Consider the following 56,367-nt stretch of genomic DNA (forward strand, 5'->3'; position numbering starts at 1 on the left):
GGTCCGCTACGAAGCGACCGTGCTGGTCGCAGCCATCAACGAGTGGCTGTGACCAGCACTTTCACAACAGGCCCTAGTCCTTGGCGCCCACCAGCATCCGCACCTCGAACTCCTCATAGGCGTCGTCGTCCTGGGGCTGCCGGCGCTCGCCCAGCACCGTACCGAGCCGGCCGAGGAGGAAGCCCGCCGGGATGGAGACGATGCCCGGGTTCTGCAGCGGGAACCAGGCGAAGTCGGACTCCGGGTAGAACGAGTCCGGTGTGGCGGAGACCACGGGGGAGAACAGCACCAGCAGGACCGAGCAGGCCAGGCCGCCCCAGAGGCTGAGCAGCGCTCCCTGGCCGTTGAAGCGGCGCCAGAAGAGGGTGTACACGATCGTCGGCAGGATCGCGGACGCCGCGATGGCGAAGGCCAGGAACGCCAGCGTCGCGGTGTTGGCGCCCCACGAGACCAGGGCGAGCATCATGGCCAGGACGCCGATGACGGCCGCGGACAGCCGGGCGACCATCAGCTCCTCGGTCTCGCTCGCGCGGCCCTTGCGGATCACCTCGCCGTACAGGTCGTGGGCGAGGGAAGTGGCCGCGGCGAGGGTGAGGCCGGCGGCCACGGCGAGCAGCGTGACGAAGGCGAGGCAGGACAGCAGGGCGGTGAGGATGCCGCCGCCGAGGGCGTTGGCCAGGAGCAGTACGGCCGCGTCGCCCTTGTGGTCGGTGTTCGAGATGGTCTCCCGGCCCACGACGGCCGTGGCACCGAGGCCGAGGATGCCGGCCGCCAGGCAGACCAGGCCGACCAGGCCTACCGCCCAGACGACGGAGGAACGCAGCACGTCGACCTTGCGAGGGGCGAGCAGCCGCATCAGGACGTGGGGGAGGGCGGCGAGGCCGAGGACGATCGCCAGCTGCAGACTGAAGAAGTCGATCTTGCTCGAAGTGCTGACGCCGTAGCGCAGCCCGGGTTCCAGGAACTGGGCGCCTGTGCCGCTGTTGTCCGCGGCCGCCGACAACAGGGCGCCAGGGTTCCAGTCGAAGCGGTGCAGCACCATGACCGCGGTGACCGTCACGCCCGCCACCAGCATCACGGCCTTGATGATCTGGATGACCGTGGCGCCGGGTGCGCCGCCGATGGCCGCGTACACGATGACGATGGTGCCGATCACGATCACGCACAGGGTGCGGGTCGCCGCACCGGGTTCGCCGGTGAACTGGGTCAGCAGGGCGATGCTGCCGACGAGTTGGGCGACCAGATAGAGGGTCGCGATGGCCAGCGTGCACACCGCGAGGGCGAGCCGCACCGGTCGTTGCAGCCGGGGCAGGCGCATGGCGAGGGTGTCGCCGAGGGTGAACCTGCCCGCGCGGCGCAGGGGTTCGGCGATCAGCAGCAGCACCATCATCCAGGCGACCACGGTGCCGCCGAGGTACATCAGCCCGTCGTAGCCGGTCAGGGCGACCAGTCCGGTGCTGCCCAGCAGGGTCGCGGCGGACAGGTAGTCGCCGCACATCGCGAGGCCGTTGCGCAGCGGGGACATGGTGCGGTTGCCGAGGTAGAACTCGCTGATCTCGTCGCGCTGAGGGGCCGTCAACAGCGCCATGAACAGCGTGACCACGACCACCGACAGGAACAGCACGAACGTCAGTTGCAGGCTGAACCGGTCGACGATGCCTTCGGACATGGTCACCACGTGCGGTACCCCCTGGGGCCGGGACGGACGGTCTGACCTGCGTCGCCGTGCGGTGCGGCGGCGCCGGGTGAGCCCGGCTGTCGCTGGTGCACTCGTGAGCTCAGGCCGCGGGCGAGCGGATCGACCCGGGTGCGCATGTGCCGCACGTAGCACCAGGCCGTCACGCCCATCACGACGAACTGCCCGAGCCCCAGGGCGAGGCCGAGCGTGAGGGCGCCGACCAGGCGTTGGTTCATCAGGCCGGGAGCGGAGTGGGACAGCAGGACGTACAGCAGGAATCCGCCGACGGACAGGAGCGACGCGCGGACGCCGAACCTGCGCTGGGCGCGGCGCAGAGAGTGAAATTCGGGGTCTTCGGATATGCGTGGGGGTGGGGCAGACGCGTTGGCAGGCGCGTTATTCGGCGAACCGTATGTGAAAGAATTGTTGTGCCAAGGTGAAAAATCGGGCACAGGCGCACCTTCTTCGCTGCGTCATGCCGAACACACTGGTGGTGCGGGCTTGGTGGGGGGGACGGTCGGAGCGGCGAAAGCCGGAAGCCGGAGTATGTCAGCGGGTTCTTTCAACAATCAACCGGCTAAGTGAATCGCCGCACCCCGGTGGCGTGTTCACCCTTCGCGATTCGTCGGCGATCTTCTGTGGCCTGCGAAAAAGGGCCCTCCCGGAAATAGTCCGGCCCATGTCTTTCGGCCGGTCTGGCTCAAACAAGACCCGTCCGGGAGGGGTGACAAGCCGGCGGCTCAGAACCGGGCGCCGACGGCCGCGCCGCTCCGCGGCACCAGGAACCCCCCCCCGTGCCGACGGCAGCCCTCCGTCGGCGGAGCGCGGCCCGGTGAGGGAGGGAAGCGGTGTGTGCCCCACCGCCGGGGCCGGACTGCCCCCGCCCATCTTGAAGCCATTGCCGTCGCCGGCGAAGTCCGGAAAGGCTTGACGGCCAGACCGTCGGCGCTCTCACCGTTCTTGCGCGGGTCGCGATTGCCGTAACTGTCCAGATTCAGGATCTGGTTGTCACTGGTAGATCCCTGAAGCTGAAAGCCGGATTCGTAATTGTCGTGTGTGGAAATTCGGGAGGAGACGTTGCCGTTGCAGCCGTCGCAGTAGATCCCATAAGGGCCGTTGACGATCTCCAGCCGCCGCGTACGGCGATGGAGTCGCCGGGCCGCCCCAGGTCCACGGCCCGCTGAAGGGTCCGCAGCGGCTGGTCCAGGGTGCCCGGTGCCGAGTCGTCCCCGTCCACCGCCACGACAAGCATCGGGGCCTCTCGCGTCCGCCTGCCCGCCGTCTCGCACAGCAGTGGCCGCCCGGCGCGCGGAGGTTGCCGGGGTGCGTTGCCCCTTTAGGGTGAGAGACGTGACGGACAGCAACGAGCGCCCGGTCGCCGTGTTCGACCTGGACAACACCCTCGCCGACACGGCACACCGGCAGCACTTCCTGGAGCGCAGGCCCCGGGACTGGGACGCCTTCTTCGCGGCCGCCCCGCAGGACCCGCCGATCGAGGAGGGCATCGCCCTGCTCCGGGAGAGCGCCGAGGAGTGCGAGATCCGCTATCTCACCGGGCGGCCCGAGCGCTGCCGGCGCGACACCCTCGACTGGCTCGCGGCGCACGGGCTGCCCGACGAGCGGGTGTACATGCGGCGCGACAACGACCGCAGGCCCGCCCGGCGCACCAAGCTCGAGATCCTGCACCGCCTCGCCCGCACCCATGAGATCCGGGTGCTGGTGGACGACGACGAGCTGGTCTGCGAGGACGCCGAACGGGCCGGCTTCACCGTCGTACGGGCGCGCTGGACCGCCCCCTCCGCCGTGCTGAAGGTGGCGCAGGAGCGGGAGGGGCGGACCTGAGGAACAGGACCGGCCTAGTCGGACTCCTCCAGGCGGAAGCCGACCTTCATGGTCACCTGCCAGTGCGCGATCTCACCGTTCTCGAGCTGGCCACGCACCTCGACCACCTCGAACCAGTCCAGGTTGCGCAGGGTCTGGGAGGCGCGCGCGATGCCGTTGCGGATTGCCTGGTCCACGCCCTCGGGCGAGGTGCCGACGATGTCCGTGACCCGGTAGGTGTGGTTCGTCATGTGGGTGCTCCTCTCGCACGCGTCACTCCACCGTGCCCCAAGGGGCGGCATCGCGCGAGCCGTCCGTCAGCGGGCCACGCTCAGTGACAGCGCGAAGCGGCCCTGACGGTCCGTCCACCAGTGCGCCTGCTCCAGCCCGGCCGCCGACAGCTCCGCGCCCACTCCCTCCTTGCGGAACTTCGCCGACACCTCGGTGCGCATCTCCTCGCCCGCCGCGAAGTCGACGGCGAGGTCGAGCGCGGGCACCTTCACCGTGTGCGCCGTGCGGGAGCGCAGCCGCATCTCGATCCACTCGTTGTCCGCGTCCCAGACGGCGACGTGGTCGAAGGCGTCCGGATCGAAGTCCGCGCCCAGCTCCCGGTCGATGACGGTCAGCACGTTCTTGTTGAAGGCAGCCGTCACCCCGGCGGCGTCGTCGTACGCCGCGACCAGGACCCCCTCGTCCTTGACCAGGTCCGTGCCGAGCAGCAGCGCGTCCCCGGGGGAGAGCAGGGCGCGCACCGAGGCGAGGAACGCGGCCCGTTCGGCCGGCAGCAGATTGCCGATCGTGCCGCCGAGGAACGCCACCAGCCGCGGACCCGGCGTGTCCGGCAGGTCGAGGCCGCCGGTGAAGTCGGCGATCAGCGCGTGCACGTTCAGCGCCGGCCGCTCCTCGATGAGCGCGTGCCCGGCCTGGCTGAGCGCGCTCTCGCTGACGTCGACGGGCACATACGTGTGCAGCCCCGTCAGCGCGTCGATCAGGAACCGCGTCTTCTCCGAGGACCCGGAGCCCAGTTCGACCAGGGTGCGGGCGCCGGTGGCGGCGGCGATCTCGCCGGCCCGGTCGACGAGGATCTCCCGCTCGGCTCGGGTGGGGTAGTACTCCGGCAACTCGGTGATCTTCTCGAACAGTTCGCTGCCGTGGGCGTCGTAGAACCACTTGGGCGGCAGCGTCTTGGGCGAGCTGGTCAGGCCCTTGAGGACATCGGCGCGCAGCGCGGCGTCGGTGGCGTCCTCGGGCAGGGTGCGGGTCAGCAGGAACGGACTCACGTGCTGGGCTCCTTGGATGGTGCGGGGGCCAGGGGGTCGCCGGGTTCCTTGAGCGGGGTGAGCAGCACATCGGTGCGGCTCGCCGCGAGGAGGGTGCGGTCGGGGACCTGAAGCCAGTGCGGATCGTCGTCGTAGGGCTCGGAGGCCACGACGGTGCCGCCGCCGGGCCGGGTCAGATACCACAGGGTGTCGCCCCAGGCGGTCGCGGCGATGGTCTCGCCGTTGGTGAGCAGCAGGTTGAGCCGGGAGCCGGGGGCCGCCTCGGCGACCTCCACCACCGTGTCGGCCAGCGCCTGCCCTTCCTCATCACCGCCGCGCAGCCGCGCGAGGACCAGCGCCCACACGAACGCCGAGTCGTTGCGGGCCTCCATCGACAGCAGGTCCACGGCGGGGAGGCCGGACACCAGCGGCGTCAGCGAGCCGGGCCAGCCCTTGACCGCGCCGTTGTGGCTGAACAGCCAGGTACCCGCGGCGAACGGCGCCGCCGCGGCCTCCTGGTCGGCGCCCGCCACCGTCGCGTCCCGTACGGCGGCGAGCAGCGCGGTGCTGCGTACGACGCGGGCGAGATCGGCGAAGGACAGATCCGCCCAGATGGGCCCGGCCCGGCGGTACCGCGCCGGCACCGGATCTCCCTCGGCATACCAACCGACCCCGAAACCATCGGCGTTGACGGTCCCGTACCGCTGCCGCCGAGGTTCCCAGGACTGGCGGTACAGGCCGTGCGGGGGCTCCACCAGGAGTCGGCCGAGCGGCTCCTCGGGGCCCAGGTAGGCCAGATGACGGCACATCAGACGTCCCCCGCGGAGCGGGCCGTGCGGAAACCGGAGAAGATCTGCCGCCGTATCGGATAGTCCCAGTTGCGGAACGTGCCCCGGCAGGCCACCGCGTCCACGGCGAACGAACCGCCGCGCAGCACCTTGTACTCGGGGCCGAAGAACACCTCCGAGTACTCCTTGTACGGGAAGGCCTGGAACCCCGGGTACGGCAGGAAGTCGCTCGCCGTCCACTCCCACACGTCACCGATCAACTGCCGTACCCCGAGCGGCGATTCGCCCTCCGGATAGCTGCCCGTCGGCGCCGGGCGCAGATGCCGCTGGCCGAGGTTGGCGTGGACCGGCGCGGGATCCGCGTCGCCCCACGGGTAGCGCATCGAGCGGTCACCGGCCGGGTCGTGGCGGGCCGCCTTCTCCCACTCGGCCTCGGTGGGCAGCCGCCGACCGGCCCAGCGGGCGTAGGCGTCCGCCTCGTACCAGCACACATGCAGCACCGGCTCGTCGGGCGGCACGACCTCGGTGACGCCGAAGCGGCGCCGGAGCCACTGCTTGCCGTCCCGGTGCCAGAACAGCGGGGCGTGGATCGAGTGCTGCCGGATGTGCGCCCAGCCCTGCGGCGTCCACCAGCGCTCCTCGTCGTAGCCGCCGTCCTCGATGAACGCCTGGTACGCGGCGTTCGTCACCGGCGTGGTGTCGATGTGGAACGGCGCCACCTCGCGCCGGTGCGCCGGGCGCTCGTTGTCCAGGGCCCAGGGCTCCGTCGAGGTGCCCATGGTGAACGGGCCGCCGGGGACCAGGACTTCGGACGGCCCCGTGAACAGGGGCACCGGATCCGGGTCGGGGGCGGTCAGCGCCTGCGGGCCCTTGCGGAGCTGATGGGTGATCAGCATCGTCTCGTCGTGCTGCTGCTCGTGCTGCGCGATCATCCCGAAGGCGAAGCCCGCCTCGGTCAGCCGCGTCCCGTGGAACGCGGTGCTCTGAAGGACGTCAAGGACCCGGCCGCGCACCTCGGCCGCGTAGTTGCGGGCCTCGCCCGGCGGCAGCAGCGGCAGCGAGGGGCGTTCGGCGCGCGGGTGCTCGAAGGCGTCGTAGAGGCCGTCGATCTCGGGCCGCATCGCCTCCCGCCCGGCGACCGCCCGCAGCAGCCACTGCTCCTCCTGGTTGCCGATGTGCGCGAGGTCCCACACCAGTGGCGACATCAGCGGCGAGTGCTGGGCGGTCAGGTCGGGGTCCTCGACACAGGAGGTGAGCAGGGTGGTGCGGGCACGGGCGGTGGTCAGGGTGGTCAGCGCCCGCTCGCGGAGCGTATCGGCGTCGAAGTGGAGCGCGTCGCCGTCGATGGCGGGGTCGGTCATGTGCGGATGTCCTTCCCGTGCAGGGTGCGGTCCGTGCCGTAGAGCTCGTCCAGCAGGTCGTCGGCGGGGCAGCGGCCCCTTGCGACATAGCGGTCCCGGTACGCCGCCACCGCGTGGGTGACCTCGGCCGTGGCCCCCAGCCGGGGCAGAGCCTCGAGGGCCGTCGCGAAACAGGTGTCCGCCACCTCCCGCAGCTCCTTGTCGGCGAGGCCCGAGCGGGCCGCGTCGGTCCACAGCGGGTTGTGCGGCGCGGGCGCCGCCAGCGCGCGCTCGGCCAGCGGCTTCACGGCGCGGTAGGCGGTCTCGGCCGCCTCCGGGTCGTCGAAGAGCGCGGTCGTCACGGCGAGCGGCACGATCCAGCCGTCCTCGCCGGGCTGGGCGTCGATCATGCGCAGTTCGAGATGGCCGCGCGGTCTGATCGGCGGGAACAGCGTCGTGAGGTGGTAGTCGAGATCCTCGTGCGTGGGCGGTCTGGGCGCCCCCGATCTGGTCCACTCCCGAAACGCCAGCCCGTCCGGGACGTCCCACGGGCCGCCGTCCCGGCGTACGCACATCACCGGTGCGTCCAGGACGTGCCGCGCCCAGGCGGCCCGGGGATCGCCGTCCAGCGGGGGAGCGCCCGCGCGGTCCGGGCCGATCTCCATCCACAGCAGTTGCCGGGTGGAGAGCCAGCCGGTGGGCTCGCTCCCGGCCAGCGGGGAGTTGGCGAACGCGGCGACCAGGACCGCGCCGAGCTGGTGCGCCAGCCACCAGCGCCGCCCGTGCCCGAGGGGGCCGGGCTCCTCGTATCCGGCGTCCAGGCACACCTGCACGGAGGCCGAGGTGCACATCATGGCGCGGCCGGCCGGACCCGCACGGTCCAGATACGCCTCCATCGCGTCATAACGCGGCTGGCGCAGGAAACGGCGGGGCGAGTGCCAGGGATCGTTGCCGATGCCGACCAGACCGAGGTCGTGCTCGCGCAGGACCGCGCGGGCGGCGTCGAGGTCGGCGGAGACGGTACCGATGCACTCCATCAGGGAGGCGGCGGGCGGGGAGCTCAGCTCCAGTTGGCCGCCGGGTTCGACGGTGAGCGCCGATCTCAGGGGCACGGTCCGCAGTGCGGCGTAGGCCGCTTCGAGTCTTTCGGGTGTCACGGGGAGCTGCGGGCTGCGCAGCTCATGGACGAGCCATTCCACTTCGACCCCGAGCGTGCGGGGTGGGCCGGTCTTGAAGCAGATGCCCCGGACCAGGGCCTCCACCTCGGCTTCGGTTACCGCGGTGCGGGGCTGCTCCGTACAGCCACTGACCGACTCGGACATATCGGGATCCTCCTGAGAGTCCAGGGTGCAGTGTCACCGGCCCGGATCTTGTGGGGCCGGGTCGGCACACTCGTCCAACCCAAGACCCTCTCGCCGCTTCGCACAAGAGTGCGTAGCGGCGCGTTCCGGAGCGGTAACTTCCACGCTCCGGGCGTTGGCAGGGGCTTTCCCGGTCGTTCTCGGTCGGCTGTGCGGCCCGGGAATTCTGTTGCACCGCATCACCAGCATCGCTCACGATGCGTGGGTGAGCACGACGGGGGAGATCGCGGGCGGCCCGGGCGGTCGCGTGACCATGGCGCGCACGGGGGTGGCGCCATGAGCGCGCGTCTGCGCGGGATCGCGCACCAGACGGAACAGATCGTGGCGGCGGGCACCTACCGCGCGCCCGGCGGCCATGAGGTGGCCATCGGCGCGGCGATCGAGGCGGCGAGGGCCGGTACGCGCATGTACGGGCCCGAGCCGCTGTCGCTGCCCCGGATCTCCTCCACGGAGACGTTCTTCGAGGTCACGGGCGAGAGCAGCCTCGAGGCGGCCCGTCGGCTCGGCGCCGGGACGGCCGTACTGAACTTCGCCTCGGCCCGCAACCCGGGCGGCGGCTTCCTGAACGGCGCCCAGGCCCAGGAGGAGGCCCTGTGCCGGGCCTCCGCGCTGTACACCTGCCTGCTCGAGGCCCACGAGTTCTACGACCACCACCGCGCCCACCGCGACGCGTTCTACACGGACCGCGTCATCCACTCACCCGGCGTCCCCGTCTTCCGGGACGACCGCGGCGGCCTGCTGGACGAGCCGTACACCGCCGGCTTCCTGACCGCCGCCGCCCCGAACGCGGGCGTCGTACGGCGCAGGACACCCGAGCGCACGGCCGAGCTGCCGCGGGCCCTGGCGATCCGCGCCGAGCGTGTGCTGGAGACGGCCGCCGTGCACGGCTACCGGCGGCTGGTGCTGGGCGCGTGGGGCTGCGGGGTGTTCCAGAACGCCCCCGCACAGGTGGCGGGGGCGTTCCGGGAACTGCTCGGGCCCGGCGGGCGGTTCGCCGGAGCCTTCGAGCACGTGGTGTTCGGGATCCTGGACCGCACGCCCGACAGCCCGGTGCGGGCCGCGTTCGCCCAGGTGTTCCCCGAGCGTCAGGTCCAGCCGTAGCGCTCGTGCAGCCGCCGCCTGACCAGGTTGAACCGCCCCCGGTCCAGGGCGCACGCCTCCCGGCGCATGCCCTGCTCGTGCAGCCGGAGGATGCGGTCCACGTCGACCCAGGAGTCGCGCCCCGACCGGTCCCACGGCCCGCTGCCGATCGCGACCCACTCCCGGGCACCTCTTCCCCCACCCGCCCGCCCGGCGTCGTGCCGCTTGCTGGACAACTGCACGGCGAGGAAAGTGCCGCCCGCCTCCCGCGCGACGACGAGCACCGGGCGGTCCTTGCCCCGGCCGTCGTTCTCTTCGAAGGGAACCCAGGTCCACACGATCTCGCCGGGGTCGGGGTCGCCGTCGTGCGCGGGGGAGTACTCCGTGCGCACCCTGCCGACCGCGCGGGGGTCGGCCTCGGTGGTGGCGGTGGGGCCGGAGCGGCCCGGGACGTTCTCGTCGGTAAGCGTGCTCACGGAGGCACACCCTAGGGGTTGGCCCATGGGCTACGCGTTGCGGGTCGCCTCTCGCCCTCAGGCGACCGCGCTGGGCGCCGTCTCCCCCTGCTGCGGCGGCCACAGCTCGTGCCACCGCAGCTCCGACTCCAACTGCGCGGCCAGCGAGATCAGCAGCGGCTCGCTGTTGGCCGGCCCGAGCAACTGCCCGCCGACGGGCAGGTCGCCCACGAACCCGGCGGGGACGTTGACACCGGGCCAGCCCAGCACGTTCCACGGCCATGCGTAGGGGCAGGCGGCGATGATCGCCCGGTCGGTGGCGAAACCGCCGAGGCCGAGCATCGCGCCGATCCGGGGCGGGGGAGCGGCCGTTGTGGGCGCGAGCACGACGTCGTACGACTCGTAGAACCTGCCGATACGCCGGTGCAGGACCGCCTCCGCGCGCCGCGCCGCCCGCAGCGGCAGCCCGCCGAGGAGCCGGCCGAGGCGGGCCGCGCTGCGGGTGCGCGGGTCGAGCAGCGCGGGGAAGGGCACCTCGTCGGCCCACTCGGCGATCCCGGCCGTCGCGCGCGGGATGAAGGTCAGCCCGATCTGGCCGTACGGCGGATCGGCCTCCTCGACATGATGCCCCAACTCGCCGAGCTTCTCGGCGAGTTGGACGATCCGGGCCCGCACCTGCGGCTCGAGCCGGGCGGGAAGGGCGGTGAACGGCGGCTTGAGGGAGAGCGCGACGCGCAGCCGGCCGGGGTCGCGGCCGACGGCCTCGGAGGCGTCGACCGCGGGCGGTCGGTGCGGGTCGAGTTCGTGGTTTCCGGCGGCGGCGTCCAGCAGGAGGGCCGCGTCGGCGACCGTACGGGCGAGGGAGCCGTTGACGGTGATGCCCTTGAAGGACTCGCCGCGCGGCCAGGTGGAGATGCGCCCGCGCTGCGGCTTGATGCCGATGAGGTGGGTCCAGGACGCGGGGATCCGCACCGAGCCGGCGCCGTCCGAGCCGAGCGCGGCGGGGACCAGCCCGGCGGCGACGGCGGCGGCCGAACCGCCGGACGAGCCGCCCGGCGTGTGGTCCCGGTGCCATGGGTTGCGGGTCGCGCCGAAGGCGGGACCCTCGGTGAACGGCCACTGCCCCAGCTCACAGGTGTTGGTCTTGCCGACGATCACGGCCCCGGCCGCGCGCAGCCGCCGTACCGCCTCGCCGTCCTCGGCGACCGGCGGGAACTCCCCGCGGCAGCCGAACGCGGTCGGCTCGCCCGCCACGTTCATGTCGTCCTTCACCGCGACCGGCACACCGAGCAGCGGCAGGCGCACCCCGGCCGCGAGCTTCTCGTCCGCGGCCGCCGCCTCGGCGAGAGCGGCCTCGGTCCGCACCACCCGGAAGGCGTTCAGGGACTCCTGGCTCGCCTCGATCCGCGCGAGCGCCTCGGCGACGAGGGACTGCGACGTCACCTCCCCGCCGGCCAGCGCACGGGCGGACTCGGCCAGGCCTGCGGCACGGTCGGGCGTCATACGGGGCACCTCCCAGACGACACTGTCTACCGAACGGTAACCTCCGGCGGCCGGGCGCGGAACGTTTTCGACCGGTGCGGCTCCGAGGTTCACCACAGGTTTCTCCCAGATCTCGCCCTTCCCGTACCCAAACCATTGACGGGCCCGAGCCCTGCCCTTACCTCCTGATCGAATTTTCGAACTACGTTCGATATTACGAACGCAGCTGGTTCGGGTTTCGGGATTGTCCCTGGCCGCCGTGCCGGCCTCGGCTCTGATCCTGGGCGAGGCCCCCCGGTCTACACGATCGTGCCGTTCCTGAACAGCAACGACGGGACCGTGAACGTCTACCAGTCCGACGACGCCACCGACTTCCGTCTGGCCAGGGCCTCCGCGTACACACCGCCGAGCAACCGCATCCGCGACGCGAGCATCATCCGGCACACCGACGGCTACTACTACATCACCTACACGACCCACACCTGGCAGGACCCCAGCACCACCATCGGCTTCGCGCGCAGCACCGACCGGGTCGACTGGACGTTCCTGTACGACCACACGGTCAGCGTGAACGTGATCGTGTCGTGCTCGACCACCAACGACCAGTGGATCTTCACGCCGTATCTGCTGAGGGCGACGAACTCCGCGCTGACGCCGTGGAGTTCACCGGTCGCCCTGTCTGGCATCGGCACGAACCACATCGACACGTACATAGTGAAGACCGGCTCCACCTACCACGCCTTCACCAAGAACGAGACGACCAAGTACATCGAGTACGCGACAGCCTCGTCACTGACACTACAGCGACAGCTACGACACGTTCGCCACCTGGTCGGCCCCGACCGCGCTGCCCGTCGTCTCCGGCACCGCCCGCCACTTCACGGTTATCAAGGAGACGGTCTCTGGCGGCCCGGCCCTGGCGAAGAACGTCACCCGCTCCTTCCGGTCGGGCAACTACTCCACCCGCTACTGGCAGACGCAGTTCTCCCTGCTCAACCTCCCGGTGGTCAGCGGCTCCAGCACCACCGCCGAGAAGCAGGCCGCCACCTTCACGGTCGTGCCCGGCCTCGCCGACGTGAACGGCTACTCCTTCCGCGACGCCGCCGGCAACTACCTGCGCCACTACGGCTTCCGCGCCCGCTTCGACCCGAACGACGGCACGTCGACGTTCGCCAAGGACGCCACGTTCATCGCCCGAACCGGCACCCCGAGCGGCTCGATCCGCTTCGAGTCGTACAACTACCCCGGGTACTACCTGCGGCACTACAACTATCAACTGCGCGTGGACCGCACGGAGGGGACGGAGTTGTTCCGGCAGGACAGTTCGTTTGGGGATGTATTGAGGGATGCGGAGGGCTTCCCTCCGGTTCCCTCGATTTCCCGGGAGTTCCCGCGCAAAGGCGCACTGGATGTGCGGGCGGAGCCGAGTCGGTCAGTGCCTCGCTGTGGCCGGCTTTCGGTTGATGGACTTTTGCTCCTGGCCACGGTCGGACTTCTCAAGCAGCCAGAGCCTCGGACCCGACGGGCGCAGTGGGCGATTTGGTCGGCCTTCTTGCTGGGAATCGCGGTCTCTCTGGCCGCAAACATTGCTGCGGCACCGGCTTTGGCATGGAAACCGGTCCTCGTCGCCGGGTGGCCGCCCGTCGCGAGGCGGTCGGCTGGTAGCCCACGGGCCGGGCCGCAGTCCGTCACGAGGCGGCTTTGGTGAGGGCGTTGATGAGCTGGTTCTTGTTCATCTTGGACCGGCCGGGGATGTCGAGCTTGGTCGCCTGCTCGTACAAGTCGCCCTTGCTCAGCTGCTCAAGCTGATCCTTCGCGCCCTTGCCGGCCTTCCTCTCACCCGTCGGCAGCCGCTTGACCTTCCCCCGGCCCCCTGAGGGGCGTTTGCGTTGCTTGCGGCCCTGCTCGACGCTGCGCTGGAGCGCGTCCATCAGATCAATGACGTTGGTCGCCTCGGGCGGAGCTTCCTCGCTGACGATCTCCCGGCCCTTGGCCTTGGCGTCGACCAGCTCCTGGACCCGCTCCTCGTAGGTGTCGCGGTAGTTCTCGGGACGCCAGTCGATGGACAGCGCGCCGATCAGCTGCCGGGCCGTGTCCAGCTCCTTGCCCTTGGTTTGGCCGCGCTCGGGCAGCGCGGGCAGCTCCTGGTGCGGGTCGCGCACCTCATCGGCCCAGTGCAGCGTGTGCAGCACCATGACGTCCTCCTGCGCGCGCAGCGCGACAAGGTACTGCTTGCCGCGCATCACGAACGTGGCGATGCCGGTCTTGTTCTCCTTCTCCATGGCGGCGCGCAGCAGCTCGTAGACCTTGGCGTACTCCTCACCCTTGGGGGCGAGGTAGTAGGTGCGGTCGAAGTACACCGGCTCGACCTGTTCCAGGTCGACGAAGCCGGTGATCTCGACGACCTGGGACTTGCCCGGGGCGATTTCGTCGAGTTCCTCAGGCTCGATGACCACGTAGTCGCCGTCCAGGTCATAGCCTTTGACGATGTCCTCGTAGTCCACCTCCTTGCCCGTTCTTTCGTTCACCCGCTGGTAGCGGATGCGGTCGGAGGTGCCACGCTGCAGCTGGCGGAAGTGAGTGGTGTGGTCCTCGGTCGCGGTGAACAACTGCACGGGCACCGTGACCAGCCCGAACGTCAGCACTCCACTCCAGATTGCTCGCGCCATCGTTGTTCCCTGCCCTTCTTTCTCAGGTCCTTGAGGGTTTGCTGCGCACCTGTTCGGCGAGCTTCTGAGCGTGCGCGGCGGCGTCCTCGGTCCGGCGCCGGACTTCTCGGACCGCCCGGTCGGCGTCCCGCGCATGGCCACGGGCTCGCCGGCCAGCCTCCCGGGCCTGCTCCTGCCGCTGCTCCGCCCGGTTTTGCTCCTTCTGGGCGTCGGTCAGGGCCTCTTCGCGCTCCTTGAGCTGTCGCTCGGCGTTCGCAGCCTCTCGCAGGGCTCGCTGAAGGCGCTCTTGCTGCTCTTGGCGGCGAGTGCGTGCAGCATCGAGGTCGGACAGCCGGCCGGAGGGTTCGGTGCCGCGGCGGGGAGCCGGGCGCTCCGTCGGCGTCTGGGGCGGGGCGGGAAAGCCCACCGGGGCGCTCGACGGCTTCGTCAGACGACCCTGGGCCCACTGTCGAGCTGCATCCGGGTCTGCCGGCATGGCCTGCAGGGTCTCCTGGACCTCACGCTGGACGCCGTCACTGATGCGCAGCCCGGCCTGGGCGGTGAGCCGGCCGGCCAGCAGCCGCTCGGCCTCGTACTGGTGCTCGCGCACCAGCAGATTGCTGGCCCGTGCGGCCATAGTGGGGCGGCGCAGCCGGCCGTAGAGCTCATCGATCACAGCGTCCAGATCCACCCTGCCTCCCACCACCCTCCTGTGTCGATTTTGTCACCATTCATGTGGGTGTGTGGTGGGTGTGGTCGTGACTCCGCCGCTGGAGCCGATGCCCGCCCGCTCCGTGGATGTGCTGCCGGGGCCGACCGCGCTGCCCGGTGGAGTGTCTCAGGCGACTTGCCCCCGACCGGCGTCGACATTGCACGCGATGTTTTGTGCCGAGAGTCCCGGCCACAGCCGCATCGTGGCTGCGCCGGCAAGGGTTGGCAGCGGTCGCCTACCGGATCGTCAGCCTGCGTACTCTGACGGGCTAACGACCCCACCATCCCCGAGCAGCGCCACACCCCTGCATACGGCCACCTTCAAGACACCACCGCTTCGGACGATATCGGTACTGGTGTGAGCGGGAGTTGGTCTGTCTCGGGCGGACCTCTTGAGCAGGCGGTTCCGCCGGAGACGGCCGCACACTGAACTGACCGCGGTCATTCACTCCGCTCCGTTCGGGGCACGGCCCTCGGCCCACGCCTCTGAGGCGGGGTTGATCCGCCGCACGCAGGGCACCCACCTGTGTCTGAGAAACCTGCGCTCGGAACATCGAGCGGGGATGAACCGCGTACCGGTGGACACCGTGAAGGAGTTGATGCCGTGCTGGTGTTGCTGGCCGCCCACGCGGGGGTCGCTGTGGCGATTCCCTGGTGGGAGCGGCGGCTCGCCAAGGCGGTGTGGCCCGTTGCGGCGCTGGTACCGCTGGCGGCCCTCGTCTGGTCGGCCACGCGGGCGGCGCGGGTCCTGGACGGTGGCGACTACCAGGAGTCCCTGGCCTGGGCGCCGTCCCTCGGACTGACGGTCGATCTGCGCCTGGACGCCCTGGCTCTGCTGATGCTGTGGATCGTCGCCGGCGTCGGAGCCGCGGTGCTGTGGTACTGCCGGTACTACGTCGAGGGGGAGGCGGGCCGCCAGGCAGCCCTCCTGCTGGCCTTCGCCGGGGCGATGGCGGGACTCGTGCTGGCCGACAACCTGTTCGTGCTCTACGTCTTCTGGGAACTCACCACGGTTGCGTCGTTCCTGCTCATCGTGGGAAGCGGTCAGTCGCAGGAACAGCGGCGGGCGGCCCGCCAGGCTCTCCTGGTGACCGCGGCCGGCGGCCTGGTGCTGCTGCTCGGTGCAGTGCTCCTCGGGCAGGCGGCGGGCACCTACCGTGTCTCGGCGATCCTGGCCGATCCGCCGCGCGGCGGAACCGTCTCAGCCGCGGTGGTGCTCATGCTGATCGGGGCGTTCGCCAAGTCGGCGCAGATGCCGCTGCACGGCTGGCTGCCCGCGGCGATGGTGGCCCCCACGCCGGTCAGCGCCTATCTGCATGCCGCCGCCATGGTCAAGGCCGGGGTGTACCTGGTGGCCCGGCTGGCCCCCGCCTTCTCCGAGGCGGCCCCGTGGCGGCCGATGGTCCTCGGCGTCGGACTGATGACGATGGTGCTGGCCGCGTGGCGGGCGCTGCGTGCCACCGACCTGAAACTCCTGCTGGCCTACGGCACGATCAGCGAACTTGGTCTGCTGATCGCTCTGCTGGGGGCCGGAACGCGGACCGCGGCGCTGGCCGGGGTGGTGCTGTTGGTCGCGCACGCGGCTTTCAAGGCCGCGCTGTTCCTGTCCGTCGGGATCCTGGAACACCAGGCGGGCACGCGGGACATACGGGAGCTGTCGGGACTGGGGCGGCGCCTGCCGGTTCTGTGCGCCGTCTCAACCCTCGCCGCCGCGTCCATGGCCGGTCTGCCACCGCTCGTCGGCCATCTGGGCAAGGAGGCGGCCCTCGAGACGTTTCTCCACGGCACCGGACTCGGCGGCCACGGGTGGCTGACGGCGACGGTCGTACTCGGCTCCGTTCTGACCGTGGCGTATGCGGCGCGATTCGTGCACGGTGCCTTCGGCGGCCGCCCGGGAAAGGCGGTGCGTGCAGCGAGCCGGCCCGAACCAGGGTTCCTCGCGCCGGTGGCGGTGCTGTCCGGCGCGGGGCTGGTACTCGGTGTGTGGTACGCGGGTACGGCAGCCGTCGCGACGGCTTACGCAGACGGCTATTCGGCAGGACCGCACGGCCCGTACGAGTTGTCCCTGTGGCACGGATTCACCGCCGTGCTCGGTCTGTCCGTGCTGAGCCTGGTCCTGGGTGTCCTGGTCCATGCGGGATGGCGGCGCGCACCGGCTGTGCCGCGTCTGCCGGACGTGCAGCGCGCGTTCGATCGGACGATCGCCGCCATGGACCGACTGGCCGTAGCGGTGACCGGGCGTACCCAGGTCGGCTCGCTGCCGGTCTATCTGACGGTGCTGCTGATGACGGTGGCCGTGGGGCCCGGTGCGGCACTGGGGGCCGCCGTGCCCTCGCTGGGCTCCCCTTCGCCTTGGCGGTCCCCGATCGAGCTGCCGCTTGCGGCGGTGGTGCTGGCCGCGGCCGCGGCGGTGGTGGTCGCCCGGCACCGGCTGACCGGCATCCTGCTGACCGGGGCCGTCGGCTACGGCGTCGCGGGGGTATTCCTGGTGCGCGGCGCGCCGGATCTGGCGCTCACGCAGTTCCTCGTCGAAACCATGACCCTGGTCGTGGTGGTGCTGGTACTGCGCCGGATGCCGGCCCGGTTCGGCCCCGGCCGGACGACCGCACGCGGGCGCCTGCTGCGGGCCGCGGCCGCCGGTGCGATCGGCGCCCTCGTCACCTGCCTGGCCATGGCGGCCTCCGCCGCGGGACCGGTCTCCTCCGTCTCCGGGGAGTATGTGCGCCGGGTGTCGGAGACGGGTGCGCACAACGTCGTCAACGCGATCCTCGTAGACTTCCGCGCCCTGGACACCCTGGGCGAGATCTCGGTGCTGCTGGTGGCGGGGGTCGGGGTCGTCAGTCTGGTCCGGGTCCAGGGCCGGGGCCGACGGCCGGGCCGCGGCGACGCCGGACGCGACGCCTTTCCCACGGCGCACTGGGACGAGCCCCGGCAGACCTGGCTGCCGGGCGCCGGCGAGCGACCGGGCGGCGAGCGCTCAGTGCTGCTGGAGGTGGTGACCCGACTGCTCTTTCCTTCCGTGCTCGTTCTGTCCCTGTTCCTGCTGTTCTCCGGCCACTACCGCCCCGGCGGAGGGTTCGCCGGCGGGCTGGTGGCGGGCCAGGCGTTCGTGCTGAGGTACCTGGTGGGCGGACGGGCCGATCTCGGAGTCGCCGCACCGGTACCCGCCGGCGTGGTCGCGGGCGCGGGGCTGATGCTCGCTGCCGCCGTCGGGCTGTTCCCGCTGGCACTGGGTGGTGCGCCGCTGGAGAGCGCGGTGGTGACCTTCCAGCTGCCGGTTGCGGGGTCGGTGAAGTTCGCGACCAGCCTGTTCTTCGACATCGGCGTCTACCTGCTCGTCGTCGGCGTCACGCTGAAGCTGCTGTCGGCGGTGGGAGTCACGCTCGGCGACCTCGGAGTTCCGGCGGGCGACGAGGACGCGGCGGAGCGCGAGGAGAGGACGGGAGGCGCCGCCCGGTGAACGCGCTCGACGTGACGATGGCCGTCGTCGTCGGCGGCCTTTTCGCCATGGGCTTCTACCTGATGACGCAACGCTCCCTGATGCGGATCGTGCTGGGTTTCGTCCTCCTGGGCCACGGCACCAACCTGTTGCTGCTGGTGGCCGGCGGCGTGCCCGGACGACCTCCCGTGCTGAACGGGGAGTCAGCGGATCCCGAGCGCATTGCGGACCCGTTGCCCCAGGCCATGGCGTTGACGGCGATTGTGATCACCTTCGGACTGACGGCCTTCCTGATGGCGCTGGCCTATCGCTCCTGGCACCTGTCCGGGCACGACGAGGTACGCGACGACGTGGCGGACCGCCGCATCCGCGCCGCCCAGGAACGCGGCGAGTCCGAAGCCGGCCCCGAGCGGGACCGCGGTGACGAGGGCGCCGCACCGACCGCATCGGAGGACCGTCGATGACGGCGCCGCTGCTCGCTCTGCCCGTGCTGCTGCCGGTCCTCGGCGCGGGCATGTCCCTGCTCGGCCTGCCCCGCGCGGCCGTCCGCGCGCTCAGCATCACCGTGCTGGTCGCGGTCCTGGCCGACGCGGTGGCGCTGCTGGTGCTCGCCGACACTCGGGGACCGCAGTCCGTGCACGTCGGCGGCTGGCCCGCGCCCCTGGGGATCACCCTGGTGGCCGACCGGCTGTCGGCCCTGCTCCTCACCGTGTCGGTGCTGGTGGCGCTGGCGGTACTGGTGTTCGCCATCGGCCAGGGCACGGCGGAGGAACGCCGTCGTGCGGCGGAGGTCTTCCATCCCGCCTACCTGGTGCTCGTCACGGGCGTGAGCCTGGCCTTCCTCACGGGCGACCTGTTCAACCTCTTCGTCGCCTTCGAGGTGATGCTGGCCGCCAGCTACGTCCTGATCACACTGGACGCCGACAAGAACCGCACCCGCGCCGGCATGACGTACACCATCGTCAGCCTGACGTCCTCCCTGCTGTTCCTCACGCTGGTCGCCCTGGTCTACGCGGCCACCGGCACGGTCACCCTGGCGCAGCTCGGGCCACGGCTGGCGGAGCTGCCGGACGGCCTGCGCTCGGCACTGGCCCTGCTGCTCCTGGCCGTCCTCGGCATCAAGGCGGCGATCGTCCCGCTGCACTTCTGGCTCCCCGACAGCTATCCCACCGCCCCCGCGCCCATCACCGCCGTGTTCGCCGCGCTGCTCACCAAGGTCGGCGTGTACGCCCTGCTGCGCACCCAGACGCTGCTCTTCCCCCGCACCGAGGTCTGGCCCCTGCTCGCGTACGTCGCGATCGCCACCATGATCGTGGGCATCCTCGGCGCCATCGCGCAGGACGACCTCAACCGGCTGCTGTCCTTCGCCCTCGTCAGCCACATCGGCTTCATGCTGTTCGGCCTCGCGCTGTTCGACACCCGCGGGCTGACCGGCACCATCCTCTACGTGGTCCACCACATCGTCGTACAGGCCGCCCTGTTCCTCATCGCCGGTATTTCCGTGCGGCGCATGAGAACCGCCGCGCTGCATCGCATGGCCAAGCGGCCACCTCCCGCAACGGCGGTCGTCGTGCTGTTCGCCCTACCAGCCCTGAGCCTGTCCGGCATCCCGCCGTTCTCCGGCTTCGTGGCCAAGCTGACCCTGCTGCGGGCCGGAGTCGCGCAGGGCGGGCCGACGGCCTACGCCCTCGCCGCAGCCGCCCTGCTCACCAGCCTGCTGACGCTCTACGCCATGTCCAGGGTGTGGACACTCGCCTTCATGGGCCGGCCGGCGGTCCCGGCGGGCCCGAGCACGGCACAGTCGGCACCGCCCACCACCGAGACCGCGCGGCGACGCCAGGGGGGAGCACGCGGCACCAGACTGATGGTCACCGCGTCGGCCGGTCTGACGGCGACCGGAGTCGCGATCGCCGTCTGCGCGGGCCCCCTTGCCCGCGTCAGTGAGCGAGCCGCGCACGACCTGCTGCACCCGAAGCCGTACCAGTCCGTCGTCCTGGACGGAGTGGACCGATGACCCGCCTGGAGCGAGTACGCCGCGGCGTCCACCATCTGCCGTTGATCGCCTGGCTGTGGCTGCTGTGGGTCCTGTTGTGGGAATCCGTGAGCGCGGTGGTGCTCATCGGTGGTCTGGCGGTGGCCGTCGCCGTGGTCACGGCGTTCTCCCTGCCGCCGGCACTGCCGGGCGCTGCGCCCCGGCCGTGGCGGATCGCGGCGCTGCTGGCACATCTGCTCGCCGACCTCGTCCGGTCCGGGGCCACCGTCGCCTGGCAGGCCCTGCGCCACGGCGGCAGGACATCCGCCGCGATCGTCGAGGTCCAGCTCGGCGTCGACGACGATCTGCTGATCACGGTCGTCGCCGAGGTCACGACCATGACCCCCGGCACTCTGGTGGCGGAGATCGATCGCCGCCGGCGGCTTCTGTACGTCCATGCGCTCCCCGTGCGCGACCAGCACGACATCGACCACCGCAAGAGCGAGGTGCGGGCCGTGGAACGCCGCGTGGCGCGGGTGGTCGGCCACCGCACGGGGGAAGGCGGGCCGGTCCCCGCTCGCCCGGAAGAACCTGATGACCCGCACGAGGGAGACGACCATGACCGTCCTGTACGGCACGACACTGACCATGGTGGCGGCGGCCGGCCTGCTGACCCTGCTGCGCCTCCTGGCCGGTCCGGGCGCGCTCGACCGGATCATGGCCCTGGACGTGGTGACGACCTTGATCCTGGCCGGGATCGCCGTCGGGATGGCGGCCCGTGAGGACTCCACGCCCCTTCCCGTGCTCGTCGTGCTCGCGCTGCTGGCCTTCATCGGCTCGGTGACGGCCGCCCACCTGATCGAGAAACGCGAGGGTATGCGATGAACGTGGTGCGCGACGCGGTCACCGCCGTTCTGCTCCCGGCCGGCGCGGCCTTCTGCCTGCTGGCCGCCGTCGGCCTGCTCCGCTTCCCGGACACCGCGAGCCGCCTCCACGCGGCCGCCAAGGCCCAGACCCTCGGCCTGCTGCTCATCCTCCTCGGAGTGGCAGTGCGGTTACCGCTGAACCACGCCCCCGTACTGCTGCTCGTCGCCCTGTTCCAACTGCTCACCGCCCCGGTCACCAGTCAGATCATCGGCCGCACCGCCTATCGCGCCCAAGCGCTCGACCGCCGCCTTCTCGTCCGCGACGAACTGGCCGATCGCCTGGAAAGGAACGGTACTGCGGCGGATGACCGGGACAACCTCAGGGAAGGAGGCGGAAGCCCGCCGGACGGGAGCGAAGAGGCCGACGACCGATGATCTCCCGAGAGGCGCAGCCCACTCTGATGCGCGTCAGGACACCGATGAACCGGCCCGACGTCCGGAGGATGGAGACCTGCCGGCAAGTGGCGTGTCGCACTGTGGGTGGAGGTTCGGCCTCCTGGCGATCATCTGCCTCGGCAGCAGCGCAGGCGCGAATAGGGGCCACTCCGAAGCAGGCCGATACCCGGCCCGTGATAGGTCGAGCTGGCACAACCGGCACAGCAGTCAGGGAGGCCTTCACCCTTCAGGCGCCTTCGGCTCAGACGCTCCCAGGCGTCTGCTGCCGAGGAGCCAACGGCGACGGGGCAGGCGCTGCATGGAGGACTCCGCCGCTCACCGAGCCGAGCAGCAGCCTGCGCAGCCCGGTTCGGCCGCGGGAACCGACCACCAGCAGATCTGGGGATGCGCCTGGCACTGTCCTCGGTTTCGCCACGTCGGGTTCGACTGTGGTGGCGCGGCTCGGGGCGCCTGGCAGCAGCGCGGGCCGGTGCAGGGCGTGTACGACCTGCGAGGCCATTCAGCGGGACTCCTCCGCCGCGCGGCACACTGGACAGGTCAGCCGCCTGGCCGGCTGGTCGTGGATCACCTTGCCGGGATGCGCGGGCTCGCGCACTTGCATCGACTCCGCGTGCACGTGGGCGGTGCAGACAGCGGCCCCGCACAGCTGACAGACGGCTACTGCTTCGGAGGTGCGCCCCAACTGGGCGCATTCGTAGCAGGTCATGTGCGGACCTCCCAGCCGATGGGCGGACAGCGGTGCATGACTCGCTTGCTGGGATTTCTGGAGTCCCCCCACTTCAGCTCCGCAAACATGCCAGGCTGCCCACGGCGTGCCGCGGCCCATCCAGCCGGACCTCTCGCTCGGTTCGTCGCGCGGCCGGCGCCTGTCGGAGGAACTGGAGTGGTCGTGCGGGAGGGGGACCGGGCACGGCTCATCTGTGAGATCACGGCCGCCCGGCTGCTCGATGCCGCCGGGACCGAGCCGGGCGGTCAGCGCATTTCGGCGACCCGCATCCACAGGGGCGTACCGTGACTGGCCGCGGCAGCCGCGACCAGCCCGCAGTCCCGGTGGAATGCGGCAAGGTGCGAAGGTTCAGACGGCCGTCGCCGAGCATGTGCGTCAGTCGTCCGGCCGGTCCGCACGGGTACTCCGTGGGTACAGCGCTGAATCGAGCGCCGTGGGAACAGGGGTACTGCGCTGTGCCCGAAGCGGCCTCCTCTCCTCTCGCTCAGGACAAGGAGGTGAGCACCATGAGCTCTTCCATGGACGACCGGCGCGTCCTCGCAGAGATGGAGCGACGCCTCCCCAGGACGACCCGGAACTGGTCGTGCTGATCGAGGCTCTCAATCAACAGTTTCCCGACGACCAGGACACCGAGAGCCGGGACGACGACGGCGGCAAGGGGCACGACTGGCACTACGCATGCTCCTCCCGCCCGGAGGCTGGTGTGAGTGGTCCGGGTTCCGCGCCCGAGTGCGCGGTCTTGGTGGGTATGCCGCTCAGGGATCGCGCGGTGTTGACCAGACCCACGAGGCTGAACGCCTGAGGGGTGTTTCCCAGCTGGCGGTGGGCGCGAGGGTCGTATTCCTCGCTGAGCAGTCCCACGTCGTTGCGCAGGGACAGCAGATGCTCGAAGACTGCGCGGGCCTGGTCGCTTCGTCCGATGCCGTGCAGGGCGTCGGCGAGCCAGAAGGTACAGGCCAGAAAGGTGCCTTCCGTCCCGGGCAGGGCATCGACGCCGCCGTCGGACTCGGGGTGGTAGCGCAGAAGCAGGCCGTCTTCGCACAGCTCACGTTGTACGGCCTCGACCGTGCCGTGAATCCGTGAGTCCTCCCAGGGCAGGAATCCGACCCTGGGCAGGAGCAGCAGCGCGGCGTCCAGTCCGCGGGAGCCGTAGAACTGGGTGAAGGTTCCACGCTCGGCGTCGTACCCGTGGGCGCACACCTCGGCGTGGATGGTGTCGCGCAGAGTGCGCCAGTGGTCGACCGGTCCGGGCAGGCCGTGATGGAGGACGGTGTCCACGGCTCGGTCGGCGGCGGCCCAGGCCATGACCTTGGAGTGGACGAAGTGGCGCCGTGGACCGCGGACCTCCCACAGCCCGTTGTCCGGCTCCGCCCAGCGGCCCTCGAGATGGTCCAGCAGGGCGCGTTGCAGGTCCCAGGCGGTGTCGTGCGGGGCGAGTCCGGTGTCACGGGCCAGGTGCAGGGTGTCGAGCACCTCGCCCCAGACGTCGAGCTGGAGCTGCTCGGCGGCGGCGTTGCCGATGCGCACCGGGGTGGAGCCCTCATAGCCGGACAACCAGTGCAGGGTGTGCTCGGGGAGTCGACGGGCGCCGTCCACCGCGTACATGATCTGGAGCTTCCCCGGATCTCCCGCGACCGCGCGCAGCAGCCACTCCCGCCAGGCCGCGGCCTCGTCGACGTAGCCGGTTCCCAGCAGCGCCTGCAGCGTGAAGGCGGCGTCGCGCAGCCAGCAGTAGCGGTAGTCCCAGTTGCGCACGCCGCCGATCCGCTCGGGCAACGAAGTGGTGGCCGCGGCCAGAACCCCGCCCGTGGGCGCGTAGGTGAGCGCCTTGAGCAGCAGCAGGGAGCGCCGCACCTCCGGCTGCCAACGGCCCTCGTAGCGGCACCGGGCCATCCACGAGGTCCAGTACGCCTCGGTGTCGGCGAGCGCCCTCTCCGCGTCCACGGGCTGTGGGCGGGGCAGATGCGAGGGCGCGTGAGTGAGAACGAAGGGCACGCGCTGTCCCGCGGACACAGTGAACTCCGCGAGGGTGGTCCCCGCCCGGCCGCGCAGCTGGACAGGTGTATGCAGCCAGATGGCGTCGGGTCCGGCGACCGCGGCCAGGTCAGTTCCGTCGCGGCGCACCCAGGGCGCCAGGTAGCCGTAGTCGAACCGCAGCCGCAGTTCCATGCGCATGGGCACGCATCCGGACAGGCCCTCGACCACTCGCACGACGTCCGCCGCCTCGCCGCGCAGCGGCATGCAGTCCACCACCCGCACTGTGCCCTCGGTGGTGCGCCACTCGCTCTCCAGGATCAAGGTGTCCCCGCGGTAGCGGCGGTGCGTGGCAGGTCCGCCGGACGCCGGAGCCAGCAGCCATCGTCCAGCCTCCTCGTCGTGCAGCAGGGCGGCGAAGCAGGCGGGGGAGTCGAAGCGGGGCAGACAGAGCCAGTCGATGGAGCCGTCGCGGGCGACCAGTGTGGCGGTGTGCAGATCGCCCACCATGGCGTAGTCCTCGATGGCTGCGGCCATGGGCACTCCGGTGGGTCGCTTCCGGTTTCTCGGCCGACGTTGTGGCACTGACGTCGGGGACGGGCTGAGCCGAGTGCCCTGAGGTGCGTTCTGTACACGGCCCGGACCGGGATGGGCTGCACTGTTGCCGCCCCGTGCTCGGGAAAGCGCGTATCGAGGTTTCGGCGCTTCGGCGCTTCGGGGTTTCGGGCGAGTGTTCCGCGAGAACCGAACAGCAGGCGCCCGGCTGCCCGGCGCGGGCGGTGTTCGGAACGAGTGGTGGACGAGGATGGATGCGCTGACAGTGGTCACGGGCGATGGACAACGCGTGGAGCGGGGGGCGGAGTTTGCTCCACTCGCTGTCATGTTTGATGCCGACGGTGAGCCCGTCGGCGGCCGCATGGTGAGCTTCTTCGTGGACGACCCTGAGGGAACCGGGACCGACTTCCGCGGCGGCTCTCCCGTCCGGGTCACCACGGCGTCGGATGGGACAGGCAGCACGGATGTGCCGCTCGTCGCCGGTGACGCTCCGGGCACTGTGCGCGTCAAGACCATCGCGGAGGGGGCGAACACCTCTTTCTTCTTGGAAGTGGTGTAGGCGGACGACCGCACCTGAGGTTGAGGACAGATCCCCGCCCATGAGGTCCCAGTCACCGGGACGGAAGCAGTAGGGCCTCGCCCCGCCTTCCAGCTGGGCACTTCCACCACACTCGCCCGGTCCGTCCCGACGACACTCGCTGAGGCACCGGTGTCCAGCACGAAGCTGAAGGGCCCTTCGCCCGCAATGGTCAGGGATACGAAGGCCACGTCTGGGGAACCGGCTGGGCCGTCGGCACATCCCGCCATGAGCGCGGCTGTCATGCACAGCAGTACCGCGGATCCCGCAGCGGAGCGCTCGAGGGAGGACATGGCAGCGTCTCCTCAGCCCCTGAAAGTCCTCGCGGACTCTGCGGCCTTGGGGGTCCCCCCCCGTACATCCAGCGCCAAACAGGCTGCTGGCCAAAGCCCGGTGACAGGACGTTCACCGAGCTGCCACGGGTTACCTACTGATCGCGGCCGATTCCTGCTGCTCGCGGCCGACTGGGGCGTCGGACTGGCCACGGCAGTCGTCTTCTTCGTATCCCTGCTTGTACTGACACGAGCGAGGCGGCGACAGCTATACCCCTTCCAGGGTCGGTCCACCGACGCGCGGGTGCCGACCGGAGTAGCTGAAGCTCAGGCTGGACCCAGTCGGTGCTCCGCCGACTGGACGGGCCCGACGCCCGCCGGGGAAAAGGGGCTGGCCACTCAGGCAGCTCCTGACACTGCCCCGACGCCACCGGCAGGCATCACCGCCGGCCACCGCCGTGTACATCACCGTCTGGGATGCCGGGCCCCATGGACAGGGCGGGGTGGTGGCGCTCACCCATCCGGACGCGCTGCGCAGAGCGTGGGCGGCGTGCGGCCGCCAGGGTTGAGGGTGCTGTCCCACGTGCGAGGGAGAGAGACGTGACCGAGATCGACCCCGATGGGGCCGGGATCCGCGCTGGCGGGGTCGGGAGCGGTGAGTCTTCGGTGCGCCGCGATCCGGGTTCCGGCATGCCCGACCTTCGGCGCGTAGGGGCGAACCCGGACTTCTGGTACCCCGTCGCGCTGTCCCGGAGCGTACGCAGCGGGCGAGTTGCGGCAACAGCATTCGCCGGTGAGCGCATCGCGCTGTACCGCGGGAAAAGTGGCACCGTCTACGCACTGGAGGACCGGTGCGCCCACCGGCAGGTACCGCTCAGCCTGGGCGTCGTGGAGGGCGAGACACTCCGCTGCTGCTATCACGCCTGGGCCTATCGCGGCGACGGGCGCATCTCGCAGATCCCGTATCTGTCCAAGGGCGACGGCCGGCCGCCGCGCGGCGTGCGTGGCTACCCCGTCCGTGAGGCCTACGGATTGGTGTTCGTCTTCCCGGGCGACCCGGAGAAGGCGACGGGCACCGCGCTGCCCGAACTGCCCGCGTTCGGCTCGGCGCGGTACAAGACCATGACCTTCTCCCGGACGGTGCGCTGCCACTACTCGTTCATGCACGAGAACCTGCTCGATATGAACCACCAGTTCCTCCACCGTGGCGTCGTCGGCAGGCTCCACCCCGAGCTGCTGGAATACCGCACCGGTGCACGGTCGGTGGAGGCCAGGTACCTGTTCACCCACGCCGGCGGGAAGCGGAACCGTGGAGCCGGCCTGTTGGCCGCCGAGGGCGTCGGCGGCAGCGACTCCGCCGACGTCATGACCATCCGCACCGAATACCCGTACCAGACACTCGACCTGGTGCCGGAGAACGCCGAACGCCCGGCCTTCCGCCTCTGGGCCGCGTACGTGCCCGAGGACGCCGAGCAGCGCAGGTGTCACGCCTATGGCCTCCTCATGATCGAGAAGCCCAGGGTTCCTGGCGCCCTTCACCTGGCGTGGCCGCTGATCAGACGCTTCACCGAACGTGTGTTCGCCGAGGATCGCATGGCCGTGGAAGCCGAGCAGCGGGCGTGGGAGGAGCAGGGCGAGGATCGCAATCACGAGGTCTTCCCCCTCATCCTGGATGTCCGCGACGTGCTGCGTGCCAACGGCGTCCCGCTGCGCCCCCGGACTGCCGCGGGCGGCACCGCCCACGGCGACGGCCCGGTCTCGGCGCTCGGCCACCACCCCGCAGGTTCCGGCACCTCTGCCGACCCCTCGGCTGAGCCGCCGGGCGGTTGACGGGGGTGAATGCGGTTGGGCGGGCAACCGCCGGCCGTGGGCCGTTCGACGGACATGTGGTTCCGGCCCGCTGCGCGTGGAACCCCTGTGACAGTAGCCGTCCGGCCGCTGTCCCCGTCCGCCGCCCACCGAGGTGACCATGCGCCTGCTCCTCGTCCACCCCAGTGCCCTGATGTACTCGGAGATCTTCCTGCGTCTGGAGCCACTCGGCCTGGAGAGGGTGGCCGGCGCGGCCCGCGACGCGGGCCACGAGGTGCGGATCGTGGACCTGCAGGTGACCGGCACGAGGGAGCTGGCCCGTGAATTCGCCTCCTTCCGCCCCGACGCTCTCGGCGTGTCCCTGAATTACCTGGCCAACATCCCCGAGGCGATCGGTCTCGCCCAGGCGGCCAAGCGCGCCGCCCCCAACTGCTTCGTCTTCTTCGGTGGGCACAGTGTGTCCTTTGTGGCTGAGGACGTGCTCGAACAGGCTGAAGGGGCCGTGGACGCGGTGGTACGAGGGGAAGGGGAACCAGCCGTGGCTCCCTTGCTGGCGGCCGTTCGGGACGGCGGTGTGCAGGACGTGCCGGGGATCGTCACACCCGCGGGACGCGGTCCCGAACCGCGGATGCTGCACGGCATCGACAGCCCCGTACCGGCGCGCGACCTGATGCGCCACCGGCGCCGCTACTTCATCGGGGAACTGGATCCGTGCGCGTCGATCGAGTTCACCCGGGGCTGCCCGTGGGACTGCTCCTTCTGCTCCGCCTGGACCTTCTACGGCCGCAGCTACCGCAAAGCCTCCCCCGAGGCGGCCGGCGCGGAGATGGCGGCCATCCGGGAGCCGAACGTGTTCATCGTCGACGACGTCGCGTTCATCCGGCCCGAGCACGGACACGCCATCGCCGAGGAACTGGAACGCCGCAGGATCCGCAAGCACTACTACCTGGAGACCCGCAGTGACGTCCTGCTGCGCAACGAAGAGGTCTTCCGGCGCTGGACCCGGCTCGGTCTGAAGTACATGTTCCTCGGCATGGAAGCCATCGACGCCGAGGGACTTGATCTGTACAGAAAACGGGTCAGCCCCGACGACAACTTCCGCGCCCTGGAGGTGGCACGCCGACTCGGCATCAACGTCGCGATCAACCTCATCGTGGACCCGGCCTGGGACGAGGAACGCTTCCGCATCGTCCGGGAGTTCGCCTTGGCCGTTCCCGAGATCGTGCACCTGACCGTGATGACGCCCTACCCCGGAACCGAAATCTGGCACACCGAATCACGCAGGCTCACCACCCGCGACTATCGCCTCTTCGACATCCAGCACGCCGTGGTGCCCACCACCCTGCCCTTGGACGATTTCTACCGCGAACTTGTCAGGACCCAGGCGGTCATCAACCGCAAGCACCTGGGTCTGCGGACCGCGGCGGGCGCCCTGCGCGTACTGGCCGGCAACCTCGCCCGCGGACAGACCAACTTCGCCCGCATGCTGTGGAAATTCAACCGTGTCTACAACCCCGCACGGCAGTTGGCCGACCACCGCCGCCCGGTGCGCTACGAGCTCCCGCTGCCCCAGCACCTGGATGTCGGTGACCGTCGGCAGCTATATGTCCACACTCGCCCGGCCGGCCGCCGCGATGCCTGAAGTCTCTCAGCCGGCCAGGAGGCAATTGCGCAGATGGCCGCAGGAACGATGGAGCAATCGGGAGACGCGCATGTGCGACATTCCGATGGCGTCGGCGACCTCTCGCTGTGTGAGGGACCCGAGGAAGTAGAGGCGGAGGATGGTGCGCTCCCGGTCCGGCAGTACGGGGATGATGGCGCCCAGGGAGCTCACGGATGGTACCGCCCCGCTCGTGCCCGGCGCGGCGCAGTTCGTCCTGGGCCAGTCGGACGCGGCGGTGGCGGTCCTGGATCCGGCGAGGGACGTGGACTTCCCATGTGTGGTCGCGCAAGTGGCGTTTGAGTTCGCCGTCGATGGTGGGTACGGCGTATGAGAGGAAGGCGTGGCCGCGACCGGGGTCATAACGGTCGACGGCCTTGACCAGGCCGACGAGCCGCCATCCGGTGCACGACCTCGTCCTCGGGTGTCGGGCTGTACGCCCGGGTTGGGACCTCTTCGGGAGGAGCCGACGACCGTGAGCCGTAGGGGGGCGAAAGCGTCCATCGCACTGTCGCTCTCGCTTGGCGTGGGGGATCGGCGAGCCCGGTCGGCTGAGGGGGTTTCGGCCTCGTCGTGGCCCGGGTGCCCCGATGGATTTGCCCTATGCAAAGGTCGCCGGGAACGGGTGGACAAGGCGAGCCGCCAGGCACCCGCAACCCCGTGCACGAGCCGACGCACGGCCTGCCGCAGAACACATGGCCGTCCGGTTCATCCGTCGCGGGCCGCCGTCGCAGTACCGAAGCCGAGGTGTTGGACAGCGCCGCCAGCAGGGCCACGACGACGGTGAGGACGCTGTACCCCGCTCATCCGAACACGGCAGCCAGCCGCCGGTACAGGGTCGGCGCCGCACCGCGCACCCGGACGGGGAGACGCAGCCAGCCGGGCACGTAGATCTCGTCCCGCCCACGGGACACCGCGGTCCATACAGCGTCCGCCACCCGCTCGGGCGGCACCGGCTTGGGCCACGACCGCCGGTACAGGGCGCCGCGCCGCTCGAAGAAGGGCGTGTCCACCGCACCCGGCACCACATGGCTGATCCCGACCCCGGTACCGCGTAGCTCGTACCGCAGCGCGTCGGCGAAGGTACCCAGCGCGGCCTTGGCCGCCGAGTAGACGGCCTCACCTCGCACCCCCACCGCCCCGGCCACGGACCCGATGACCACCACACGCCCGGAGCCCCCCTCCACCATGTGAGGCACGAGCCGGCGTACCAGACGCAACGTGGCCAGGAGATCGACCTCGATGACCTCCTCCAGGGCCGACGGGGGCATGGCGCTGAATTCTCCGGCCCAGCCGATGCCGGCACCGGCCACGAGCAGATCCACTCGCCCGACCTTGGCCAGGGCGAACCTAGCCAGCTGCCGTTCTGCGCCCGGCCGGGTGAGATCCATTGGAAAGGCCGAGGCCCGGGCCTGCTCCGCGACACGGTGAAGGCTTGCCGCGTCCCGTCCGTTGAGGACGAGACGCCACCCCTCGGCGGACAGCCGAGAGGCCACGGCGGCACCGATCCCCGAGGAGGCGCCGGTCACGAGCGCCGCGCTCGGGCGCTCGCTCCCGTCGGTCGGGGGTCCCAGAGCCGATTCCCGCAGCGGGACCGGCGTCTGGGTGAACGACACGTCGGCCGCACCGGCACGGAAGGGGGCCTGAGACATGGGCTGCACCTCGGATACGAGGGAGAACGCCCGAGCGACAGCCGACTGCGGCAACCCCCGGCGTTCGAGGAGAAGGGCAGTCCGGAGTATCCCTGGCCCGGGCCGCCGAAACGCGGAGGCGTGGAGACGGCCGAGAGCAGGACCCGACGCCGAAGGCCCACCTCTGGCACGCTGCCCCCATCTACCGGGCATCGAGCCGCGCCCACCCGGTCACAGCATCCGCGGCGCCTCCGGATGCGTGCTCGGCGAGTTGTCAGCTGGGAGGGGTGAATCTTGACGCGGTGACCGATGAGCTCTACGGCCTCGCATCGGTGATCACCGTTACCCGCATCGCAGTCCGGCGAGGCCGAGCGGCTGTTTCAGCTCGGTGAGGCGCTGCGCCAAGCCCACCGGACCCTGGACGGCGGGCAACTGCGAGACCCGTCGGCGCGGCAGCGGCAAGTGACGTTCGCGTTGGCCCGTCAGGCTGGCCGACTCGCCGCCCAGGCTGGGCAGCGCAGCGCCCCGCTCGAGGGGCCAGGGCTGTCTTCTGCAACGCGGTACGCAAGGCCGTGCCGTGCTGGAACACGCTGACAGGGAGGAACGCGAGGAGTCAGTCCGCCGCTCTGAGCCGCTGCCCGCGGCGCGCCGTCAGCTTCCATTCCGCTGATCGTGCGCTTCTTCTTCTTTGCTGGTCTCCTTCTTCGTGTCCTCGTCGGATGCCTCGCGGAAGCGCTGAGCGACAGCGAGTTCCAGCCCAGCGGCCACGGGATAGACCACGGAGACCAGGAAGCCGGTCAGGGGCCATGCCGCCATTCCTCCGACGAAGTGGGCTACTGCCCAAGCCAGCGTCACGACCGTGGTGACGGAGACGATGCTGAGTGCGATCCCCAGCGCAGTCACGGTGCTGGGCTCCTGTTCCAGCGGCTTGCGGAAGCCGCTCGTCGCCAGAGTCTGCAGCAGGCTGAAGGCCACTGCGGCTCCTACGGCGAAGTAGATCAGGTGAGCGGTGCCGGACTGCCTCGCCTCCGCGTGCAGCATCGCCGCACTCGCGGTGATGGATACGGAGAAGCCGTAAGCCTGGCCGTTGTTGCGCAAGGAGGCGCGCACGCCATGCGCCAATTGCCTGTGCATGCCGGTACCCGCTCTCGACGACAGTGGCGAACAGGGCTGAGCCGATCGCAGTGTCATTGCCGCCCGATTGCACCCCCGGCACGTTCTGTTCCAGAAATCACCCGCAAGCGTGGTGCCGCCCCGGGCACACCCTCGGCTTGGAACGGTGTCCTGGTGATGTGCCAGACGAGTAACCAGGCACCGTGCCAGAGGCGGTTGTGTCAGCGCGCGTCCGCACTTGCGCTGACGACCCGGATGAGCAGCGCAAGAAAGGGCATTAATTGGCGATAAGAGGGGAAACAGGGAAAAGCCGCCACTTGGGTACGGCGAAATGTTGCGGGAGGCGGTCAAGATGGCTCTGTTGCTGTTCCTCATCCTCGTGGCAGTGGTCCTTGGCCTCATCGGTGCCGTGGTCGAGGGATTGCTGTACCTGCTTGCGATCGGTGTGGTCGTTTTCATCGCCGCGCTCGCGTATGCCGCGCTGCGGTTCCGCCGGGGAGGCCGCCGGCACCACTGAGCTCCCGCACGACTCCTCGGGACGACACTGCGGGGCCATCCGGGCGTGACCCGGCCGATGTCGGAGGGATGCCGATGCCCGCCAGTCGGCTGCCTTCCAGCACAAGGCCACTGGGTGGATCCATTTTGCAGTTCCGGCACGAGCCGGGCCAGCGGATCGTCGGGCTGGGGGCAGGCAGGTTGAGGAGCCAGGCCATGGCACCCGATGTCCCCATCGGGGTTGAGGCTCGTACACCCGCAGGCCGATCAGGTCGGCAACAGGAGCAGGCAGCGAGCCCAGCACGAATGCGCAGGCGATGCAGAAGTCCGTGAGGGCCGCCGTGCGCCAGCAGTCACTGCGCGGCGTCACGCTGTCCCTCCGGAAGCACCTTCGCGGCCTCCACCAGCGCCGCTGTTCTCGTCTTCTCCCCAGGAGGCTGGTCGGCCGGCACAGCTGTGCTCAGCAGCCGGCCCAGGGTGGCGTCGACGCGCACCAGGTGCACAGTGCCGTCCTTGGCGGCGACCTCGGTCCGCCACACGGGGTCCGGGCCGGAAGCCTGACGCAGCCCCACCGAGAACAGCTTGCCGTCGGGGACTTCGTCGAGTGCCTTCCGCACGGCACGGTCGAAGGGGAACTCGACCCTGCGACAGCACCTCTGAACGAGTGGCTGGTGGTGGACCGGTGCATGCTGGCAGCAGTGGGCCCACCACGACGACTACCACGGCGAGTGGTCTCGATCCTCCGTACAGCGGCGTCCCGGGCCGGAAGATGCCGGACATGATTCCCGTCGTGGCGGTGGGGAGGGTGGGTGTCGAGCACCTGCAGCAGCGCCTTCGCGCCCGTCAATCGTCGCTGACCGGATCTTTCCCGGGCCGCGTGTGCAGGTGCCCGATGAACCGGTGTCCGTGGTGGTCGAGGAGCCAGCGACCGAACAATGCGCCGCCGTAGATGACGAAACCCACACCGATCAGCCATGACTCGACCACGAGAACGACGCCCACCGCGCCGTAACTGATCGCGTTGTCGACGATCAGCGGGGTGAAGACGAAGTAGGAGAAGCCCCTCAGCCCGATCAGGCCCGCCATGGTGGCGACGGCGCCCGGGAGCAGGTCCCGCCAGCGGACCTGTCCGCCGAGCAGGAAGTGCTGCCCCCACCAGAAGAACAGCGTGCCGGTCACCAACGACAGAGTGATCCGCTCCGGCCCCTGCATCGCACCACCCGTCCGCACCTCCTGGTAGAGGTACGCGGTCAGCGCGGCCAACCAGGTCGCCTGACGCCAGACCCGGTGCCATGGTCCAGGAGGCAGATTCCAGATCCGCTCGTAGCCGTTCTGGACACTGCCGCCGAGCGTGACACCGAACAGGGCGAGGGCCAGACCGCCCCACACACTGATGGTGCCGACCACGTTGCGCGGCGGGCTGATGATGTCCGTCAGCACCCGCGCGGACCGGCCGGACAGCCCCATCCCGTCAGCCAGCCATGCCGCGAAGCCGCCGCGCTCGAGTGGATCGGCGGCGGCGACCACGATGAGCAGGGGAGCCAGCATGACCAGGGCCAGCGTGGCGAATCCCAGGGCTCGGTGCATCAGCTCCAGGTCACGCCCGCGCCGCACGAGTGTACGGGCGCCCAGCCACTCCCATCCGTGCCGCAGCGCACGCAGGTAACGTCGCACGGTGCCTTCCTCGGTCGGCTCGCGCACACGCGGCTGAGTCACCCGCGACAGGTCGGGCAAACCTGGATTGAATGGTCCTGATGGGCGGGACGGCAGTGACGATCGCGGCGTCCGGGCAGGCAGTAGGAGGCCGAGCCGAGCGAGCAACGCGACGGATGACTGCGGCTCGGACGGGTACTCCCGCACCATGCGCACCACAGTGCCACAAGCGCACCACGACGCCCCGGCGTGCCCGGACATCACGTCCGTCGCGGTCCTGGTGGAACTGCTCAGGAACGACGCCTCGGGCGGACACGTGAAGTGCTGGGAGCGGTTCGCCGAGGCGGCGGCCCGGCGCGAGGATGACCAAGCCGGCATCGACTTGACCGTCTACATGCTCGGACATCGAGAGTACGTCGAGGAGCTGTCGCCCCGCGTGCGGTTCGTGGCCCTGCGGCCGGTCCTGAGCACGGCCGTGGTCATGCCCGCCGTGGGCGGCGTGGACATCACCGACCTCGCGCCTCACCACCCCCGCCTCGCCGCGCTGTTGCCCCGTCACGATGTCTGGCACCTCACGCACAGCTTCGCGTTCGCCACGACGGCCGTGCGGCTCGCTCGCCGTGCTTCCCCGGCGCCGCGCGCGGGCCTGGTGAGCTCCCTGCACACGGACGTCCCGGCGCTGGCGTCCGCCTACACCCGCCAACTGGTCGGCACGGTGCCCGGACTGTCCCGGCTGGCCGACGGATCCGCTGCCGGCCTGCCCCACCTGGTCGAAGCACTCGCCCGGCGCCGCCGCGACCGGCTGCTGCGCCGCTGCGACCGGGTCCTTTGCTCCTCGTCGCGCGCCTGCATGGAGATGGGCGCCATCACCGGCCGTGACCGCGTGTCCCTGCTGCGCCGCGGCGTAGATCACGAACGGTTCCGGCCCGACCCGACGGCCCGGGCGGAACTGGTGCGCCGCCTCCGCGTTCCCGGGGACCGGCCACTGGTGCTGTTCGTCGGCCGTGTGGACGCCTCCAAACGCGCCTTGCTCCTCGCCGAGGCGCTCTGCCGCCTCAGGCGCCAGGGACACCAGGCGCATCTGTTGATCGTCGGTTCTGGCGCCGAGACCGGCCGCATCAGGGAACTGCTGGGGCCCGACGTGACAGAACTCGGACGCCAGCCGCAGGATCGGCTGGCGCAGGTGTACGCAGGCTGCGACGTCTTCGCGTTCCCCTCGCTCACCGAGACCGTCGGCAATGTCGTCTCCGAGGCGATGGCGTGTGGCCTGCCCGTGGTCCTGCCGGAGCGCGCCGAGACCACGCAGTGGCTCACGGCCGCCGGATACGACGGCCTGGCGGTGCGGGACGACACCCCGGAGGGCTGGGCTCGGGCGCTGGAGAGCCTGCTCGTCCGGCCGGGGGCACGGCGGCTGATGGGGCGGCGGGCGGCCCGGACAGCGCGGACCCGGCACCCCACGTGGACACAGGTTCTGGAAGAAGACCTCCTGCCCGTGTGGCACGAGGCTGCCGACATGGTGCAGCGAGCCGCCGTCGGCCGTCTCTGAGCGACGCTCACCGACGTGCGCCACGCGGCGGCTCGCCTTCTGGCGCCGACCGCACGGCCGATCCGTACCCCGCCGCGGATTCCCGCCGCCGCGTATCCCGCTGGTGCAGCGCCGCTATCGCCGGTGATGTGTCCAGGCGAACGATGCCGATGAACGTCGCCGCGGCACCGGCCACGGTGAACGCCGTGAGCGGCCAGCCCGACTGCAACGTCTCGCCGAACAGCATGACCCCGGCCGTCACCGCAACGATCGGCTCGGCGGTGTCGATCACCGTCACGGAGGCGGCGAGCGGCCCCTCCTGGAACGCGCTCTGGATCAACAGCAGCCCGCCGATGCTCGCGACGACGAGGAGGTACGTCTGCCACGCCGAGGCAACGGCGGCGAAACCGCGGGGCAGCCGGGCCACGGTGGCGCTCAGCAACACCGACTGGAAGCCCATCACCGTACCGGCGGCGAGGGCGATGAAGGACGCTCGCCAGACTCCGCAGACGTACGCGCGCGCCACCAGGGTGCCGGCCGTCACGGCGGCGACCACTCCCAGCGCGAGGAGCCACGGACCGAGGCGCGCCGTCGCGGGATCCCCGCCACCCGGCCGGGCCGTGGTCAGAGCGGCGGCCAGGCCACCCGCCACGGCCAGGGTGCCGCCCCACTCCCGGGCCCCCAGACGCACCCGGTGCAGCCGGGCCGACAGCGGAATGGCGAAGATCAGCTCGCAGACGATCAACGGCTGCACCAGGCTGAGCGGACCGAACGCCAGCGCCAGGGACTGGAATCCGTATGCCAGGACCGCCAGTCCGATGCCGGACACCCACATCGGCTGCCGCATCAGGTGCCACAGCAGCCGCCACGACAACGCCTCGTCGGCCGGGCGGGCGCTTGCCGCCCGCTGCTGGAGCACACCGGCCACCGCGAAGCAGGCGCCCGCGGCCAGTGCGGCGAGAACGGTGACGGTCATCGGAAGCCGGTGTTCACAGGCGGCGGGGTGGCGGGTCAGCCCCCTGACCGCAGCGGTCCGGCGTGCACGTACAGCTGCCGGCGGTCGCCGACGGGCCGGGGTGCCGGGAGCTCGTGACCCGGTGCCCAGCCTGGTACCTGGCACCGGCCACGCATTCGAGGCCGAGCGGCTCCAAGCGGAGGAAGATCTCCGAGGGCGTCAGCGCATTGGGACGGACGAGCAGCGGGCGCATGGGTCACCTCACGACGTGACGGTCCGTGCGACCGTCAGTCGGCGCAGTACGGTGTACGGCCGGCCGGACGGGTTCAGGGTCCGGGAAGGGGAGGGTGCTCTACTGTGCCTGCCTCCCTGGTGCGGCGAACGGAACCGTCCCACCAACACCGCGGCGTAAGGAGGTGGCCGTGCCACTCCGCCGAGGCATGGGGTATGGACGGGAGAGACCGGCTGCGTCGTCGGTGTCGGCCGTACGGTCCTGGGACACGTCCGGCGCGGCATACGCGGGGGTACGTCGGCGCCGGCTCCTCGGCATGTCCGGAGCGACAGCGCGCGAACAGATCGCCTCGGCACACGGCGCCCGGCGCTGGGTGCGGCGCATGGCACAGAAGCCGCGGGCCCGTTCTCAAGGGTTACCCGCCTTCTGCCGAGCCCTGCCGGGCGTGGGCGCGGAGAGGCCGTGTGGCCGGCCGTCGGGTGTGCTGGAGCGGGCCGCGCGGGGCGACGTACCGGCTCCGCCGACGGGCGCTCCTCGCCGGCACCTCCCACACCGGGCTCTGCTGCCAGGAGCGCCTCGCGGAGCCGGCCGAAGCAGCGCCTCAGAATGCGCGAGACCTGCATCTGGGAGACGCCGATGACGTCCGCGATCTGCTGTTGTGTCCACTCCCGGTAGAAGCGCAGATAGATGACGTGACGGTCCCGCTCTGGAAGCTGCTTCACCAGGGATGTCAGGGCGACGGTGTCGACTACGCGACCGAGGGCGCCGTCCTCGGCACCGATCAGGGAGGCGAGCGGGGAGTCCTGGTCGTGCCCCGCCGGCTCCTCCAGAGAACGCGGACGGCACTCGTGCACCGCCCGCAGCGTGGACAGCACGTGGCCGTGTTCAAGTCCCGTGTGCTCGGCGATCTGCCGAGAGGTGGGCGAACAGCCGCCGAGCCGCTGCTCGAGTTCCTCTACGGCCTGGAACACCTGGCCGCTCGCCTCCTGGAGGGGACGGGGCAGCCGTACGGCGGAGGTGCGGTCGCGCAGGTGCCGCCTGAGCTCACCGGTGACCTTGGGGAGGGCGTACGACAGGAAGGCGTGGCCGAGTGTCGGGTCGTAGCCGTCGACGGCCTTGACCAGTCCGAGGGACGCGACCTGAACGAGGTCGTCGAAGTCCTCCCCCTGGCGCTGGAATCGGCGCGCCACGCGGCGGGCCAGCGGCAGCAGCAGGCGGATGACCTGCTCTCGAAGGGCGGCCTGCCGCGGTCCCCGGGGCTGTTCCGAGAGCTCGCGCATCAGCGCGTCGAGTTGGTCCGAGGACGGATCCGGTACCGCGGTGGCGTCGCGCGTCCGGAGCAAGTCGGCGGCTGAGGAAGACATGGGCCTCTGAGGGTCGGGCGGCGTGGGGCGACTACGGCGTGTTCATGCCGTCGCGCACCGTCTGGTGGGGCGGCGCGCTGGGACCGGCGAGGTCATGGGTGACGCTGCTGTCGTTGACGTTCGAACATGGCCAACCGCTCCTCGGGCACCGTGGCGTGCACTTCGGTCCTGGAGTGACCCACCAGCAGTTCCCTGAAACACGCCATGACCCGGCTGCGGGAAACCGTGTGAGCCATGCGAGTGGCGTCACGCGCCGGACGGTTGCAGAGCCCGCTGGGGCGTATCCGCCGCATGTCGGTCGCGTCCGGATCGCCGACGGTGTGTCGTGCCCACGGAATCCCTGGGCACGACACACTGCGCCCTTACCGGGGCCCGCGGCGGGAGAGGCCGATGGTCAGGCCTGCGGCAGCCAGACCGAGCACGGCGATCGCCGCGCCGATCCAGCAGTTGTTCCAGATGATGCCGGCCCGCGCGCTGTGCGCCGCGGTGACCACCCACGGGGAGAGCAGCAGCCACACTCCGAGCGGTGCGACCACCCACGCCAGGCGGAACATACGATCCGGGGCCATGCTCAGGCCGAGCCCTATCACGCCCACCGTGATGCCGACGATCAGGTTGTTGATGGTGATGTTCGGCTCATTGGTGAAGTGCACGACCCAAGGGGAGATCGCGGCGTAGACGCCTGCGAGGACCATCAGTCCCTCGACGGCGACAGCCTGACCGCTTGAGGCGGTGCGCTCGAGCCGTTCTCGCATCTCTGCCAGTTCGGGATGCGCGCCTATGTCACTGGAGCCCTGCGGATACGACATGACTGTTATCCCCTCTGCGTGACTCTTGCAGCACGTAAGAAAGTCACCATTTATGCGCTTTTTATCCGCATGATCTCCCGGAGATTGCGGGCGGCTGATCAAAGTCGGCACAGGGGCCGCGTCGGCACCGGATGAATCACCGTCCGGGTGCATGAGAGTGGCGGAGGGGGAGAGGGTCTACGGCCATCCCGGCGACGGGATCAACGGGCTGCTCGGCGCCTTCGACCGGGCGAAGGGTGACCCGGAGTTCATCCAGACGCGGCATGAGGAGATGGCTGCCTTCATGGCCTGTGCCGAGATGTCAGTAGGTCCACGCCTGGCCGGGAATCGTGAAGCCGATGTCGGCGAGCCCCGGAGATCTCGCTGATGACATTACGCGCGCCGTCCTGGTTGCCGCGCGCTGCGCCAGTGCTTTCACGGTCGCTCCGAGGCCGGGGACGGGGGACGGCCTTCCTCCGGGACGGCGCCTCAGCCCTCGCCCCGGACGATGTTCCATCCGGCGCTCGTGCGAGCCGAGGGCGGAGTGCTCCTGTCCTCCACGGCGGCGACGCAGGTGTACATCGCCCTGCCCTTCAGGTGACGGACCTTCGTCCAGCCGGTCCGGGGCATATGCAGGACGTCCCTCTTCACGTCAGGCGTGACCTGGAAACGTGGGGTGGTCTCCCACGCCCGTTCCGCCCGGTTGAAGGCCACGATGCAGCCCAGATGGGGTGCAATGGGCGGATATCGCGTGGAGTCGAGCCAGTACGACCACACGCGAATCGGGCGGCCCGCGATCTTTTACCTCGGGCTTCCCGGGTACCCGAGGCCCACACACGTACCGGAGGCCGGACCGCCGCGCGCTGCCCGGGCTCCCGGCGAAGAGCGGACGAGGAGGGTCGGATCAATGAGCACGGTCAAGGAAACGGTCGACGTCGAGGTCCCGCTCCGCAGGGCGTACGACCAGTGGACCCAGTTCGAGGACTTCCCGCACTTCATGGAAGGCGTTGACGAGGTCAGGCAGCTCGACGACCGGCACAACCACTGGGTCACCAGCATCGGCGGGGTGCACCGCGAGTTCGACACCGAGATCGTCGACCAGCTGGCCGACGACCGGATCACCTGGCGGTCCGTCGGCGGCGACACGCAGCAGCGCGGATCGGTCCGGTTCGAGCCGCTGGACGACACGCACACCCGGGTGGAGCTCACCATGGACGTTGAGCCGGCCGGTGTCGCGGAGAAGGGCGCGGACGCGCTCGGCATGATCGACCGGCGGGTGAAGGGCGACCTGCGCCGGTTCAAGGACTACGTCGAGAAAGGCGGCAGCACCGGCGGCTGGCGCGGTCGCATCCGGCCGGAGGACCCGGGCACCGTCCTCTGACGGCCGTCCCGGGGGCAGCCCCGGCCGGTCTCGCACCCCGGTGGGACCGGCCGGCCTGCCCGGCGAGGGCGGGCGGGCCCTGGGGTGGACGTACCCCGTACGGCCCGGCCGCGCCGTGGCCGGCCCGGGTCGACTCGTTCCCGGAAGCAGACGTGACGGCCGACGGAGTGGACAGGTGGGTGCCGACGGTGTCGCTGCTGCACTCCAACGGGGACTCGACGGACGTTGCCGTCGCCGACGGACTGATCGACGGCCGTCCCGTGGTTTTGCCCGTCTGCGTCGGACGGGAGTCCAGAATGGCGAACTGGAGTTCAGGATGACGATCAACCCGCCGCCTGCCCCGCCGGGTCCGCGGATCGGCCTGCTCGGGTCGTACGGCGGACGCAACATCGGTGACGAAGCGATCCTGCAGTGTGTGCTGAGCTGCCTGCGCGCCCACCGGCCGCACGCGCGGCTCGTCGTGTTCAGCCGGGACGCCGAGCACACCCAGAGCCATCAGCCCGAGGCCGACGAGGTGATCGACTGGGAGGGAGTCCCGCGGAAACCCGTCCTCGACGCCCTGGCCGGACTGGATCTACTGGTGCTCGGCGGCGGCGGGATCCTCTACGACGGGGAGGCGCGGCGCTATCTGCGGCTGGTGAGGGCCGCTCACGAACGCGGCGTGCCCACCCTCGCCTACGCGATCGGCGCGGGCCCGCTGCGCGAGGCCGACGACCGGGAGGCCGTGCGCAGCGTGCTGCCGGAGATGACCGAGGTCGTGGTCCGCGACGAGGAGTCCCGGCTCGTTCTGGAAGAAGTCGGCGTCGACCGCGAACTCACCGTCACCGCCGACCCGGCGCTGCTGCTCCCCCCGGAGCCCTTCACCGAGCGGATGCTGCGGCACGAAGGCCTGCCGATCGACGCCCGGCTGGTCGGCATGTCCGTGCGTGAGCCCGGCCGGGCGGCGGAGAAGCTCGACGAGGACGACTACCACGCGCTGCTCGCCGACGTCGCGGACTTCCTCGCCCGGCGCCTGGACGCACACGTGGTGTTCGTGCCGATGGAACGCCAGGACGTCCGGCACGCCCACGGCGTGCTGTCCCGGATGAGCGGCCCGGACCTGGGCCGCATCCTGCACAACTCCTACCGCCCCGGTCAGATTCTCGGCTTCATGAGCCACCTGGACATGGTGGTCGGCATGCGCCTGCACGTCGTGATGTTCGCCGCGCTGTCCGGGCTGCCCGTGCTGCCGCTGCCGTACTCCGGCAAGGTCTTCGACTTCGCCCGGCGCACGGGAGCGCCCGCGCTGGTCGGTGTGGCGCGGGAGCAGGCCGGGTTGCTGCTCGCGGAGGTGGACCGGCTCTGGGACGAGTTCCCGCACCGCCGACACGACCTCGAAGGCCGCGTCGAGGCGCTGCGGGACCTCGCCGGCCAGACCTGCGCCCGTGCCGGAACCCTCCTCGACTGCCTCGACGGCGGCCCGTGCCACGCGGGGCGGGCGCAGGACACCGGCCTGCTGGTGACCCCCGGGCCGGGCACGGCCGACCTGGGCAGGCACCGGGCGTGACGCCGAGAGGACAGGCAACCGAACCGAGCCGACGGGAAGAAGAGATGCCGATCCTGGAACCCCTCCGACCAGCCCGGACCGTCACCCTGCCACCGCGTCCGGCCCATCACGGGGGCCGGACGGACGTCCTGGTGGTCGGCGGCGGACCGGCGGGCACCGCCGCGGCCCACGCGGCGGCCGACGCCGGCGCGGACGTCGTGCTCGTGGAGCGCTACGGCTTCCTCGGCGGCAACGCCACCGTCGCACTGGTGATGCCGTTGATGTCCTTCCACAACGAGCGGAAACAGGCGGTGTTCGACGAGCGCGGGCGGGACAGCCGGCTGCTGCCCTCCGATCACGGCGAGGGCGACCCCGTGGTGGCCGGGTTCCTGTGGCTGCTGCTGGACCGGCTCACCCAGCGCGGCGGCTGCGTTCCACCGTCGCCGGACACCGGCTACACCGTTCCCTTCGACCCGGAGACGTACAAACTCGTCCTCCTCGACCTGCTCGACGAGGCGGGTGTGCGCATGCTGTTCCACGCCTTCGCCTCCACCGCCCTGCCCCACGACGACGGCTGGCGCGTGGTCTTCGAGACCAAGTCGGGCCCGGTCGTGATCGACGCCACCGTCGTGATCGACGGCACAGGGGACGGCGACATCGCCGCTGCCTGCGGGGCGCCGTACGAGATCGGCAGGCCGGAGGACGGTCTGGTGCAGCCGATGACGCTGATGTTCCGCGTCGTCGACTTCATCCAGCCGCGGTTCGCCGAGTACGTCCGTGAGCACCCGGACCAGTGGCGGGGTGTGCACGGGCTGTGGGACCTCGTCCAGCAGGCCACCGAGGCGGGCGAACTGCGCCTGCCCCGCGAGGACATGCTGTTGTTCGGCACCCCGCACCCCCGCGAGGTCAGCGTCAACAGCACCCGCGTCACCCGGGTGCTCGGCACCGACGTGTGGGATCTCAGCCGCGCCGAGTACACCGCCCGCCGGCAGCTGGCACAGATCGACTGCTTCCTGCGCCGACACGTACCGGGCTTCAAGGAGTCGTACGTCGCACAGAGCGGCGTCCAGATCGGCGTACGGGAGACCCGCCGCATCCTCGGCGACTACCACCTGACCGGCCACGACATCCTCGCGGCGCGCGCCTTTCCCGACGCGGTGGCACATGGCGCCTACCCCGTCGACATCCACAATCCCAGGGGCAGCGGCACCGTCCTCAAGCGCGTCCCCCGAGGGCAGTTCTACGACATCCCCCTGCGCTGTCTGCTGCCTCGGGACACCGATCGCCTGCTCGTCGCCGGTCGCTGCATTTCCGGATCGCATGTGGCGCACTCGTCCTACCGTGTCATGCCCATCGCCATGGCGACCGGCCAGGCGGCCGGAGTCTGCGCCGCCCTCTCCGTCCGCCTGGGCCGCAGCCCCCGCGAGGTGCCCTACCACCTCGTCCAGCGCGCGCTCCGCCGCCAGGGCGCCCACCTGCGTCCCGACTCCGGGGAACCGGTGCCGCAGCGCCGCTGACCTGCTCATGTCGGCCTGGCAGCACCTGAAGGGGCGCGGGGCCCGCCGTACCGGCGGCTGATGTCACCGCCGATGTCACCGCCGATGTCACAGCCGATGTGCGGCTCCGCCGCACGGGGCGGACCCGCAACGACGAAGCCGCAGACGAACGGCGGCAGAGCGCGGCACTTCCCTCGCGGCGCCTTCCGCCGGAGCGCTACGTCTCGTTGTCGCGCTTGCGGTCGGCGTCCGGGCGTGGCCGACGACGCGGCAGCCCCTCCGGCCGGCGTCCCTGACCCACACGCCGTGCGCCTGCGTCCTGGACCGCTGGTCGTCCCAGGTCCGGTTGCCGTTCACCTGCGCTCCGGTGACGGTGGCAGAAGCGGTGAGCCCGGCGCGCGGACCGGGGGAGTCCGGTAGTTGCCAGGGGAGACCTGCTCGGGTGTGCCCTCGGGCCGGCCCGTGCCGGCGCCCGGGCGCATCGGGGCCAGAGCCAGCCGGTTCGACGTGTTGAACGTGACGACGGCGCTCTGCCCGCCGACCGTTGTTGCGGATACGGTTCCCCGTGATCGCGGGGTCGCGCAGACCGGCGTCGACGCGGATGCCGTCGAGCGTGTTGTCCCGGATGTCGTTGGACTCGAGCACGAGGTCCGCGACCGGCTCCTGGTCGCCGCCGGCGAGGTTGTGCTCCCAGTAGCCGTGGCGGCCGTTGTTGCTGATGCGGTTGGAGCGGAAGACGTAGGGCCCGGGGCGTTGCCGAACCCGATGCCGTCGCGCACATTGCCGTCGATCACGCAGGCGGTGACGCTGCCGACGCGGCCGCCGACGCCCGCGGTGCCCTGTCGTACCCGGCTGGGCGTGCGGGTGATCACACAGTGGCCGGGCGGCACGGATGACGGAGGCCGACCGTCCGCCTCGCAGGCCGCGTGCCCGGGCGTCGAACGGCATGGACATCGTGCCGTTCCTCTCCGAGGTGGCGCTCCGGAGCTCGTCACAGGGCCACGGCCATGGCGATCAGCCCGATCGCCACGAGCGCCACCACGATCATGATCACGGTCAGGGGCATCGCTCCCCAGCCCTTGCGCAGCTCGGGCGGCTCGGGGTGGGAGATGCCGTGGGTCCCTCCTTCGGCGGGCGGGGTCTCACCGGGGGAGACCTGACCGCCCGGTTCGAGTCCTGGGGTTCGTCGGGGCTCGGGGTCGGGAGTGGTCATGACACGCCCTCCTCTCGGTCACTTGTTGGGCCTGGCGGCGCTGATGTCGCCCGGAGCCGAGCGGGGATCGCGCTCGATGGCCAGGTCACCGAGGGAGATGACACCCACCGCGCGCTCTGCCTGGTCGACGACCGGCACCCGGCGCACGGGGTGCTCACGCATCACGTCGACCGCGAGGCCGAGGTCGTCGTCGGGCCCCACCGTGATCAGGTCGTCGCTGCACGCGTCGGCCACCGTCGCCCGGCCCGGGTCGCGTTTCGCGGCCACCGAGCGGACCACCAGGTCACGGTCGCTGACCAGCCCACGCAGCCGGTCGCCCTCGGTGACCGGCACGGCCCCGATGTCCTCGTCGCGCATCATCTGGGCGACGACCTCCACCGAGGTCTGCGGTGCGACGGTCACCAGGTCGGTTGTCATGACGTCGCGGACATGCTGGGTCATGCGGCCATTCCCCTCGTAGGGGGCGGCGCCATTCGCCGCCGCTGCGGCCCGAGTACCCGCACATGACGGGCCCCCAAGCGTTCGTCACCCGCAGCGTGGAGCCCCCGCCAGTGAGAAGGCGGCAGAACCGGGTACTACGGCATGCGAACCCCGCTCATCGAAGCGTGTTTCCGAGGGGGTTGGCGTGCGCCTGTTCCACAGTCGGCCCGTCGACCCGGGGTACCGTCGCAGACGCCAGGGACGCGGCTTCCGCTACCTCGACTGCGCGACCCGGCGGAGCTGCATCGGATCCGAGCGCTGGTCATACCCCCGGCCTGGGAGGGCGTGTGCATCTGCGCCCGTCCCAACGGACACCTCCAGGCCGTGGGCACCGACGCCGCCGGGCGCCGACAGTACCTCTACCACCCGCAGTTCCGCGCAGAACAGGAGGAGGCCAAGCACGGGCACGTGCTGGAGGTCGCCGAGGTCCTCCCCGCCGTACGACAGGCCGTCGAGGAGCACATGTGCGAGCGGGGGCTGACGCGCAGCCGGGTCCTCGCCACCGCCGTACGCCTCCTCGACCTCGGGTTCTTCCGTATCGGCAGCGACCGCTACACCGAACTCAACGGCAGCTACGGCCTCACCACACTGCTGCGCGACCAGTCCCGTCGGCGGGCCGGCGCGGTGCAGTTCAGCTATACGGGCAAGGCCGGCAAGGAGATGCTCCAGTCCGTCGTCGATCCTGCTGCCTGCCGCAGCCTGACCGCACTGTTGCGGCGCCGAGGCGGTGGTGACCGGCTGCTGGCCTACCGGGACGGGCCGGCCTGGCACGGCGTGAGCGACGACGAAGTCAACGCGTACCTCAGGGAAGTGGCCGGCGTGGAGATCTCGGCCAAGGACTTCCGTACCTGGCACGCCACCGTCCTTGCCGCTGTCGCACTGGCGGTCTCACAATCCGTCTCCCGCAGTGAGTCCGCCCGACGGCGTGCGATCGCCCGCGCTGTGCGCGAGGTGGCCGACTATCTCGGCAACACTCCCGCGGTCTGCCGGGCGTCCTACATCCACCCGCGCGTGATCGAGCTGTATGAGGAGGGAGTGACGGTGGCTGCCGCGCTGCCAGGTCTCGGCGACGAGGGCGCGTACGGCGCTCCCGCCACCCACGGGCCTGTCGAACGCGCCGTACTGCGCATGCTGCGAAAGGACGACCGGGACCCGCGCCAGTGACCAACGCCCGCCGTGCTCAATTTCGCGGACTCGACCCGACGACGATGGCCGGTTCCAGGGCACCATGACCAGTTCCAGGGCACCCATGACCAGGGCGTACGCCGTTTCGGTGAGGCGGACGTGTTGTCGGCTCGCAAGGCGCTGAGCAGCCACGTCATCGGAGCGGGACCGGTTCCGCGGATTTCGGCCGATGTTCGTACGTGCTGGCGGCGTCGGGAACGGTCGTCGGTTCGCCGCGGCGACGTGGGCGTGCCGATGCGGGGCGCAGTGGACCGAGATGTGCAGCCCGAGGCCCTCGGAGCCTGACCTACCTGCTGACCAGCGAAGGCTGGCGGCAGCAACACAAGGGCTACAGCCATCAGGTCCCGGGGCTTCATCAACAACCTGCTCACCAAGAAGAACCGTCACCGGTGTCCACCTTCCGCCGGACGCCAACACCCTGCTGGTCACCATGGAACGACTGCTGGAGGAGACCGGCAGAATCAACGTGGTCGTCGCGGGCAAGCAGCCCGCCGCCACTGCGCCGCCGGAGCGTCGGTGTGGCGCTGGGCGTCGACCTATGACGGCGATCAGCCGGAAGTCGTACTGGCCTGCGCCGGCGGCATCCCCACGGTGCAGACGCTGGCCGCGGCCGACATGTCGCGGCGCCACTTGCCAGGCGCACGCATCCGCGTCGTCAACATCGTCAACCTGTGCGCGCTGGCCACGCCTCGCGCCACCCGCACGCTCTGCACGAGCCGGACTTCACCGACCTGTTCGGCCAGGACATACCAGTCGTACCGGACTTCCACGGCTACCCGTCGGCCGTGCACGAGCTGCTGCACGGCCGCCCCAACCCACGACGCCCTACGACCTGCACCACGAGGAAATCCGATCTCGGCGGCTTGCCCGACGCCCTGCCGCTCGCCGTGCAGCACGCACCGGACGTTACATACGCGGCCGTCGCCCTTACCCGCGACGGCGCGTTCCTCACCGCCGGTGAGCCGGACGCCGGTGAGATCGACACCGTCGAGGAGCAGGGGCACGTCTCGGCGGACAAGGTCCTGCTCGCCTACGAGGCCGGATGGTGGCCGGCGAGCAAGGATGTGGCCGACCGGCATCACGCGGAGTGCATCGTGCTACGCCGGGACGCCGGCCACGTATGGCTGTCCGGCGTCCTCGTCAACCGCCTGCCCCGCCACCTGCGGGACGGCATGTCTGTCGTCGAGGACGACCCCGGCACCGCGATCGAGGCCACCACCGGCGCCGCCCTCATCGAAGAGCACGTCGCCGCCGCCCTCGGCGGGCGGATGAGCATGGCGGACCGGAATCGTATGGCGGCCTTCTGCGCGCAGCGTGCCCGGCATCGCGCGCGGTCGGAGGGCGTTCGGGCCGTCGTCACCGCCCTGTAGCGCAGCCAGGCCCAGGCCATCCTGCTCACGCCGCCTACCCGGCTCCCCGAGCACCTTCTTGCGGCGGCGGAGCCGGACCAGATTGCCCTGTCGGCGCCGGAGCTGGAGGCGTTCGGGGCGAGTGGGATCCATGAGGAGCCGGCCGAGGCGGTGCTGGTGCACGCCACAGTGCGGACGGGGGCGGAGCTGATCGTGCTGCCGGCCGAGGAGACGCCGCTGGCCGATGGGGTGGGCGTGCTGCTGCGCTATCAGGATGTGGCGGATGCGACGGCGTCGTCGAACCGTTCGGCCAGGACGAGGTCGAGCGGGGCCGGGCCACGGCCCCCCGCTGAACGGGCTGGACGGTGAAGCGCACGCGGTCGCCGGTCTTCTGGGTGCAGCCCCAAGCGGTCGGCGGGCAGCGCCATTGACGGGACAGCTCGTGGGCGTGCCCGCTCCGACCGGGACGCCGCCGCAGCGCGCGGCAGTCTGGGTACTGCTTGAGGGATGAGGACGGTCCAGTCGCCCCCTGGGATCTCCGGTTCGCCGGGTCCTCCGTCCTGCCGGTGCCGATGCACGGCGGCGGACGCGGGACTGCGGGACCGCGCATGTACGCGCGAGCACAGATGGGCCTTCCGGGGCTGGGTACACGGCCTGGGGGCCAGAAGGGCAGTCGGCCCGGGGTCCCGATAGCTGTGGAAGCAGGTGATCTCCGTGATCTCGGATGTGGTGGCGGTGCCCGCCGACCGGCTCACGCTCTCCGGCGACTTCGTGGTGCCCGAGGGGGCGCGCGCCGTGGTGCTGTCCGCGCACGGCGTCCACACGTCTCGGACCCACCCCCGTGTCCAAGCACTCGACGGCGAACTGCACCGGGCTGGATTCGGCACGCTCTCACTTGACCTGTTCAGCGAGACCGAGGCCCGCCAGGCCGAGCCGGCGCAGGGACAGCCTGTCGACGTGGAAATGCTGGGTCGCCGCCTGGTGGCCGCGGTGGACTGGCTCAAGGCCCAGACCGACACCCGGGCCCTGCCGGTGGTCCTGTTCGCCGCGGGCGCGGAGGCGGCCGTGGCGTTGCGGGCGGCGGCGGATCTGCCGGACCGGGTGTTGACGGTGATCTCTTGGTCCGGGCAGCCGGAACTGGCGGACGAGGTCCTGGACCGGGTCCGCACACCGGTGCTGTTCATCACCGGCGGACAGAACCCGGAGGCGGTGCCGGCGATCCGGCAGGCGGCCGACCGGCTGGAGGCGACACGCGAACTGGCCGATCGGGTGCCCGCGCCGCACTCCGTGCGGGAGGTGCGAACCGCGTCTCACCGGTTCGACGATCCGGACGCCCTGGACCGGGCCGCCGAGCTGGCCCAGGAATGGATCGACGAGCGCCTGCCGTCCGGCTGACGGCCGCGGCGTGAAGGAGGAGGGCCGCTGATCGTCTACTGTGTCGACCAGTTGTGCGACCTGAGCCCGCGGGCCGCCGCCCGGCTGAAGCAACTGGGCTTCATGCACGTCTACCACTACGCCCTCGGCAAGGCCGACTGGCTCGCCGCCGGGCTGCCCTACGAGGGGCGGCTGACCGCGGTGCCGGTGGCCGGTGACGTGGCCGACCGCAACGTCCTGACCTGCACCGGTGACCAGCCGCTGGACGAGGTTCTGGCGGGCGATGCTGGACGGGACGGGCTGGTGCTGGTGCGTGGTGGTCGACGCCGAACAGGTTGCCCTCGGCCTTCTCCCGCACGAGGACGCGGCCGCCCGGACCGACGGCACCGCGGGAGACGCCATGCGGCCGGGACCCACGACCGTCCGAGCCGACCAGCAGCTCGGCCCGCTGCTGGACCGCATGCCCCGCACCGGTACGCAGGTCGTGCCGGTCACCGACGGTCACCGACCCGGAAGGACGACTGCTGGGCCTGCTGGAACGCGAGGACATCGAACGCGCCGCGCAGCAGACCGTGGCATGACGCCCCTTGCGGCTACTCCTTGCCCTGCCCGGCCTTCTTCGCCAGGCGTCGCCGCTGTCGCGGGGTGACGTCCTTGCGGCCGGACTGCTGGAGGTAGGCGTCCTTGCGCCGGTCGTTGTTCATACGGCGCCTCCCGTCAGGTGATGCTGCCGGTGCTGCCCGCGAAGAGGACGTGGGCGAGGTCGTCGTCCAGCGCCTGGCGGACCTTGTCGGTCACTCTGCCCTGGGTCGCCTCGCCGACGACCTCCATGACCGTGCGGGCCTCGTGCGTGGCCTTGGCCTTGTTCTCGCCGGCACGCTGGGCGACCCGGTCCAGGAAGTCGTCGTAGCTCATCCGGATACCGGTGTCGGGCTGGTCCGGTGCGGTGGCGACGCGGCGCAGGTGCTCGCCGATCTCGGGCGGCAGCTGGGCGGCGAGGTTGTCCGCGAGCGAGGCGGGGATGCGTTCGGCCAGTGTCTCCAGGGTGGCGCGGGTGGCGGCTTCGGCGGTGCCGCGGCTGTCGAGATGGGCGCGTGCCTGGACCTGGCCGATGAAGGTGTCGTGTTGCATGCCCGTGCTCCGTTCCGATCGCCGCCCGAAGTGGGCGGTCAGGTGTTGGGTTGCGCGGCGCTGATGGAACCAAGCGCCGACTCGGGGTCGTGTTCGACGGCCAGGTCGCCCAGGGAGACGATGCCGACCACGCAGTCGCGCCCGGGGTCGACCACCGGCAGCCGGCGCACCGCCTTCTCGCGCATGAGCCGTACGGCCTGGTCGATCGGGTCGGCCGCGGTCACGGTGACCAGTTCCGCGCTGCACGCCTCCTGCACCCGCTTGCCGTTGACGTCGCCGCCCTCGGCGAGGACCCGCACGGTCAGGTCGCGGTCGGTGACCAGGCACGTCGCGCACTGTCTGCGCCATCGCAGGGCCTCCAGACTCGTCGTACTGCCGTGCACTTGAGTTGCCCATCCGGGCCGAACTATGCGCTGAATGTGCTCTTTGCCCATCGCGATTGAACTCGACGGCACTGATAACTCCCTGCGGGAATGCCAGCCCGGCGGGGGGTGCCGCCGGCCGGTGCCTTCGCCCCCGAATTCCGCTGCTGCGGCCGGTGCTGGGCTGGGCACCGCGGACGTCTCACGGCTGCCGGACGAGGACTGCTGCACGCTGCTCCTGCCCCGCTCGTGGCCACCCGCACCACGCCGGATCGGCTCGGCCATGTCGTGATCACCACCGGCGGCTCGCGGATGCTGCCAAGGAAGGACGGATCGGATCAAGCGGCTGGAGTGAAGTCCTTCCGTCTCTCGGGCGGGCTGTGGATCCCGCACAGTGGCCGAAGGTGTTCAGGCGGTGGCGTACACCCGCTCGGCGAACTCGGCGATCTGGTGCTCATTGAGGTGCTGGGCGATGATGTCCCGCTCGCTGATCATGCCAACCAGCGTCTTGTTCTCGATCACCGGCAGGCGCTTGATCCGGTGCCGCTCCATCGTGGCGAGCACCTCGCTGACGTCGGCGTGGACGCCGATCCAGTGCGGGGTGCCCTGGCCCAGTTCCGTGCACTCGGTCTCGGCGGAGTTGCGCCTCTCGGCGACGCCTTTCACCACGATGTCGCGGTCGGTGATGATGCCGCACATCCTGCCCTCGTCCTCATAGACCGGCAGTGCGCCGACCTCCAGTCGTTTCATCGTCTCGGCGGCGCGTGTGAGGGTTTCCGTCTTGTTGCTGCACTCTGCGCCTCGGTGCATGATCTGCCCGGCAACCGGCATGGAGTCCTCCTGCTCGGGAAGCGTGTGACTCCCCCCTGTCCTGGTACGACGCTTCCACGCCAGGGCCTGTCCGGCGGATCTTGTGACCGTCTCGGTCTCGGTTCGTTGGCGTGGTCATGGTGCGGCGCAGCGCACCGGGGTGCTGCGACGACGTCAGATCAAGCACACCATCCCCGAACCGAAGAATCAGCGGACCAACCGCAAACGCCGCGGCAGCAAGGGCGGCCGATTCGACAAGCGCGCCTACGTCTTCCACGGCACCGTCACCCTCGTCTCAATCCGACTCTGGCTCCGCCGATGACCCGCCGGACACATCCCCAGAGGCATGGTCGAGTTGGTCGGCCAGGCCGGCCAGATCGTCGGCGTGCAGGTCGAACCCGTCCGAGGAGGTGGGCGGGTCGCCGACGGGGCGGGTGACGTAGGCAGTGCGCAGGCCAAGGCCCTGGGCTCCGCGAAGGTCCCAGGCGTGGGCGGCGACCATCAAAAGCCGCTCCGGCGGTCGTCCGGAAACGGTGACGGCCAGCTGGTAGACCGCTGGGTCCGGCTTGTAGGTCCGTGCGTCTTCGGCGGACAGTGCCTGGTGCCAGCGCAGTCCGGCGTGAGCGTTGAGTCCCAACAGCGCCGTCCGGCTCGCGTTGGAGAGTCCGATCAGCGGGAACCGTTCGGCGAGTCGGGCGAGCCCTGCCACGGTGTCAGGCCACGGCGGGAGCCGGCGACCCGACAGGGCCAGCGCCGCTACGGCGGCCGGGTCGTCGACTCCGGCGGCATCGGCGACGAGTCGAGCGGCTTCCAGGTCGAGGACGTCGCTCGTGAGGTAGGGCCGGACGCCGTCGAGTATGCGACGTTGCTCGTGGTCGATGTGCTGCTGCCACAGCGCCAAAAGCTCCTCGACCCTGGGATCGTCGAGCGATGGGTCGAGTTCACGAATGCCGGCGCGGATACCGGCGGGTTCGTCGACGAGCGTGCCGAGCACGTCGAACACGACGGCATCGATCTCTAGCTCTGACATGGGAGAGGTCTCCTGGACGAAGCAGGGCCGTAAGAGGTGGCTGTTAGCCGAACGCAGCGGGAAGCCACTCTGATTCCCGAACCGCACGGCCTGTGCGGCAGCCGCATCAACGTCGCCAACCACCGCGCCCGCCAAGCCATAACGCACGACCGGCGCACCACCTCCGACTAGCCGCTCGGAGCGGGCGATCGGCAGCGCAGAGACGCGGCGTGGCTCCGTCCCTGATCCGCCGGACAGACGAAGACGAACTTGTGCTTCGCTCCGGCTTCCACAGCCCGCCGTCGCGGACCATGCACGGTTCAACGAGCCACCTGAGCGACGAGCCACGGCCAACCGTGCACGAGGTCGTTAGGTGGATCAACGCCAGCGTCACGTGCCCGGAACTCTGCCAGGTCGATAAACCTAGGGGCGGCAGTCATCGCTCATATGGCCCAGGACATGTCTCCGATCGGGTGTCAGGAGCGTGTGGGGGATGGGTTTGCGGGTCATTGTGCGGCAGAAAGTCATTGCAAGTGTGCGCTGATCCGGATGGCCGGACCGGAATCGGGTCAGTACCAGATCGAGAACCACCAGGAGCCCCCGTGGCCATGCATGCCGAGACGCCACCCAGCACCTCACCTGAGGACTTCTATGAGACCGAGTTGCCGGTCCGGCGCAGGCGGCCCGGGAATGTAGTGGTGAAGTGGCTGACCACCACCGATCACAAGACCATCGGCACGCTGTACATCACCACAGCCTTCGGCTTCTTCTGCTTCGGCGGCATCCTGGCGATGCTCATGCGCGCCGAACTGGCCCGTCCGGGCACGCAGATCATGTCGAACGAGCAGTTCAACCAGGCGTTCACGATGCACGGCCTGATCATGCTGCTGATGTTCGCGACGCCACTGTTCGCCGGTTTCGCGAACTGGATCATGCCGTTGCAGATCGGCGCCCCGGATGTCGCGTTCCCCCGGCTGAACATGTTCGCCTACTGGCTGTACCTCTTCGGCTCGCTCATCGCCGTCGGTGGTTTCCTCACCCCGAACGGCGCCGCGGACTTCGGCTGGTTCATGTACAACCCGCTCTCGGACGCCCAGCATTCGCCCAATGTCGGCGCGGACCTGGCCATCATGGGTCTGGCGTTCTCCGGCTTCGGCACGATCCTGGGTGCGGTCAACTTCACCACCACGATCATCTGCATGCGTGCCCCCGGCATGACCATGTTCCGGATGTCGATCTTCTGCTGGAACACGCTGCTGACCAGTGTTCTGGTCCTGCTCGCCTTCCCGGTCCTCGCGGCCGCGCTGTTCGCGCTGGAGGCGGACCGCAAGTTCGGCTCGCACATCTTCGACGCGGCGAACGGCGGCGCGCTGCTGTGGCAGCACCTCTTCTGGTTCTTCGGCCATCCCGAGGTGTACATCATCGCGCTGCCGTTCTTCGGCATCATCAGTGAGGTCATCCCGGTCTTCTCCCGCAAGCCGATGTTCGGCTACATGGGCCTGATCGCGGCGACCATCGCGATCACGGGTCTGTCCGTGACGGTGTGGGCACATCACATGTACGTCACCGGCGGTGTGCTGCTGCCGTTCTTCGCCTTCATGAGCTTCCTGATCGCCGTACCCACCGGTGTGAAGTTCTTCAACTGGATCGGCACGATGTGGAAGGGCTCACTGTCCTTCGAGACACCGATGCTCTGGGCGACCGGCTTCCTGGTCACCTTCACCTTCGGTGGTCTGACCGGCGTCATCCTCGCTTCGCCTCCGCTGGACTTCCATACCTCCGACTCCTACTTCGTCGTCGCGCACTTCCACTACGTCGTCTTCGGCACCGTCGTCTTCGCGATGTTCGCCGGCTTCCACTTCTGGTGGCCGAAGTGGACCGGCAAAATGCTCGACGAACGCCTCGGCAAGATCACCTTCTGGACGCTGTTCGTCGGCTTCCACGGCACCTTCCTCGTCCAGCACTGGCTGGCTGTCGAAGGCATGCCACGCCGATACGCCGACTACCTCGCCGCCGACGGCTTCACCGCCCTGAACACGATCTCGACGATCAGTTCCTTCGTGCTCGGCGCGTCGATCCTGCCGTTCTTCTACAACGTGTGGAGGACCGCCAAGTACGGCAAGCCGGTCGGCGTCGACGACCCGTGGGGCTACGGCCGCTCGCTGGAGTGGGCGACCTCGTGCCCGCCGCCGCGGCACAACTTCCTCACCCTGCCGAGGGTTCGCTCCGAATCCCCGGCGTTCGACATGCACCGCCCCAAGCTGGCCGAACTCGACCAGCTCGAGAACGCCGCTCCCGGCGTGAGCGGCCCGGGCAGGGAACCGCAGTGACTCGTCCGTCCCCTGACGATCCGGTCCAGGGCGGGCTGCGCCAGCTCGACGGCTACCTCTACTGGCAAGCCGAACTGGCCGAAGCACGCAGGGAAGCCACGGCCTTCTGCGACAGGCTGCCCTGGCTCACCGCCGACGAGCGCCGCGATGTCGAAGAGGAGTACGCCCGCGCCCGTGTGGACATGGCCAAGGCCACCACCCGCCGCATCGCCGCCCGGTGCATCGAACTGCGCGCCGAATACGAGGCCCGTTACCAGCACCTGCGGCGGCGGACCGTCGCGCTGACCCTGGGCGCTGCGTCTTGCATCCTCATGGTGTGGGAACTGCTGCGTCAGTGACCTGCCGGTGTCTGAGGCCGGCCGACCGGGCCGCGGCGTACCGCGCCGGCGCGGAGCGGTTCGGGTGGACAGGCCGGATCACGTGGCTCTGTTCATGAGATGAGCAGCATCTCGACAGGTATGCCGCGCCGGCGGCTGGCGCTCCGTCAGCGCCTATTCACCGGCCTTAATACGCTGTGCCCGCCGTACCTCTTCCTCCGCGGTGAACTGCGGAGTCGCCGCTCGTCGGGTGCGGGGATCCGACCTGAGGCGACAACCGGCAAGCGGCGGCACATGCACCTGGCAGAGAGGCGCTCTCGGTGGGGCGGTCGGCGGTGGACCACAACCCGTCCCTGGATCAGTGGGCACCGTTGATCGCTCCCGGCCGGGCACACGGGGCGCGGGATGCATTCCGACGGAGGATGTGCTGGGCAAGCGCCTGAGGGCAGAGATCGCCGGGATCAATGTGCTGCTCGCCGTGTTCAGCGCGCTCCCGGCGGCCCCGCTCGACGGCGGTCGGTTCGTGCGGGCGTTCGTGTGGTGGCGTACCGGAAACCGGCTACGGGCCACCTCCGGCGCTGAACCGGGTCTCCGTACGCCAGGCCATGACACCCGATCCGGTGTCCGCCCGCGCCGGGCTGACCATCGCGCAACTGCTGCAGGGCCCGGCGTTCCGCTTCCGGCACTCCGCGTTCCCGGTGGTGTCCGACGACGACGTGGCGCCGGTGGGACTGGCGACCGTCCACCGTGCTCAGGAGATCGCGGAACGGGACGGCGCGGATGCCACCCTCGCGGACGCCATGTTCCCCATGGACGAGGTCGTCACACGTAGGGGCGGCTGGTGGGGATCGTGTCCTCGTCCGACATCAACCGCGGCCGCGGTGTGGGACCGCATCACCGAAGCGATCCTTGGCCAGACGTGTCCATTGTCTGTGCTGCCCAGGGCCATCAGCGCGGAGCTACTCCCGTCGGGGGCGGAGGTCAACCGGCGACCGAGCTCGCACTACCGGCGAGCCTGTCACCGCAAAACGCCGCGTAAGGCAGGGGCCGTGCTCCGGGACTCACCGAGCTCACTGAGCGCGCAGTCGCAGCAGGGCACATGAGAGGTGAGAGTTCGGGTACTCGAACCGATCACGGCGGGGGCAATGCCATGTCCCCGGACACGTCCGACCCGCGGATTGGAACGACCGTGACTGACTACTTCCCTGATGGCGCTGCCCCCGCCGTCCAGTTGGCTCTTCGGGCGGTGGTCGAGGGCGACGCGGACGATACGGAGCTGAACACTCTCGCCAGTAGTGAGGTTCTGATCCCTACTGGCGCCGTCCCTGCCGAGGATCTACCTCCCGGGACGCTGAGCCTGCCCGTCTACGAGCAGGAGGACGGCACTGAACTGGTGCCGGTGTTCACCACGCAGGCACGCATGCTGCAGGCGTTCCCACAGATCACACAACATCGACAGGTGATGCTCGGTGCGCTCGCCCATGGCTGGCCCTCCGAGAAACTGGCGCTGGTCATCGACGCCGGCACACCGGAGGAGCTGGCACTCACCGCTCAGGGGGTCAGGGAACTGTTCGACCGCGGCGTCGACTGAGGCCGCACCGCCCCGACGCCGTGCTGGATGGCCCTCCCCGCAGAACCTGCCGAAGTCGATCCGCGACCCGGTGCCAGCCAGCCCCAGAACCTCTCCTGTTCTTCCCAGCAACAGCGGAGCGTGGAACA

At 70.4% G+C, this 56,367-nt stretch carries 50 protein-coding genes and 7 pseudogenes; 27 read left to right on the top strand and 30 right to left on the bottom strand.

What is annotated here, in order from left to right:
- Positions 1–73: 73 nt before the first annotated feature.
- Together ACP4J3_RS27285 and ACP4J3_RS27290 are read right to left on the bottom strand one after the other, a co-directional pair.
- Positions 74–1,669, bottom strand: a complete 1,596-nt coding sequence (locus ACP4J3_RS27285; RefSeq protein ID WP_426538829.1) for a cation acetate symporter — start codon at positions 1,667–1,669, stop codon at positions 74–76.
- 2 nt (positions 1,670–1,671) lie between these two features.
- Positions 1,672–2,130 carry a DUF485 domain-containing protein gene (locus tag ACP4J3_RS27290; RefSeq protein ID WP_426538696.1) on the bottom strand — a complete coding sequence of 153 codons (459 nt, stop codon included), beginning with the start codon at positions 2,128–2,130 and terminating at the stop codon, positions 1,672–1,674.
- A gap of 898 nt (positions 2,131–3,028) precedes the next feature.
- Between ACP4J3_RS27290 and ACP4J3_RS27295 the strand changes: the two genes are divergently transcribed.
- Positions 3,029–3,520, top strand: a complete 492-nt coding sequence (locus ACP4J3_RS27295; RefSeq protein WP_426538697.1) for an LNS2 domain-containing protein — start codon at positions 3,029–3,031, stop codon at positions 3,518–3,520.
- 14 nt (positions 3,521–3,534) lie between these two features.
- Here the strand turns inward: ACP4J3_RS27295 and ACP4J3_RS27300 are convergent, their stop codons facing one another.
- The 5 genes from ACP4J3_RS27300 to egtA all read right to left on the bottom strand — a co-directional run bounded on the left by ACP4J3_RS27300 (position 3,535) and on the right by egtA (position 8,208).
- The gene (locus tag ACP4J3_RS27300) at positions 3,535–3,750 is read right to left on the bottom strand and encodes a dodecin (protein ID WP_426538698.1); all 216 of its coding nucleotides are present in this window, start codon (positions 3,748–3,750) and stop codon (positions 3,535–3,537) included.
- A 66-nt stretch (positions 3,751–3,816) separates the two neighbouring features.
- On the bottom strand, positions 3,817–4,779 hold the full coding sequence (gene egtD, locus ACP4J3_RS27305) for an L-histidine N(alpha)-methyltransferase (protein WP_426538699.1): 963 nt from the start codon (positions 4,777–4,779) through the stop codon (positions 3,817–3,819).
- A complete protein-coding gene (gene egtC, locus ACP4J3_RS27310; protein ID WP_426538700.1) occupies positions 4,776–5,567 on the bottom strand; it encodes an ergothioneine biosynthesis protein EgtC in 792 nt (263 codons plus the stop codon). Before egtC ends, egtD begins: the two co-directional genes overlap by 4 nt.
- Entirely contained in the window at positions 5,567–6,907 is a 1,341-nt protein-coding gene (gene egtB, locus ACP4J3_RS27315; protein WP_426538701.1) for an ergothioneine biosynthesis protein EgtB, read from the bottom strand. Before egtB ends, egtC begins: the two co-directional genes overlap by 1 nt.
- Positions 6,904–8,208 carry an ergothioneine biosynthesis glutamate--cysteine ligase EgtA gene (egtA, locus tag ACP4J3_RS27320; RefSeq protein ID WP_426538702.1) on the bottom strand — a complete coding sequence of 435 codons (1,305 nt, stop codon included), beginning with the start codon at positions 8,206–8,208 and terminating at the stop codon, positions 6,904–6,906. Before egtA ends, egtB begins: the two co-directional genes overlap by 4 nt.
- Positions 8,209–8,523: 315 nt before the next feature.
- Between egtA and ACP4J3_RS27325 the strand changes: the two genes are divergently transcribed.
- Positions 8,524–9,348, top strand: a complete 825-nt coding sequence (locus ACP4J3_RS27325) for a TIGR02452 family protein (RefSeq protein ID WP_426538703.1) — start codon at positions 8,524–8,526, stop codon at positions 9,346–9,348.
- Here the strand turns inward: ACP4J3_RS27325 and ACP4J3_RS27330 are convergent.
- Positions 9,333–9,803: a type II toxin-antitoxin system PemK/MazF family toxin gene (locus ACP4J3_RS27330; RefSeq protein WP_426538704.1), complete on the bottom strand. Its 471-nt coding sequence runs from the start codon at positions 9,801–9,803 to the stop codon at positions 9,333–9,335. The two genes, ACP4J3_RS27325 and ACP4J3_RS27330, sit on opposite strands and share 16 nt — an antisense overlap.
- 57 nt (positions 9,804–9,860) lie before the next feature.
- Positions 9,861–11,285, bottom strand: coding sequence for an amidase (locus tag ACP4J3_RS27335; protein ID WP_426538705.1), 1,425 nt, complete (start codon positions 11,283–11,285; stop codon positions 9,861–9,863).
- 190 nt (positions 11,286–11,475) lie between these two features.
- On the opposite strand from ACP4J3_RS27335, the pseudogene ACP4J3_RS27340 reads away from it, so the two are divergent.
- Positions 11,476–12,594, top strand: a pseudogene (locus ACP4J3_RS27340) (AbfB domain-containing protein); the annotation flags it as partial.
- A 358-nt stretch (positions 12,595–12,952) separates the two neighbouring features.
- Here ACP4J3_RS27340 and ACP4J3_RS27345 read toward each other — a convergent pair.
- Together ACP4J3_RS27345 and ACP4J3_RS27350 are read right to left on the bottom strand one after the other, a co-directional pair.
- The gene (locus ACP4J3_RS27345) at positions 12,953–13,933 is read right to left on the bottom strand and encodes a Ku protein (RefSeq protein WP_426538706.1); all 981 of its coding nucleotides are present in this window, start codon (positions 13,931–13,933) and stop codon (positions 12,953–12,955) included.
- A gap of 22 nt (positions 13,934–13,955) precedes the next feature.
- On the bottom strand, positions 13,956–14,603 hold the full coding sequence (locus ACP4J3_RS27350; RefSeq protein WP_426538707.1) for a hypothetical protein: 648 nt from the start codon (positions 14,601–14,603) through the stop codon (positions 13,956–13,958).
- Positions 14,604–15,227: 624 nt separating this feature from the next.
- Between ACP4J3_RS27350 and ACP4J3_RS27355 the strand changes: the two genes are divergently transcribed.
- From ACP4J3_RS27355 to mnhG, 6 genes and pseudogenes are all read left to right on the top strand, one after another.
- Positions 15,228–18,083 carry a Na+/H+ antiporter subunit A gene (locus ACP4J3_RS27355; RefSeq protein WP_426538708.1) on the top strand — a complete coding sequence of 952 codons (2,856 nt, stop codon included), beginning with the start codon at positions 15,228–15,230 and terminating at the stop codon, positions 18,081–18,083.
- Positions 18,080–18,526 (top strand): Na(+)/H(+) antiporter subunit C, encoded by a 447-nt coding sequence (locus tag ACP4J3_RS27360; RefSeq protein ID WP_426538709.1) that lies wholly within the window; start codon positions 18,080–18,082, stop codon positions 18,524–18,526. Before ACP4J3_RS27355 ends, ACP4J3_RS27360 begins: the two co-directional genes overlap by 4 nt.
- Complete coding sequence (locus tag ACP4J3_RS27365) at positions 18,523–20,076, top strand: Na+/H+ antiporter subunit D (RefSeq protein ID WP_426538710.1); 1,554 nt, start codon at positions 18,523–18,525, stop codon at positions 20,074–20,076. Before ACP4J3_RS27360 ends, ACP4J3_RS27365 begins: the two co-directional genes overlap by 4 nt.
- A pseudogene (locus ACP4J3_RS27370) lies at positions 20,073–20,573 on the top strand (Na+/H+ antiporter subunit E); the annotation flags it as partial. The gene ACP4J3_RS27365 and the pseudogene ACP4J3_RS27370, both read left to right, overlap by 4 nt.
- Before the next feature lie 55 nt (positions 20,574–20,628).
- Positions 20,629–20,919, top strand: coding sequence for a monovalent cation/H+ antiporter complex subunit F (locus tag ACP4J3_RS27375; RefSeq protein ID WP_426538711.1), 291 nt, complete (start codon positions 20,629–20,631; stop codon positions 20,917–20,919).
- Positions 20,916–21,335, top strand: a complete 420-nt coding sequence (gene mnhG / locus ACP4J3_RS27380; protein WP_426538712.1) for a monovalent cation/H(+) antiporter subunit G — start codon at positions 20,916–20,918, stop codon at positions 21,333–21,335. The genes ACP4J3_RS27375 and mnhG overlap by 4 nt, the downstream gene beginning before the upstream one ends.
- A gap of 262 nt (positions 21,336–21,597) precedes the next feature.
- Here the strand turns inward: mnhG and ACP4J3_RS27385 are convergent, their stop codons facing one another.
- The 4 genes from ACP4J3_RS27385 to ACP4J3_RS27400 all read right to left on the bottom strand — a co-directional run bounded on the left by ACP4J3_RS27385 (position 21,598) and on the right by ACP4J3_RS27400 (position 24,594).
- A complete protein-coding gene (locus ACP4J3_RS27385) occupies positions 21,598–21,855 on the bottom strand; it encodes a universal stress protein (RefSeq protein ID WP_426538713.1) in 258 nt (85 codons plus the stop codon).
- The gene (locus tag ACP4J3_RS27390; RefSeq protein ID WP_426538714.1) at positions 21,856–22,182 is read right to left on the bottom strand and encodes a DUF2180 family protein; all 327 of its coding nucleotides are present in this window, start codon (positions 22,180–22,182) and stop codon (positions 21,856–21,858) included.
- Between the two features lie 385 nt (positions 22,183–22,567).
- On the bottom strand, positions 22,568–22,756 hold the full coding sequence (locus ACP4J3_RS27395; protein ID WP_426538715.1) for a hypothetical protein: 189 nt from the start codon (positions 22,754–22,756) through the stop codon (positions 22,568–22,570).
- On the bottom strand, positions 22,756–24,594 hold the full coding sequence (locus ACP4J3_RS27400; protein WP_426538716.1) for a glycoside hydrolase family 15 protein: 1,839 nt from the start codon (positions 24,592–24,594) through the stop codon (positions 22,756–22,758). The genes ACP4J3_RS27395 and ACP4J3_RS27400 overlap by 1 nt, the downstream gene beginning before the upstream one ends.
- 268 nt (positions 24,595–24,862) lie before the next feature.
- Here ACP4J3_RS27400 and ACP4J3_RS27405 point away from each other — a divergent pair, with 268 nt between their 5' ends.
- The 3 genes from ACP4J3_RS27405 (at position 24,863) to hpnR (ending at position 28,912) form a co-directional block, all read left to right on the top strand.
- Positions 24,863–25,171 (top strand): hypothetical protein, encoded by a 309-nt coding sequence (locus ACP4J3_RS27405; protein ID WP_426538717.1) that lies wholly within the window; start codon positions 24,863–24,865, stop codon positions 25,169–25,171.
- Between the two features lie 980 nt (positions 25,172–26,151).
- Positions 26,152–27,291 (top strand): Rieske 2Fe-2S domain-containing protein, encoded by a 1,140-nt coding sequence (locus ACP4J3_RS27410; protein ID WP_426538830.1) that lies wholly within the window; start codon positions 26,152–26,154, stop codon positions 27,289–27,291.
- 139 nt (positions 27,292–27,430) lie between these two features.
- Positions 27,431–28,912, top strand: a complete 1,482-nt coding sequence (hpnR, locus tag ACP4J3_RS27415) for a hopanoid C-3 methylase HpnR (protein WP_426538718.1) — start codon at positions 27,431–27,433, stop codon at positions 28,910–28,912.
- Positions 28,913–28,918: 6 nt separating this feature from the next.
- On the opposite strand, the gene ACP4J3_RS27420 is transcribed toward hpnR, so the two are convergent.
- The 4 genes and pseudogenes from ACP4J3_RS27420 to ACP4J3_RS27435 form a co-directional block, all read right to left on the bottom strand.
- Entirely contained in the window at positions 28,919–29,104 is a 186-nt protein-coding gene (locus tag ACP4J3_RS27420; protein ID WP_426538719.1) for a sigma-70 family RNA polymerase sigma factor, read from the bottom strand.
- A 154-nt stretch (positions 29,105–29,258) separates the two neighbouring features.
- Positions 29,259–29,522: pseudogene (locus ACP4J3_RS27425) on the bottom strand (hypothetical protein); the annotation flags it as partial.
- A 211-nt stretch (positions 29,523–29,733) separates the two neighbouring features.
- Positions 29,734–30,582, bottom strand: coding sequence for an SDR family NAD(P)-dependent oxidoreductase (locus ACP4J3_RS27430; protein WP_426538720.1), 849 nt, complete (start codon positions 30,580–30,582; stop codon positions 29,734–29,736).
- A 630-nt stretch (positions 30,583–31,212) separates the two neighbouring features.
- Positions 31,213–31,695 (bottom strand): hypothetical protein, encoded by a 483-nt coding sequence (locus ACP4J3_RS27435; protein WP_426538721.1) that lies wholly within the window; start codon positions 31,693–31,695, stop codon positions 31,213–31,215.
- Between the two features lie 331 nt (positions 31,696–32,026).
- Between ACP4J3_RS27435 and ACP4J3_RS27440 the strand changes: the two genes are divergently transcribed.
- Complete coding sequence (locus ACP4J3_RS27440) at positions 32,027–32,191, top strand: hypothetical protein (RefSeq protein WP_426538722.1); 165 nt, start codon at positions 32,027–32,029, stop codon at positions 32,189–32,191.
- Between the two features lie 331 nt (positions 32,192–32,522).
- Here the strand turns inward: ACP4J3_RS27440 and ACP4J3_RS27445 are convergent, their stop codons facing one another.
- Positions 32,523–32,786, bottom strand: a complete 264-nt coding sequence (locus ACP4J3_RS27445) for a PepSY domain-containing protein (protein WP_426538723.1) — start codon at positions 32,784–32,786, stop codon at positions 32,523–32,525.
- Positions 32,787–33,012: 226 nt separating this feature from the next.
- Positions 33,013–33,843 carry a ribonuclease BN gene (locus tag ACP4J3_RS27450; protein WP_426538724.1) on the bottom strand — a complete coding sequence of 277 codons (831 nt, stop codon included), beginning with the start codon at positions 33,841–33,843 and terminating at the stop codon, positions 33,013–33,015.
- A gap of 187 nt (positions 33,844–34,030) precedes the next feature.
- On the opposite strand from ACP4J3_RS27450, the gene ACP4J3_RS27455 reads away from it, so the two are divergent.
- The gene (locus ACP4J3_RS27455; protein ID WP_426538725.1) at positions 34,031–35,368 is read left to right on the top strand and encodes a glycosyltransferase; all 1,338 of its coding nucleotides are present in this window, start codon (positions 34,031–34,033) and stop codon (positions 35,366–35,368) included.
- A gap of 7 nt (positions 35,369–35,375) precedes the next feature.
- On the opposite strand, the gene ACP4J3_RS27460 is transcribed toward ACP4J3_RS27455, so the two are convergent.
- The 3 genes from ACP4J3_RS27460 to ACP4J3_RS27470 all read right to left on the bottom strand — a co-directional run bounded on the left by ACP4J3_RS27460 (position 35,376) and on the right by ACP4J3_RS27470 (position 38,707).
- The gene (locus ACP4J3_RS27460; protein ID WP_426538726.1) at positions 35,376–36,323 is read right to left on the bottom strand and encodes a DMT family transporter; all 948 of its coding nucleotides are present in this window, start codon (positions 36,321–36,323) and stop codon (positions 35,376–35,378) included.
- 240 nt (positions 36,324–36,563) lie between these two features.
- On the bottom strand, positions 36,564–37,898 hold the full coding sequence (locus ACP4J3_RS27465) for a sigma-70 family RNA polymerase sigma factor (RefSeq protein ID WP_426538727.1): 1,335 nt from the start codon (positions 37,896–37,898) through the stop codon (positions 36,564–36,566).
- A 362-nt stretch (positions 37,899–38,260) separates the two neighbouring features.
- Positions 38,261–38,707, bottom strand: a complete 447-nt coding sequence (locus ACP4J3_RS27470) for an SPW repeat protein (RefSeq protein WP_426538728.1) — start codon at positions 38,705–38,707, stop codon at positions 38,261–38,263.
- Between the two features lie 151 nt (positions 38,708–38,858).
- Between ACP4J3_RS27470 and ACP4J3_RS27475 the strand changes: the two are divergent.
- From ACP4J3_RS27475 to ACP4J3_RS27490, 4 genes and pseudogenes are all read left to right on the top strand, one after another.
- Positions 38,859–38,999 (top strand): annotated as a pseudogene (locus ACP4J3_RS27475) (thiamine pyrophosphate-binding protein); the annotation flags it as partial.
- A gap of 594 nt (positions 39,000–39,593) precedes the next feature.
- A complete protein-coding gene (locus ACP4J3_RS27480) occupies positions 39,594–40,067 on the top strand; it encodes an SRPBCC family protein (protein WP_426538729.1) in 474 nt (157 codons plus the stop codon).
- A 316-nt stretch (positions 40,068–40,383) separates the two neighbouring features.
- Positions 40,384–41,613, top strand: coding sequence for a polysaccharide pyruvyl transferase family protein (locus ACP4J3_RS27485; RefSeq protein WP_426538730.1), 1,230 nt, complete (start codon positions 40,384–40,386; stop codon positions 41,611–41,613).
- A gap of 44 nt (positions 41,614–41,657) precedes the next feature.
- A complete protein-coding gene (locus tag ACP4J3_RS27490; protein WP_426538731.1) occupies positions 41,658–43,109 on the top strand; it encodes an FAD-dependent oxidoreductase in 1,452 nt (483 codons plus the stop codon).
- Positions 43,110–44,079: 970 nt separating this feature from the next.
- Here the strand turns inward: ACP4J3_RS27490 and ACP4J3_RS27495 are convergent.
- The gene (locus tag ACP4J3_RS27495) at positions 44,080–44,301 is read right to left on the bottom strand and encodes a DUF6480 family protein (protein WP_426538732.1); all 222 of its coding nucleotides are present in this window, start codon (positions 44,299–44,301) and stop codon (positions 44,080–44,082) included.
- 18 nt (positions 44,302–44,319) lie between these two features.
- Entirely contained in the window at positions 44,320–44,742 is a 423-nt protein-coding gene (locus tag ACP4J3_RS27500; RefSeq protein WP_426538733.1) for a CBS domain-containing protein, read from the bottom strand.
- 184 nt (positions 44,743–44,926) lie between these two features.
- Here ACP4J3_RS27500 and ACP4J3_RS27505 point away from each other — a divergent pair.
- From ACP4J3_RS27505 to ACP4J3_RS27520, 4 genes and pseudogenes are all read left to right on the top strand, one after another.
- Positions 44,927–45,945: pseudogene (locus tag ACP4J3_RS27505) on the top strand (DNA topoisomerase IB).
- Positions 45,946–46,145: 200 nt separating this feature from the next.
- A complete protein-coding gene (locus ACP4J3_RS27510) occupies positions 46,146–46,508 on the top strand; it encodes a hypothetical protein (protein ID WP_426538734.1) in 363 nt (120 codons plus the stop codon).
- A pseudogene (locus ACP4J3_RS27515) lies at positions 46,483–47,336 on the top strand (hypothetical protein). The gene ACP4J3_RS27510 and the pseudogene ACP4J3_RS27515 overlap by 26 nt, the downstream one beginning before the upstream one ends.
- A gap of 693 nt (positions 47,337–48,029) precedes the next feature.
- A complete protein-coding gene (locus tag ACP4J3_RS27520; protein ID WP_426538735.1) occupies positions 48,030–48,710 on the top strand; it encodes a dienelactone hydrolase family protein in 681 nt (226 codons plus the stop codon).
- 696 nt (positions 48,711–49,406) lie between these two features.
- On the opposite strand, the gene ACP4J3_RS27525 is transcribed toward ACP4J3_RS27520, so the two are convergent.
- The 3 genes from ACP4J3_RS27525 to ACP4J3_RS27535 form a co-directional block, all read right to left on the bottom strand.
- Positions 49,407–49,820: a DUF2267 domain-containing protein gene (locus ACP4J3_RS27525; protein ID WP_426538736.1), complete on the bottom strand. Its 414-nt coding sequence runs from the start codon at positions 49,818–49,820 to the stop codon at positions 49,407–49,409.
- Between the two features lie 38 nt (positions 49,821–49,858).
- A complete protein-coding gene (locus ACP4J3_RS27530) occupies positions 49,859–50,203 on the bottom strand; it encodes a CBS domain-containing protein (protein WP_426538737.1) in 345 nt (114 codons plus the stop codon).
- A 387-nt stretch (positions 50,204–50,590) separates the two neighbouring features.
- Positions 50,591–51,013 carry a CBS domain-containing protein gene (locus ACP4J3_RS27535; protein WP_426538738.1) on the bottom strand — a complete coding sequence of 141 codons (423 nt, stop codon included), beginning with the start codon at positions 51,011–51,013 and terminating at the stop codon, positions 50,591–50,593.
- Between the two features lie 142 nt (positions 51,014–51,155).
- Here ACP4J3_RS27535 and ACP4J3_RS27540 point away from each other — a divergent pair.
- Positions 51,156–51,314 (top strand): annotated as a pseudogene (locus ACP4J3_RS27540) (IS5/IS1182 family transposase); the annotation flags it as partial.
- Here the strand turns inward: ACP4J3_RS27540 and ACP4J3_RS27545 are convergent.
- A complete protein-coding gene (locus tag ACP4J3_RS27545) occupies positions 51,288–52,022 on the bottom strand; it encodes a haloacid dehalogenase type II (protein WP_426538831.1) in 735 nt (244 codons plus the stop codon). The pseudogene ACP4J3_RS27540 and the gene ACP4J3_RS27545 overlap by 27 nt on opposite strands.
- Positions 52,023–52,609: 587 nt before the next feature.
- On the opposite strand from ACP4J3_RS27545, the gene ctaD reads away from it, so the two are divergent.
- The 4 genes from ctaD (at position 52,610) to ACP4J3_RS27565 (ending at position 56,239) form a co-directional block, all read left to right on the top strand.
- The gene (ctaD, locus tag ACP4J3_RS27550; RefSeq protein WP_426538832.1) at positions 52,610–54,331 is read left to right on the top strand and encodes a cytochrome c oxidase subunit I; all 1,722 of its coding nucleotides are present in this window, start codon (positions 52,610–52,612) and stop codon (positions 54,329–54,331) included.
- Positions 54,328–54,669, top strand: a complete 342-nt coding sequence (locus tag ACP4J3_RS27555) for a hypothetical protein (RefSeq protein ID WP_426538739.1) — start codon at positions 54,328–54,330, stop codon at positions 54,667–54,669. Before ctaD ends, ACP4J3_RS27555 begins: the two co-directional genes overlap by 4 nt.
- Positions 54,670–55,253: 584 nt before the next feature.
- On the top strand, positions 55,254–55,751 hold the full coding sequence (locus ACP4J3_RS27560) for a hypothetical protein (protein WP_426538740.1): 498 nt from the start codon (positions 55,254–55,256) through the stop codon (positions 55,749–55,751).
- Between the two features lie 86 nt (positions 55,752–55,837).
- Complete coding sequence (locus tag ACP4J3_RS27565) at positions 55,838–56,239, top strand: SseB family protein (protein WP_426538741.1); 402 nt, start codon at positions 55,838–55,840, stop codon at positions 56,237–56,239.
- Positions 56,240–56,367: the final 128 nt, after the last annotated feature.

The sequence above is a fragment of the Streptomyces sp. UG1 genome (assembly GCF_049974585.1).
Lineage (GTDB): Bacteria > Actinomycetota > Actinomycetes > Streptomycetales > Streptomycetaceae > Streptomyces.

Bases quoted from the DNA above. Each gene is read 5' to 3' on its own strand.
- ACP4J3_RS27500 (WP_426538733.1), bottom strand. From the start codon at position 44,742: ATGACCCAGCATGTCCGCGACGTCATGACAACCGACCTGGTGACCGTC.
- ACP4J3_RS27285 (WP_426538829.1), bottom strand. From the start codon at position 1,669: ATGTCCGAAGGCATCGTCGACCGGTTCAGCCTGCAACTGACGTTCGTG.
- egtC (WP_426538700.1), bottom strand. From the start codon at position 5,567: ATGTGCCGTCATCTGGCCTACCTGGGCCCCGAGGAGCCGCTCGGCCGA.
- ACP4J3_RS27375 (WP_426538711.1), top strand. From the start codon at position 20,629: ATGACCCGCACGAGGGAGACGACCATGACCGTCCTGTACGGCACGACA.
- ACP4J3_RS27410 (WP_426538830.1), top strand. From the start codon at position 26,152: ATGCCCGACCTTCGGCGCGTAGGGGCGAACCCGGACTTCTGGTACCCC.
- egtA (WP_426538702.1), bottom strand. From the start codon at position 8,208: ATGTCCGAGTCGGTCAGTGGCTGTACGGAGCAGCCCCGCACCGCGGTA.
- ACP4J3_RS27485 (WP_426538730.1), top strand. From the start codon at position 40,384: ATGACGATCAACCCGCCGCCTGCCCCGCCGGGTCCGCGGATCGGCCTG.
- ACP4J3_RS27455 (WP_426538725.1), top strand. From the start codon at position 34,031: ATGCGCACCACAGTGCCACAAGCGCACCACGACGCCCCGGCGTGCCCG.
- ACP4J3_RS27405 (WP_426538717.1), top strand. From the start codon at position 24,863: ATGGATGCGCTGACAGTGGTCACGGGCGATGGACAACGCGTGGAGCGG.
- ACP4J3_RS27545 (WP_426538831.1), bottom strand. From the start codon at position 52,022: ATGTCAGAGCTAGAGATCGATGCCGTCGTGTTCGACGTGCTCGGCACG.
- ACP4J3_RS27440 (WP_426538722.1), top strand. From the start codon at position 32,027: ATGGCTCTGTTGCTGTTCCTCATCCTCGTGGCAGTGGTCCTTGGCCTC.
- ACP4J3_RS27490 (WP_426538731.1), top strand. From the start codon at position 41,658: ATGCCGATCCTGGAACCCCTCCGACCAGCCCGGACCGTCACCCTGCCA.
- ACP4J3_RS27480 (WP_426538729.1), top strand. From the start codon at position 39,594: ATGAGCACGGTCAAGGAAACGGTCGACGTCGAGGTCCCGCTCCGCAGG.
- ACP4J3_RS27525 (WP_426538736.1), bottom strand. From the start codon at position 49,820: ATGCAACACGACACCTTCATCGGCCAGGTCCAGGCACGCGCCCATCTC.
- ACP4J3_RS27390 (WP_426538714.1), bottom strand. From the start codon at position 22,182: ATGGGCCGCGGCACGCCGTGGGCAGCCTGGCATGTTTGCGGAGCTGAA.
- ACP4J3_RS27495 (WP_426538732.1), bottom strand. From the start codon at position 44,301: ATGACCACTCCCGACCCCGAGCCCCGACGAACCCCAGGACTCGAACCG.
- ACP4J3_RS27385 (WP_426538713.1), bottom strand. From the start codon at position 21,855: ATGGCCTCGCAGGTCGTACACGCCCTGCACCGGCCCGCGCTGCTGCCA.
- ACP4J3_RS27535 (WP_426538738.1), bottom strand. From the start codon at position 51,013: ATGCCGGTTGCCGGGCAGATCATGCACCGAGGCGCAGAGTGCAGCAAC.
- ctaD (WP_426538832.1), top strand. From the start codon at position 52,610: ATGCATGCCGAGACGCCACCCAGCACCTCACCTGAGGACTTCTATGAG.
- ACP4J3_RS27400 (WP_426538716.1), bottom strand. From the start codon at position 24,594: ATGGCCGCAGCCATCGAGGACTACGCCATGGTGGGCGATCTGCACACC.
- egtB (WP_426538701.1), bottom strand. From the start codon at position 6,907: ATGACCGACCCCGCCATCGACGGCGACGCGCTCCACTTCGACGCCGAT.
- ACP4J3_RS27430 (WP_426538720.1), bottom strand. From the start codon at position 30,582: ATGTCTCAGGCCCCCTTCCGTGCCGGTGCGGCCGACGTGTCGTTCACC.
- ACP4J3_RS27460 (WP_426538726.1), bottom strand. From the start codon at position 36,323: ATGACCGTCACCGTTCTCGCCGCACTGGCCGCGGGCGCCTGCTTCGCG.
- ACP4J3_RS27470 (WP_426538728.1), bottom strand. From the start codon at position 38,707: ATGTCGTATCCGCAGGGCTCCAGTGACATAGGCGCGCATCCCGAACTG.
- ACP4J3_RS27300 (WP_426538698.1), bottom strand. From the start codon at position 3,750: ATGACGAACCACACCTACCGGGTCACGGACATCGTCGGCACCTCGCCC.
- ACP4J3_RS27365 (WP_426538710.1), top strand. From the start codon at position 18,523: ATGACGGCGCCGCTGCTCGCTCTGCCCGTGCTGCTGCCGGTCCTCGGC.
- mnhG (WP_426538712.1), top strand. From the start codon at position 20,916: ATGAACGTGGTGCGCGACGCGGTCACCGCCGTTCTGCTCCCGGCCGGC.
- ACP4J3_RS27335 (WP_426538705.1), bottom strand. From the start codon at position 11,285: ATGACGCCCGACCGTGCCGCAGGCCTGGCCGAGTCCGCCCGTGCGCTG.
- ACP4J3_RS27345 (WP_426538706.1), bottom strand. From the start codon at position 13,933: ATGGCGCGAGCAATCTGGAGTGGAGTGCTGACGTTCGGGCTGGTCACG.
- ACP4J3_RS27465 (WP_426538727.1), bottom strand. From the start codon at position 37,898: ATGTCTTCCTCAGCCGCCGACTTGCTCCGGACGCGCGACGCCACCGCG.
- ACP4J3_RS27325 (WP_426538703.1), top strand. From the start codon at position 8,524: ATGAGCGCGCGTCTGCGCGGGATCGCGCACCAGACGGAACAGATCGTG.
- ACP4J3_RS27435 (WP_426538721.1), bottom strand. From the start codon at position 31,695: ATGCACAGGCAATTGGCGCATGGCGTGCGCGCCTCCTTGCGCAACAAC.
- hpnR (WP_426538718.1), top strand. From the start codon at position 27,431: ATGCGCCTGCTCCTCGTCCACCCCAGTGCCCTGATGTACTCGGAGATC.
- ACP4J3_RS27560 (WP_426538740.1), top strand. From the start codon at position 55,254: ATGACACCCGATCCGGTGTCCGCCCGCGCCGGGCTGACCATCGCGCAA.